This window comes from Streptomyces sp. NPDC003248 (assembly GCF_055563235.1).
In genome coordinates, this window is record NZ_JBVHDT010000001.1 from 1,151,709 (window position 1) to 1,208,974 (window position 57,266).

Sequence of the window (57,266 nt, forward strand, 5' to 3'; positions counted from 1 at the left end):
GGACTGGGACGCGTCCGCGGAGCGCTTCAGCAAGATCATCCCCAGCACGTACAAGGCAGTGCTCGCCGCCAAGGACGCCGCCGAGCGAGCCGGTCTCTCCGAGACCGAGATCACCGAGAAGATGATGGAGGCGGCGACCAATGGCTGATCCCAAGGGCTTTCTCAACCACGGCCGCGAGGTCGCCAGGTCCCGTCCCGTCGACGTGCGGCTGAAGGACTGGAACGAGGTCTACGTCCCCGGCTCGCTGCTGCCGATCATCAGCAAGCAGGCCAGCCGGTGCATGGACTGCGGCATCCCCTTCTGCCACAACGGCTGTCCGCTGGGGAACCTGATCCCCGAGTGGAACGACTACGCCTACCGCGAGGACTGGGGCGCCGCCTCCGAGCGCCTGCACGCCACCAACAACTTCCCGGAGTTCACCGGGCGGCTGTGCCCGGCGCCCTGCGAGTCGGCGTGCGTGCTCGGCATCAACCAGCCGCCGGTCACCATCAAGAACGTCGAGGTCTCGATCATCGACAAGGCGTGGGAGACCGGGGACGTCGCCCCGCAGATCCCCGAGCGCCTGTCCGGCAAGACCGTCGCGGTCATCGGCTCGGGCCCGGCGGGACTCGCCGCCGCCCAGCAGCTGACCCGGGCCGGCCACACCGTCGCCGTCTACGAGCGCGCGGACCGCATCGGAGGCCTCCTCCGCTACGGCATCCCCGAGTTCAAGATGGAGAAGCGGCACATCAACCGCCGCATCGAGCAGATGCGCGCGGAGGGCACCCGCTTCCGCACCGGCGTCGAGGTCGGCCGCGACCTCAAGGCGACCGACCTGAAGAAGCGCTACGACGCCGTCGTCATCGCCGCCGGCGCCACCACCGCCCGCGACCTGCCGGTCCCCGGCCGCGAGCTCAAGGGCGTCTACCAGGCGATGGAGTACCTGCCGCTCGCCAACAAGGTCCAGGAGGGCGACTTCGTCTCCCCGCCGATCTCGGCCGAGGGCAAGCACGTCGTGGTCATCGGCGGCGGCGACACCGGCGCGGACTGCGTGGGCACCGCCCACCGCCAGGGCGCGGCCTCCGTCACCCAGCTGGAGATCATGCCCCGCCCGAACGACGAGCGGCACCCGACCAACCAGCCGTGGCCGACCTTCCCCATGCTGTACAAGGTCACCTCGGCCCACGAGGAGGGCGGCGAGCGGGTCTACTCCGTCTCCACCACCCACTTCGAGGGCGACGAGGACGGCAACGTCCAGTGGCTGCACCTGACCGAGGTCGAGTTCGTCGACGGCAAGCTGACCCCGAAGCCGGGCACGGAGCGCAAGATCCCCGCCCAGCTGGTCACCCTCGCCATGGGCTTCACCGGCACCGACCGGGAGAACGGCCTGGTCGAGCAGTTCGGCCTGGACCTCGACGAGCGCGGCAACATCGCCCGCGACGCCGACTTCCAGACCAACGTGCCGGGCGTCTTCGTCGCCGGTGACGCCGGCCGCGGCCAGTCGCTCATCGTGTGGGCGATCGCGGAGGGCCGCTCGGCCGCCCGCGGCTGCGACCGCTTCCTGACCGGCGCCAGCGAACTGCCGGCCCCGATCCGCCCGACGGACCGCGCCCTGATGGTCTGACGGCCCCCGGCGGCCGCCCCCCAACACGTCCCGTACAACGGCGTACGGAACACAGACGGCGCCCGCCCACAGTCCCCGACCGGACGACTGGGCGGGCGCCGTCGCACGTCCGGGTGTGGGAGGGTGACGCCATGGTCGCGATCAGTCTCAGCAAGGTCCAGGAGACGGCCCCCGCGCTGGTCGGCCTGTACAAGAGCGCCGGGGTGTCCCTCACGAAGCACGGCCTGGGCGGGCTGCGTGCCGCCGTCTACCTGGTCGTCGACCACTCGGGGTCGATGAAGCCGTACTACCGGGACGGCAGCGTGCAGGCGCTCGCCGACCGGGTGCTGGGCCTGTCGGCGCACCTCGACGACGACGGGCGGGTGCCCGTGGTGTTCTTCTCCACCGACGTGGACGCCGTCACCGACATCGCGCTCGCCGACCACCGGGGGAGCATCGAGCGGATCGTCGCCGGGCTCGGACACATGGGCAAGACCAGCTACCACCTGGCGATGGACGCCGTCATCGACCACTACCTCGACAGCGGCTCCCGGGAACCCGCCCTGGTCGTCTTCCAGACCGACGGCGGTCCGATCAACAAGCTCGCCGCCGAACGCTACCTGTGCAAGGCGGCCGAACTTCCGCTGTTCTGGCAGTTCATCGGCTTCGGCGACCCGGGCAGCCGGCAGTTCGACTTCCTGCGCAAGCTCGACGAGCTGGCCGTACCGGCCCGGCGGGCCGTCGACAACGCCGGTTTCTTCCACGCCGGTTCCGACCCCGGCCAGGTCTCCGACGCGGACCTCTACGACCGGCTGGTGGGGGAGTTCCCGAAGTGGCTGGTGGCCGCACGGGCCCGGGGCATCGTCCGGCCGGGCCGCTGAGGCGGCCACGCCGGCTGCCACGCGGGCCGGCGGTCGCTCCGGCCCGCCTACGTGTCGCACTCCAGCACCGTCCGGCACAGCCCGCACCGCGCCCGCACCCGCCCCCGCACCGGCACCCTGATCCGCTGATGGCAGGTCGGGCACGCGAACGTCACCCGCAGCGGCCCCGGCCCGTCCGGCCCGAACGCGTACGGGGCGTCCCCTCCCGGCCGGGCGTCCCCGACGGGCCGGCCGTCCTGCGCATGACGCCGGTCCCGGGCGTAACGCCGCCGGCCGGCCCACCCCGCCGCCGTCAGCGGCGGCTGCCGCTCGTCGAGCCGGGCCCGCTCCCGCCCCCGCGTGTACGCCGTGTACGCCTGCGGACTGGTGAACCACACCGACGGGTCCTCACCGAACAGCACCGCCCGCTTGGCCAGCACGTACCCGAACTCCTCCGGGGTCAGATAGCCCAGCTTCTGCGAGGAGTCCGCGTCCTCCCGGTAGGCGTCGAGCAGCAGCCACCCGGCACCCAGGTACGTCGTGGCCGTGTCCGTCAAGATCTCGTTGTCGCGCGTCCCCGGGAACGACAGATCCAGCCGGTGCAGGAACACATGCGCGATCTCGTGCGCCAACGCGGCACCGATGTCCCGCCGGTGCCCGCGGAACCGGTCGTTGAGCTCCACGAAGTACTCCGGCCCCGCCGCCAGTTCGACGTTCGCCGCGAACTCCATCTCCCGGAAGCCGACGACCATCCGGGCGTCCGGCAACCGGAAGTGCCGCACCAGCTCGCGCGCCACCCGCTGCGCTCCCAGATGGAGGTCGTCGGTGGCGCAGAACGCCACATCGGCCGGCGCCACACTCGTATCGAACAGATGGACGGTGTCGTAGGACAGTCGCTTGTACAGCGCCGTGACGGCGCTCCGCACCGTCTCCAGATGCGGATACCCGTGCTCGACCGTGCCACCGTTGCCCACGTCCGCACCCCCAAGACGCCGTGAACCCGTTCTCCACTGTACGAGGGCCGGCCGGAAGCGGCCCCGGCCCCGGCAGCCGCCCCGCACCCGCCGGAGGCCCCCGCCAGATGCCCTCCGCCCGCCGCCACCTGCCCGAACGGCCCGGGCGGCGGCCAAGCGCGCCCGGCGACGCACTAGGGTGAACGCCCATGACCACCAGCCACACCGGAACCGGCGCCGTCGACCCCGCGGTCCTCGACGAGCTCGCCCGCCTGCGCGACAGCATCGACAACATCGACGCCGCCGTCGTCCACATGCTCGCCGAACGCTTCAAGGCCACCCAGCAGGTCGGCCACCTCAAGGCCCGCCACCAGCTCCCCCCGGCCGACCCGGCCCGCGAGGCCCGCCAGATCGCCCGTCTGCGCACCCTCGCCGAGAACGCCAAACTGGACCCGGCCTTCGCCGAGAAGTTCCTCAACTTCATCATCGCCGAGGTGATCCGCCACCACGAGCGCATCGCCGAGGACGCCGTCCACGGCACCACCTCCTGACCCCGCACCCCTCAGCCCCCTGGCGCCCCCGCCCCGGCGCCCCCGGCGCGGCGCGGAACAAAAGGAACGTACCGATCCGCCCCTGTGCCCCGCCTGCGCCATCAGGCAGCATGTCCTGCATGTCCGTACTGACGCGCGACGAAGCGCAGACCCGTGCCGAGCTCCTCGACGTCCACCGCTACACGATCACCCTCGACCTGACCGCCGGGGACGAGACCTTCGACTCCCACACCGAGATCAGGTTCACCGCCCGCACGGGCGCGGACACCTTCGTGGAGCTCAAGCCGGCCGAGCTGCGCTCCGTCACCCTCGACGGCGAACCCCTCGACCCGGGCCTCCTCGACGACAACCGGCTGCCGCTGAAGAACCTCACCGCCGGCGAGCACGAACTGCGCGTCGACGCGAGCATGCGCTACTCCCGCACCGGCGAGGGAATGCACCGCTTCACGGACCCCGCCGACGGCGAGACCTACCTCTACACGCAGCTGTTCATGGACGACGTCCAGCGCGTCTTCGCCGCGTTCGACCAGCCCGACCTCAAGGCCGTCTTCGCCCTGACCGTGACCGCGCCCGAAGGCTGGACCGTCCTCGCCAACGGCATCACCGAACACCTCGGCGCCGGCCGCTGGCAGGCCGCACCCACCCCCCTGATCTCCACCTACCTCGTCGCCGTCGCCGCCGGCCCCTGGCACTCCGTCCGCACCGAACACCGCGGCCTGCCCTTCGGCATCCACTGCCGCCGCTCACTCGCCGCCCACCTGGACGCCGACGCCGACGAGATCCTCGACGTCACCCGGCAGTGCTACGACCGCTACCACGAGAAGTTCGAGGAGCCCTACCCCTTCGACTCCTACGACCAGGCGTTCGTCCCCGAGTTCAACGCCGGCGCCATGGAGAACCCCGGCCTCGTCACCTTCCGCGACGACTTCGTCTACCGCTCCGCCGTCACCGACACCGAACGCCAGACCCGCGCCATGGTCATCGCCCACGAGATGGCCCACATGTGGTTCGGCGACCTCGTCACCCTCAAGTGGTGGGACGACATCTGGCTCAACGAGTCCTTCGCCGAGTACATGGGCTACCAGACCACCGCCGAAGCCACCCGCTTCACCGACACCTGGACCGAGTTCGGCGTCGTCCGCAAGGCCTGGGGCTACGACGCCGACCAGCGCCCCTCCACCCACCCCGTCGCCCCCGAACACGTCGAGGACACCGCCTCCGCCCTCCTCAACTTCGACGGCATCTCCTACGCCAAGGGCGCCTCCGCCCTCAGGCAACTGGTGACCTGGCTCGGCGAGAAGGACTTCCTGGCCGGCATCAACGCCCACTTCGCCCGCCACCGGTTCGGCAACGCCACCCTCGCCGACTTCATCGACTCCCTCGCCGGGGCCACCGAACGCGACGTCCACGCCTGGGCCGACGCCTGGCTGCGGACCACGGGAGTCGACACGCTCACCGCGTCCGTCGACGCCCGCCCCGGTGAATGGACGCTCGCCCTCCACCACGACGGCAGCCGCCCCCACCGCGCCACCGTCGGCGTGTACGACCGCGACCTCAACGACGGCCGCACCCTGGTCCTGCGCGAGCGCTACGAGACGGACGTCCCCCAGGACACCCCCGAAGCCCGCCCCGGCATCCGCCCCGCCCTCGTCGTCCCCAACGACCTGGACGTCACCTACGCCAAGATCCGCCTGGACGAGACCTCCCTGGAGAGCGCACTGCGCGGGATCTCCGAGATCCCCGACGCGATCACCCGCGCCGTCGTCTGGAACACCCTGCGCGACATGGTCCGCGACGGCGACCTCGCCCCCGAGGACTACCTGGCCACCGTCGGCGCCCACCTCCCCCAGGAGACCGACCTCGCCCTCGCCCAGGGCGTCCTCGCCTTCGCCGGCACCCACATCGCCGACCGCTACCTCGCCCCCGAGCGGCGGCCCGCCGCCCTGGCCACCCTCACCTCCGTGTGCCGCGACCTCATCCGCCGCACCGAGGACGGCGACCACCCCGGCCTGCGCCTGATCGCCGTACGCCACCGCATCGCCACCGCCGCCCACCCCGACACCATCGCCGCCTGGCTCGCCGACGGCACCGTTCCCGGCGGCCCCGAACTCGACCCCGAGCTGCGCTGGCGCGTCCTCACCCGCCTCGCCGTCCTCGGCGCCACCGACGAGGCCGCCATCGCCGCCGAACTCGACCGCGACCCCTCCGCCACCGGCCGGGAAGGCGCCGCCCGCTGCCGCGCCGCCCTCCCCGACCCGGAGGCCAAGCGCACCGCCTGGGCCGCCATGTTCGACACCGACGGCCTCTCCAACTACCTCTTCACCGCCACCGCCCAGGGCTTCTGGCAACCCGAACAGGCCGACCTGGTCGCGGAGTACGTACCCCGCTTCTACCAGGACGGGCCCGCCGTGGCCGCCCGCCGGGGCCCCGCCATCGCCGAGGCCGTCGGCCACTGGGCCTTCCCCGTCCACGCCGTCGACGCCGCACACCTCACCCTGGGCGAGACCTGCCTGAACGACGCCGACCTGACCCCGGCACTGCGCCGCAAGCTCACCGACCAACTCGACGACCTGCGACGAGCGTTGCGCATCCGACAGGCATAGCGCGCCCCGGACCGGCCGACGGACGCCGGACCGGTCGCCGGGCCGGTCGCCGGGCGGGCCACACCCGCCCGCCCGGCGTCCCCCAGCCACCACACCCGCACCCCGGCACCACCCCGCCCGAACCCCAGCGCGAGCACCCCCCACGCCAGCCCCGGCACCACCCGTCACCACCCGCACCACCACCCCCCACGCTCCCACTTTCGGGTCCAATTCCCGCAGCCCACACCGCGTTTCACCGTGCCCGGCGACACACTGGGACTCCCCGCCCCCGGAGGAGCCCCATGAGCCTTCCGCCCCTCGCCTCGGGCCCCCAAGGCCCCACCGGCGACCTGCGGCCCCTGCTCGACACGGTCCTCGACGCCCTGCGCACCGGCACCCGAGCCCGCGGCGGCCCCCTGCCCGCCGGCGGCCCCGCCGCGGTCGCCGCACGCGTCGACCACGCCCTCGGCGAGGTCCTGCCCGCCGAAGGCGACCCCCACGCCCTGCGTGATCTCGTCCACGCCCTCGCCGAGGGCGCCGCCGACCCCGCCCACCCCCTGTGCGCGGCGCACCTGCACTGCCCGCCCCTCGCCGTCGCCACCGCCGCCGACCTCGCCGCCTCCGCCCTCAACCCCTCCCTCGACTCCTGGGACCAGGCCCCCGCCGCCTCCGCACTCGAAGCCCGGGTCACCCGCGCCCTCGCCCGGGAAGCCGGCCTCACCGACGCCCTCGTCACCACCGGCGGCACCGAATCCAACCAGCTCGCCCTCCTCCTCGCCCGCGAACGCCACGGCCCCCGCCTCCGCCTCGTCCACGGCGCCAACGCCCACCACTCCCTGCCCCGCGCCGCCTGGCTCCTCGGCCTCCCCGACCCCCTCGCCCTCCCCACCCCCACCGGCACCCTCGACCCCACCGCCCTCCACCACGCCCTCACCGACCTGACCGGCCCCGTCCTCGTCGCCGCCACCGCCGGCACCACCGACGCCGGCCTCATCGACCCCCTCCCCGACATCGCCGGCCTCGCCGGCGCCCACCGCGCCCGCCTCCACATCGACGCCGCCTACGGCGGACCACTCCTCTTCAGCGACCGCCACCGCCACCGCCTCACCGGCCTGGACGCCGCCCACACCGTCACCCTCGACCTGCACAAGCTCGGCTGGCAACCGGCCGCCGCCGGCCTCCTCGCCGTCCGCGACCCCGCCGACCTCACGGCCCTCCACCACGCCACCGACTACCTCAACGCCGACGACGACACCGACGCGGGCCTCCCCGACCTCCTCGCCCGCTCCCCCCGCACCACCCGCCGGCCCGACATCCTCAAGATCGCCGTCACCCTCAAGACCCTCGGCCGCACCGGCCTCGCCGCCCTCGTCGACCAGGTCTGCGCCCACGCCCAGACCCTCGCCGACCTCATCCACGACCACCCCGCCCTCGACCTCTACGACCGCCCCACCCTCACCACCGTCCTCTTCCGGCCCACCGGCGCCACCGACGACACCGTCGCCGCCCTCCGCCGCCGGCTCCTCACCGAAGGACACGCCGTCCTCGGCCGCGCCCGCCTCGACGGCCGCCTCTGGCTCAAGACCACCCTCCTCAACCCCCACACCCACCCCCGCGACCTCACCACCCTCCTCACCCTCGCGAGCGAAGGACCCACCCCCGCGTGAACACCGTCCCCCACCACCCCACCGACACCCCCCGCGACCTCGTCGGCATCGGCATCGGCCCCTGCAACCTCTCCCTCGCCGCCCTCGCCCACCCCCTCACCACACTCGACACCGTCTTCTACGACCAGCGCCCCGCCTTCACCTGGCACCCCGGCCTCCTCATCGACGGCGCCCGCACCCAGGTCCCCTTCCTCGCCGACCTCGTCACCCTCGCCGACCCCACCAGCCCCTGGACCTTCCTCAACTACCTCAGAGCCCACCACCGCCTCTACCCCTTCTACTTCGCCGAGCGCTTCCACACCCCCCGCGCCGAATACGACGCCTACTGCCGCTGGGTCGCCGAGCACCTCCCCGCACTCCACTTCCGCCACCGGGTCGACGCCGTCCACTGGAACCCCGACCGCGACCTCTTCGAGATCGACCACACCCACCTCGGCCCCGACGGAGAAGCCCGAGCCCACGGCCGCACCCACGCCAAGAACGTCGTCCTCGGCATCGGCACCGAACCCCACGTCCCCGACCCCCTGCGCCCCCTCACCGACGACCCCCACGTCCCCGTCCTCCACGCCTCCGACTACCTCCGCCACCGCACCACCCTCCTCGCCGCCGGCCACGTCACCGTCGTCGGCTCAGGACAGTCCGGCGCCGAGATCTTCCTCGACCTCCTCCGCCACCGCCCCACCGGCCGCGAACGACTCCACTGGATCGGCCGCACCGCGGCGTTCGCCCCCATGGAGTACTCCAGACTCGGCCTCGAACACTTCACCCCCGACTACACCCGCTACTTCCACGCCCTCCCCGAAACCGTCCGCGACCGCCTCGTCGACAGCCAATGGCAACTCCACAAAGGCATCGACGCCACCACCCTCGCCGCCATCCACGACGAGCTCTACCGGCGCACCCTCCACGGCGGCTGGCCCGACACCGTCCTCACCCCCGGAGTCCGCGTCCGCACCGCCGGCCGCATCGCCACCACCAAAATCGAACTCCACCTCGAACACATCCACCAGAACACCCGCAGCCGCCTCACCACCGACGCCGTCGTCCTCGCCACCGGCCACCGAGAGCGCTCCCTCGACCGCCTCCTCGCCGGCCTCGACCCCTACCTCCGCCGCGACAACAGCGAACGCCCCCGCATCGACGAACACTTCCGCCTCGTCCTCGACCCCGCCATCACCGCCACCGGCAGCACCCTCCACGTCCAGAACGCCGAACGCCACACCCACGGCGTCGGCGCCCCCGACCTCGGCCTCGCCGCCTGGCGCAGCGCCACCATCCTCAACACCCTCACCGGCAAGGAGCTCTACCCCCTGCCCCCACGCACCGCCTTCACCACCTTCGGCCTCGCACCACGACAGCCCCAGATCCCGCCCGCACGCCGGCCGGAAACCCTGACCCCCCTACGGGACGGGACCTGAGACCACCACCTCAACCCGACAGGCCTAGAACACCGGCGTCCCGTTCCGCGTCAGCTTCCAGTCCGCCGACGCGAAATCCGCCGGATCCAGCACACCCTTCGCCGTCACCCACTCCGCGATCCGCGTCCGGATCTCCGTCGACTCCGACCACACCTCGGTCGCGGACGCCACGTGCGGGAACGCGCCACCGCCGTTCGCCCGGTAGTTGTTCACCGCGAGCACGAACTCCTGGGCGTCGTCCAGGGCCGCGCCCCCGTACGTCAGGTTCTTGATCCGCGACCCCGGCGCCTGCGCGATGTCGATCTCGTACGCCAGCCCCGACACATAGTCGTAGTTGTAGTCCGGACGGCTGTTCGCGTTCGTCAGCTTCTCCACGTCGACCACCGCGTCCGCCGCCGTCTGCACGAAGTACTCCGCCGAGTACTCCAGGTACGCCCGCACCTGCGCACCCGTCATCACCTTCGCCACCAACGTGTTGTCGTACACGTACAGACTCGACAGATCCCGGATCGTCACCTCACCCGCCGGGATCTCGGACGTCCGCGAGAACGGCGACGCCTGCGCGATCACCGGCAGCGACGCGTACGACGTCCCCACCAGCGCCGCCTTCACCACGTCCTCCTGCACCTTCGTGATCAGGTCGATGATCGGGGCGTCCTTGTACCGCGCCTCCACCGTCGTCAACGTCTCCGTCGCCGACCCGACGACCTGATTGACGTACGCCACGACCTGCGCGTGCTCGTCCGACAACAGCTTCGTGATCCTCGGGTCGTCCGCCACCGTGTTCGCGTTCCGCACCGACGCCGCGACCGACTCGACCGTCCAGCGCCCCTCGGCGAACACCAGCTCGATGTCGAACAACGACAACCGCTCCGCATACGCCAACGGCTCCGACAGCACCACCGTCTTCCCCGTCCGCTCGTTGGTGACCTTCAGCTCCGCGATCTCCACATGCGCGTGACCCACGAGAATCGCGTCGATCCCCGGCACCTGCTGCGCCACCAACGCCGCCGAATTCTCCACGTACGGCAACTGGTCACCGTACGACGACGTACCCGACGCACCCGAGTGCGCCGACACCACCACCACGTCCGCACCCATCGACCGCAGCTTCGGCACCCACTTCGCCGCCTGCTCCTCCAGGCCAGGGAACGTCAGCTTCCCCTGCACGTACGCCTTGTCCCAGATCGCGATCCCCGGATTCGTCAGACCCAGCACCGCCACCCTCACCGGCGGAGCACCCTTCACCGCGAACTTCTTGATGAAGTACGGAGGAAATGCCGGCTTCAGCGTCTTGGCGTCCAGCGCGTTCGCGCCCAGCAGCGGGAAATCGCACTGCTCCTCGAACTTCCGCAGTGTCTCGATCCCGTAATTGAACTCGTGATTGCCCAACGCCACCGCGTCATACCCGATCGCGTTCATCGCCTGCGCCATCGGATGCACCGGACCGCCCTGCGCGGTGATCGGGTCCACCTTCGCGTAGTAGTACGTCAGCGGCGTCCCCTGGATCGTGTCACCCGCGTCCAGCAGCAGCGTGTTCTCCCGGCCCCGCTCCTTGCGGATCTGGTTCACCAGCGTCGAAACCCGCGCCAGACCCTGGGCGTTGCCCTGAGTGTCCGTGTACTCCGCGTCCTTGAAGTAGTCCCAGTTGAAGACGTGCCCGTGCAGATCCGTCGTCCCCATCACCGTCAGCGAGTACCGCTTCGCCGACTTTCCCGACTTCCCCTGCCCACCGGACTCCGCCGCCTGAGCCGCCGGCGCCGCGGCCGCCCCCGCGACCGCCACCCCCGCCCCGGTCGCGGCGGACTTCTGCAGGAACGTACGACGGTTCAACGGCATGCTGTGCTCCTCGGGGAACGGTCAATGACGCGCGTAGACAACCCGCGTAGAAAAAGGCGCGTAGACAAACGCGCGTAGATTCTGACCCGCCCACGACGAACGGCAACAGACCCCGCAGGTTTCGATCTGGTGACCCCGCCTGTGAGCCACCCACTCCCCGAACCAGGCCAAACCAGGGGAACCATCATCAGAGCCGGACGTATGGCCGGCCCGCCCCGACCGGAGCCCGCCCCACCCGCGCATTCACCCCGACGGCCCCACCGAAAAGCCCCCCGACGTGCTCATCGGAGCACTCGGCCGCACAATGCACCACCTGTCAACAAGCCTTCACCCGAAGGACGTTGAGCAGACACGCACCACCGATTCCCTACCCGGCGGTAAGCCCTACGCTCGACCCATGCGCCGAGCGAAAATCGTCTGCACACTGGGCCCCGCCACCCACCGCTACGACCAGATGAAGGCCCTGGTCGAAGCCGGAATGGACGTCGCCCGCTTCAACCTCAGCCACGGCACCCACGCCGAACACGAGGAGCGCTACCGGCACGTGCGCAAGGCCTCCGACGAGACCGGCCGCAGCGTCGGCCTGCTCGCCGACCTCCAAGGCCCCAAGATCCGCCTCGGCCGCTTCACCGAAGGCCCCGTACTCCTCGAACGCGGGGACACCTTCACCATCACCGTCGAGGAAGGCGTCCAGGGCGACCGCCACATCTGCGGCACCACCCACGCCGGCCTCGCCGCCGACGTCACCCCGGGCGAACGCATCCTCGTCGACGACGGCAGGGTCGGCCTCGAAGTCACCGCCGTCGACGGCCCCCGGGTCCGCACCCGCGTCATCGAAGGCGGCGTCGTCTCCGACCACAAGGGACTCAACCTCCCCGGAGTGGCCGTGTCCGTCCCCGCCCTCTCCAAGAAGGACGAGGACGACCTCCGCTGGGCCCTGCGCACCGGCTTCGACGTCGTCGCCCTCTCCTTCGTCAGGAACGGCAAGGACATCGTCGACGTCCACCGCATCATGGACGAAGAGGGCCGCCGCCTCCCCGTCATCGCCAAGGTCGAAAAGCCGCAGGCGGTCGAGAACATCGACGACATCGTCGCCGCCTTCGACGGCATCATGGTCGCCCGCGGCGACCTCGGCGTCGAGATGCCCCTGGAACAGGTCCCCATCGTCCAGAAGCGAGCCATCGCACTCGCCCGGCGCAACGCCAAACCCGTCATCGTCGCCACCCAGATGCTCGACTCCATGATCGAGAACTCCCGCCCCACCCGCGCCGAGGCCAGCGACGTCGCCAACGCCGTCATCGACGGCACCGACGCCGTGATGCTCTCCGGCGAGACCAGCGTCGGCAAGTACGCCGTCCAGACGGTCCGCACCATGGCCAGGATCGTCGAAGCCGCCGAGGAGGACATCCTCGCCAAGGGCCTCCCGCCGCTCACCGAACACAACAAACCCCGCACCCAGGGCGGCGCCGTCGCCCGCGCCGCGGCCGAGATCGGCGACTTCCTCGGCGCCCGGTTCCTCGTCGCCTTCACCCAGTCGGGCGACACCGCCCGCCGCCTCTCCCGCTACCGCTCACCCATCCCCCTCCTCGCCTTCACCCCGGAACCCGCGACCCGCTCCCAGCTCAGCGCCACCTGGGGCGTGGAGACCTTCCTGGGCCCCCACGCCGACTCAACCGACGCCATGGTCGACCAGGTGGACGAACTGCTGCTGAGGTACGGCCGGTGCCGGAAGGGAGACGTGGTGGTCATCACCGCCGGCTCACCCCCCGGAGTCTCCGGCTCCACGAACCTGGTCCGCGTCCACCACATCGGGGAGGACGACGCGTAGGGGAGGGGGCCGGGGCGGGCGTACGCCGAGGCGCGATCACTGTCCGTGCGTGACCGCGGCGGAACGCAGCAAAAAGCGGATGTTCACGAGAACGGGAACATCCGCTTTTCGGTCAATTCCTTGGAATCCAAGGAAAAGTACCCCGGGTCGGATTCGAACCGACGCTGTATGGTGTTTGAGACCATTGCCTCTACCGCTGGGCTACCGGGGCTCCCTTTGAAAGAAAGGTCAACGGCCACCCGCCGTGACCCCACCTTACCGTAGCTGGGTAGGCTCTTGTCAGCAGTACCCCTGCCCTGACAAGGAGCCCCCGTGACCGCCCCCGAGTCGCCCCAGCCCGTAGACGCGCCCGACGACGACAAGTCGCACGTGCCTCCGCTGACGACCCGTGTCGTCATCGCCGAGGACGAGGCCCTGATCCGGCTCGACCTCAAAGAGATGCTGGAGGAGGAGGGCTACAGCGTCGTCGGTGAGGCCGGTGACGGCGAGCAGGCGATCGAGCTCGCCCGTGAGCACCAGCCGGATCTGGTGATCCTGGACGTGAAGATGCCGAAGATGGACGGCATCTCCGCGGCGGAGAAGATCGCGGAGGAGCGGATCGCGCCGGTGCTGATGCTGACCGCGTTCTCGCAGCGCGACCTGGTGGAGCGGGCGCGGGACGCGGGTGCGATGGCGTACCTGGTGAAGCCGTTCAGCAAGAGCGACGTGGTTCCCGCGATCGAGATGGCCGTCTCGCGGTTCACGGAGCTGAAGGAGCTGGAGAAGGAGGTCGCGGACCTCACCCAGCGGCTGGAGACGCGGAAGCTGGTCGATCGGGCGAAGTCGATCCTCCAGACGGAGTACGGGCTGTCGGAGCCGGCTGCGTTCCGGTGGATCCAGAAGACGTCGATGGACCGGCGGATGTCGATGCAGCAGGTGGCGGAGGCGGTCATTCAGGACGCGGAGGAGAAGAAGGCGTCCAAGGGCTGACCGGCCGGATCCGCTGAGCCGTGGCGAGGCCCGCGCCCCCTGGAAGGGGCGCGGGCCTCGTCGTGCCGGTGCGGGGGTGCGGGTCAGTCTTCGCCGAGGTAGGCCTTGCGGACGGATTCGTCGTGGAGGAGGTCCTGTCCGGTGCCGGAGAGGACGATCCTGCCGACTTCCATGACGTGGCCGTGGTCGGCGAGGGAGAGGGCGGCCTGGGCGTTCTGTTCGATGAGCAGGATGGTGGTGCCCTGGGACTTCAGTTCCCGGATGGTCGCCATGATCTTCTGCATCATGATCGGTGAGAGGCCCATGGAGGGTTCGTCGAGCATCAGCAGCTTCGGCCGGGACATCAGCGCCCGTCCCATGGCGAGCATCTGCTGCTCGCCGCCGGAGAGGGTGCCCGCGGCTTGCCTGCGGCGCTCTCCGAGGATGGGGAAGAGGTCGTAGGCGCGTCGGATGTCCTTCTCGACGCCCTCTTTGTCGGTGCGCAGGTAGGCGCCGAGGCGGAGGTTGTCCTCGATGGTCATCCGGGGGAAGATGTGCCGGCCCTCGGGGGAGTGGGCGAGGCCCATGGAGACGACCTTGTGCGCGGGGATCTTCCTCAGTGACGTGCCGTCGAACCTGATCTCGCCGGAGACCGGCTGGAGCAGTCCGGACAGTGTCCGAAGGGTCGTGGTCTTGCCGGCGCCGTTGGTGCCGATGAGGGTGACGACCTCGCCGGCGTTCACGGTGAACGAGATGCCCTTGACGGCTTCGATCTTGCCGTAGGCGACCCTGAGGTCCTCGACCTCCAGCAGTGCGGTCACTTGTCGTCCCCTTCTGTGGTGCTGTGCGCCTCGGCCGCCTCGACCTCGGCGGCCTCCTCCGTGCCGGGTGCGCCCTCGAAGGGGGTGCCGAGGTAGGCGGCGATGACGCGTTCGTCGGCCTGGACGACCTCGGCGGGGCCTTCGACGATCTTCTCGCCCTGGACGAGCACGGCGACGCGGTCGCAGAGGTTCATGATGAACCGGATGTCGTGCTCGATGACGAGGACGGCGATGCCCTTCTCGCGGATCGCGAAGATGAGTTCCTCGGCGGCGCGGGTCTCCTGCGGGTTCATGCCGGCGGTCGGCTCGTCGAGGAGGAGCAGTCCGGGTTCGCTGGCCAGCGCGCGGGCGATCTCCAGCTTGCGCTGCTCGCCGTAGGGGAGGTTGCGGGCGAGGTGGTCGGCCTTGGCGGCCAGGCCGGTGAACTCCAGGAGTTCCATGGCGCGTTCGCGGGACTCCTGTTCGGCCTTCCGGAAGCCGGGCAGTCTCAGCAGCGCGGACCACAGGCCTTCCCTGGTCCGGGTGTGCCGTCCGACCAGGACGTTCTCCAGAACGGTCATGTTGGCGAAGAGGCGGATGTTCTGGAAGGTGCGGGCGATGCCGGCCTGGGTGACCAGGTGGGGTTTGGGGGGCAGGACGGTGCCCTTGTAGGAGACCGTGCCCTCCGTCGGTACGTACAGGCCGGTGAGGCAGTTGAAGAAGGTCGTCTTGCCGGCGCCGTTGGGGCCGATGAGCCCGACGATCTCGCCGGTGTCGACGGTGAGGTCGACGCCGCGGACGGCGGTGAGGCCGCCGAAGCGCATGGTGACGCCGCCGGCGTCGAGGACCGTGGTGCTGGTGGGTGCGGTCGTGGTGGTGGTCATGGCGGTCACGCCCCTGCCTTGGTGACGCCGGTCGCGCTCTCGGGCAGCGACGTGTCCTGCGGTACGTCGAGTTGTCCGGTCTCGTGGAATTCGAGCTGCTTCCTGCGGTCGGCGACCAGGCCTTCGGGGCGGAAGCGCATCAGGAGCATCAGCGCGATGCCGAAGAGGAGCAGCTGGTATTCGGCCATGAACTGGAGCTTGGCCGGGATGAGGTAGAGCAGGGCGGCGCCGATCAGCGGTCCGCTGATGGTGCCCATGCCGCCGAGGATGACGGCGGCGAGCAGGAAGGCCGAGTTCGGCGGGACCGAGCCGGCGAACTGGTACTGCTCGGGCGTGACGCTGTAGGAGACGTGCGCCTGGACGGTGCCGGCGAGGCCGGCGAGGGAGGCGCCGAGGGCGAAGGCGAGGAGCTTGAGGCGGAAGCTGTTGATGCCCATGGCGGTGGCGGCGGTCTCGTCCTCGCGGATGGCGACCCAGGCGCGGCCGATGCGGGATTCGGCGGAGCGGCGGAAGACCAGCACGACGACGGCGGTGCACAGCAGCATCAGCAGGTAGTAGTTGCCGGAGCGGGTCAGTTCGTGGCCGAGGACGTCGTGGGGCAGGCCCAGGTCGAACCCGAGGACTTCCAGGTCGGGGATGTTGGGGATGCCGTTGGAGCCGTTGGTGACGTCGGGTCCGCTGTTGCCGTTCAGGTTGTTCATGGTGATGCGGAAGATCTCACCGAAGCCGAGCGTGACGATGGCGAGGTAGTCGCCGCGCAGCCGGAGGGTGGGGGCCCCGATCACCACGCCGAAGACGAGTGAGGCGAGGGCGCCGGTGAGGACGGCGGCCCAGAAGGGGAAGTGCACGCCGATGGCCGACTGGGGGGAGCCGGAGACGAGGGCGGCTGCGTAGGCGCCGACGCCGAGGAAGGCGACGTAGCCGAGGTCGAGGAGGCCGGCGAGACCGACGACGACGTTGAGGCCCAGGGCGACCGTGGCGAAGATGAGGATGTTGGCGCCGATGAGGGCGAACTGGTCGTTGGTCTGGGTGAAGGGGAAGCAGATCGCGGCGACGAAGGCGGCGGTCAGGGTGACGTTGCGGTGTTTGGCGGTGAGCGCGGAGAGCCGCTTGAGGAGGCCGGCGCGGTTGACGGCGGTGAAGGCGAAGGCGGTGGTGATGAGGAAACCGATGAACAGTTCGGAGTACTCGGTGCCGATGCCGTAGGCGAAGACGTAGAGGCCGGTGCCGAAGCCCCCGGCGATGACGAGGATCTCCGTCCAGGCGGGGAGCGGCTTCGCGCGGCCGGGCTCGGGGGCGGTGAGGGAGTGCCGGAGGCGGGCCCACGGGGTGGGCCGGGGGTCGGAGGCGTCGTAGGGCTGGTCGGCGGGGAGGCCGAGGGCGCCCGCGGTGGCGACGAGGGCGCCGATGCCGGAGACCCAGGCGCCGGGTTCGAGGTTGACGAGGCCGCCGAGTTCCTGGGCGATGGCGCCCATGGCGTAGCCGGTGGTGCCGAGGACGCCGAGGGAGAGGAGGCGGACGGGGCTGTTGGTGCCGCCGGGGATGAGCCAGCGCAGGCCCTTGATGCCGGTGGACCCCCATCCGGCGAGGGTGAAGAGGAGGGTGAGGAGGGCGCCGGTGAGGGTGAGGACCTGGAGGCCGCCGGGGTAGCCGGTGACGGTGAGGTTGCCGGGGAACTCCTCGGTCCAGGTCCAGGCGAGGAAGGTGCCGGCGAGGGCGACGGCGGAGCCGGCCAGGGTGATGGCGCGGGCCGCGGTCGGCGGGAGGGGGATGAGGGGGGCCGCCTCGGTGGTGGGCGGGGTGGTGGTGCCGGTGGTCTTCTGGGCGGGGATGTTGGTTGTCATGGGTATCACGCCCGATCCGCGACGCGTTCGCCGAGGAGGCCTTGGGGCCGGACGAGGAGGACGAGGATGAGCAGGGTGAAGGCCCATACGTCCTTCCAGGCGCCGCCGCCGAAGAGGTCCATGCCGGGGATGTCGCCGATGTAGCCGGTGGCGAGGGATTCGGCGACGCCGAGGACGATGCCGCCGAGCATGGCGCCGTAGATGTTGCCGATGCCGCCGAGGACGGCCGCGGTGAAGGCTTTGAGGCCCATCAGGAAGCCCATGCGGAAGCCGACCTGGCCGTTCTTGAGGCCGTAGGCGACGGCGGCGACGGCGGCGAAGGCGGCGCCGATGGCGAAGGCCATGACGATGATGCGGTCGGTGTTGATGCCCATGAGTTTGGCGGTGTCGGGGTCCTGGGCGGTGGCCTGCATGCCGCGGCCGGAGCGGGTCTTGGTGACGAAGAGGCCGAGGGCGGTCATGCAGAGGGGGGCGGCGACGAGGACGAAGAGGTCGCCGCGCTGGATGTGGGCGCCGAGGACGTCGACGGGGCCGCCCTCGAACTGGGGGAAGGGGCGGTCCTTCTTGGCGTCGGGGTACCACATCCAGACGATCTGCTGGAGCACGATGGACAGGCCGATGGCGGTGATGAGGGGGGCCAGGCGGGGTGCGGTGCGCAGGGGCCGGTAGGCGAAGCGTTCGGCGGCGGTGGCGACGGCGACGGAGACGAGGACGCCGCCGAGGATCATGAGGGGTACCGCGGCGCCGAGGGCGAAGCCGTCGGGGAGGACGAGCCAGACGGTGAGGGCGCCGAAGCCCCCGACCATGAAGATCTCGCCGTGGGCGAAGTTGATGAGCTGAACGATGCCGTAGACCATCGTGTAGCCGATCGCGATGAGACCGTACATCGCGCCGAGGATGAGTCCATTGGCCAGCTGTTGCGGCAGTTCGTGCACCGCAGGGCCTCCGTGGAGTGGTTCGGATACGGCGCCGCGGGGGGGGGGGGGGGGGCGCCCCCGCGCGGCCTGGATCACTGTGTGGGCCGGTGAGTGTCCGGTGTGCGGCCTCGCTCAGTCGACCTTGGGGGAATCGCTGTACTCGGGGACCCAGGCGTTGTTCTTGATCTTGTAGGCGGTCATCAGGGTGTTGGTGGTGTCGCCGAACTCGTCGAAGGAGACGGTGCCGGTGACGCCCTCGAACTTGATCTTGTCCATGGCGTCGAGAACCGCCTTGCGGCCGTCGGAGGGCAGTTTGCCGTCGTTGCCCTCGACGGCGAGCTTGACGGCTTCGATGATGGCCCAGGTGGCGTCGTAGGCGAGGCCGCCGTAGGTTTCGTAGCCGCCCTTGTAGCCGGCCTTCTTGTAGTCGGCGATGAATTGCTTGGCCGAGGGGAGTTGCTCGACCGGCTTGCCGATGGAGGTGGCGAGGTCGCCTTCGGCCTTCTTGTTGAGCTTGGGGAATTCGCTGGAGTAGATGCCGTCGCCGCTCATGAGGGGGATGTTCTGGCCGCTGTCCTTGAGCTGCTGGCTCAGGGGGGCCGCGGCGGGGTATTCGCCGCCGTAGTAGAGGGCCTGGGCGCCGGTCTTCTTGATCTTGGCGACGACGGCGTTGAAGTCGCGGTCGTCGGGGTTGACGTGGTCGGTGCCGACGATCTGCCCGCCGAGTGCGGTGTAGTTGGTCTTGAAGGAGGCTGCGAGTCCGGCGCCGTAGGTCTTCTGGTCGTCCATGAGGTAGACCTTCTTGATGCCGGCCTTGGAGTAGAGGTACTGGGCGGCGAAGGCGCCCTGGATCTCGTCGGTGGTGGCGGTACGGAAGTAGGTGTCGAACTGGCGGACGGAGTTGCCGGTCTTCCAGCCGTCGCCCTGGGTCAGTTCGGTGCCGGTGTTGGCGGGGGAGATCTGGGTGAGGCCCGCGTCGTTGAACGGCTTCTGCATCTGCTGGGAGACGCTGGAGTTCAACGGGCCCACGACGCCGAGGACTTCCTTGTTGCTGATGAACTTCTGGGCGTTCTGCTGGCCGACGGAGGGCTGGGCCTGGTCGTCGAGGGCTTCGAGTTTGAACTCGATGCCGTCGACGTACTCTTCTTTGTTGGCCGTCTTGACCGCGAGGTCGGCGGAGTACTGGATGCCGAGGCCGATGGCCGACAGGTCGCCGGTGACGGGGGCGTCGACTCCGATCACCACAGTGGTCTTGTCGCCGTTGCCGCTGTTGCTGTCGTCACGCGACCCACAGGCAGTGAGTGTCAGCGATCCCGCCGCGAGTGCGGCGGTGATGGCGATGATCGAACGTTGACGCACAGTCAGGTCCTTTCCCTGGCACGGCGGTCCCCCCTGGAACGCGCCGAGTCGAGCGCTGGGCCGAATGACTTCGAATCCGATGGCGCGGTGACTGGCGGTGACTCTAGGCGTGCGCGGGGAAGGTGGAGGAGGGTCTGGCTCAGGCTGTGACTCTCTTGTTATGACACGACGTAATGCAGAGCGGTACTCGGTGGGTGGATGCGTGGAATTCCGACTGGTTCGCCCTGTCCGCATGGTGAGAACCCGCAGATGGCCCGCTTGAGATTTCAGTAGTGTCCGGCGATTTGGTGATGACGTGATGGTGTTGCCGGAAGCGACTGGAGTGGTGCGGGAAGTGGCGCGGGAAGTGGCGTGGGCACACCCTTCGCGCGGTTTCCGGCCGTCGTCTTGTATTGCGTCGGTATTACGTAGAGTTACGCCAAGGAAAGCGAGTCGGGCCTTTATCGGCACATTCCGCTTTCTCGGACATGCCGGTACGGTTCGCCGTCCGGAACGTGCGCGGCGGCGGGTGTGCGGCGGCGTGCGGACGCGGTTTCCCCGGGGACGCGGCCGGCTGGGGCGGCGGGGAGGGGAGGGGCCTTCCGTGGCCCAAGTGCCCTTCCGTTTCCGGGAGATCGTCCGCTCGGCATGCCTCGACGCTAGTGCGCCCGCTCCCGGTGGGCAACGCCCGCCGAGCGTGCGGGGGCACGGAACGCGGGTCGGGTGCGGGAGCGGGCGGCTGCGGTGGTGGGGCCGGCTGCGGAGGGGCGGGCGCGGGCCGGCGGGGCGTCAGCCCGCCGCGCCCGCGGGGGCTCCGTCGCCGGGGTTCACGTCGCGCAGCAGGCACGTCAGCCGTGCCGTGCACACCCGGCGCCCCGCCTCGTCGCTGATCACGATCTCGTACGTCGCCGTGGAGCGGCCCCGGTGGACGGGGGTGGCGACGCCGGTGACCAGACCGGAGCGGACCCCGCGGTGGTGGGTGCAGTTGAGGTCGACACCGACGGCGATCTTGGAGCTGCCGCCGTGCAGCATCGACCCGACCGAGCCGAGCGTCTCGGCGAGGACGGCGGAGGCGCCGCCGTGCAGCAGTCCGTAGGGCTGGGTGTTGCCCTCCACCGGCATCGTGCCCACGACCCGGTCCGCGGAGGCCTCGACGATCTGCACGCCCATGCGGGCGCCCAGGTGGCCGGCGGAGAAGAGGGCGGGGAGGTCGACGCCGAGCGCCGCGTACTCGTCGATGACCGCTTGCGGGAACTTCGCGTGCTGCTGCTCGCCCATGGGGTCCTGCTCCGTTCGTCGTGACCGGTACGGCGGGGCGGCCGCCACCGCCGTACTGGCTGAGCAAACGCTCAGTCGGTCGCCGATTGTTCCAGACGTACGACGACGGACTTGCTGGCCGGGGTGTTGCTGGTGTCCGCCGTGGCGTCCAGCGGCACCAGGACGTTGGTCTCCGGGTAGTAGGCGGCCGCGCAGCCCCGGGCCGTCGGGTAGTGCACCACCCGGAAGCCGGGGGCCCGCCGCTCCACGCCGTCCTTCCACTCGCCGACCAGGTCGACGTACGAGCCGTCCGCGAGCTTCAGCTCCCGCGCGTCCTCGGGGTTGACGAGGACCACCCGGCGGCCGTTCCGGATGCCCCGGTAGCGGTCGTCGAGGCCGTAGATCGTGGTGTTGTACTGGTCGTGCGAGCGCAGCGTCTGGAGCAGCAGGCGGCCCTCGGGGAGCGTCGGGTACTCCACCGGCGCCGCGGTGAAGTTGGCCTTGCCGGTGGCCGTCGGGAAGCGGCGCTCGTCGCGCGGGGCGTGCGGCAGCGCGAAGCCGCCGGGGCGGGCCACGCGCGCGTTGAAGTCCTCGAAGCCGGGGATCACGCGCGCGATGCGGTCCCGGACGGTGGCGTAGTCCTTCTCGAACTCCTCCCACGGGACCTTGCTGTCCGCGCCGAGCACCCGCCGGGCCAGACGGCACACGATCGCCGGTTCGGACAGCAGGTGCGGGCTCGCCGGCTCCAGCCGGCCGCGCGAGGCGTGCACCATGCCCATGGAGTCCTCCACGGTGACGAACTGCTCGCCGCTGCCCTGGAGGTCGCGCTCGGTGCGGCCCAGCGTCGGCAGGATCAGCGCACGCGCGCCCGTCACGACGTGCGAGCGGTTGAGCTTCGTCGACACGTGCACCGTCAGCCGGGCGCGCCGCATGGCCGCCTCGGTGACGTCGGTGTCGGGAGAGGCGGAGACGAAGTTGCCGCCCATCGCGAAGAACACCTTCGCCTCGCCGTCGCGCAGGGCGCGGATCGCCCGGACGACGTCGAAGCCGTGCTCACGCGGCGGTGCGAAGCCGAACTCCCGCTCCAGGGCGTCCAGGAAGGCGGGTGCGGGGCGCTCGAAGATGCCCATCGTGCGGTCGCCCTGCACGTTCGAGTGGCCGCGCACCGGGCAGACGCCCGCGCCCGGCCGGCCGATGTTGCCGCGCAGCAGCAGGAAGTTGACCACCTCGCGGATGGTCGGCACGGAGTGCTTGTGCTGGGTCAGGCCCATCGCCCAGCAGACGATGGTGCGCTGCGAGGCGAGCACCATGCGCAGGGCTTCCTCGATCTGCGCGCGCGTGAGGCCCGTCGCCGTCAGCGTGTCGTCCCAGTCGGCGGCGCGGGCGGCCTCGGCGAACTCCTCGAAGCCGTGCGTGTGTTCCTCGACGAACGCCCGGTCGACCGCGCCGTCCGCCTCCAGGATCAGTTTGTTGAGGAGGCGGAAGAGGGCCTGGTCGCCGCCGATGCGGATCTGCAGGAACAGGTCGGTGAGCGCGGCGCCCGCGGTGAGGCCCTTGGGGGTCTGCGGGTTCTTGAAGCGCTCCAGGCCCGCCTCGGGCAGCGGGTTCACGCTGATGACCTTCGCGCCGTTCGCCTTCGCCTTCTCCAGGGCGGACAGCATGCGCGGATGGTTCGTGCCGGGGTTCTGGCCGGCGACGATGATCAGGTCCGCCTTGTAGAGGTCCTCCAGCAGGACGCTGCCCTTGCCGATGCCGATCGTCTCCACCAGGGCCGAGCCGGACGACTCGTGGCACATGTTGGAGCAGTCCGGCAGGTTGTTGGTGCCCAGTTCGCGCGCGAAGAGCTGGTACAGGAACGCCGCCTCGTTGCCCGTGCGGCCCGAGGTGTAGAAGACGGCCTCGTCGGGGGAGGCCAGGGCGGCCGTCTCCTCGGCGATGATGTCGAAGGCGCGGTCCCAGGAGACCGGCTCGTAGTGCTCCGCCCCCTCGGGGAGGTACATGGGGTGCGTCAGCCGGCCCTGCTGGCCCAGCCAGTAGCCGCTCCGGGTGGCGAGGTCGGCGACCGGGTGCGCGGCGAAGAACTCCGGGGTGACGCGGCGCAGCGTCGCCTCCTCCGCCACCGCCTTCGCGCCGTTCTCGCAGAACTCCGCCGCGTGCCGGTGGTCCGGTTCCGGCCAGGCGCAGCCGGGGCAGTCGAAGCCGTCCTTCTGGTTGACGCGCAGCAGGGTGAGCGCGGTGCGCTTCACGCCCATCTGCTGCTGGGCGATCCGCAGGGAGTGCCCGATGGCCGGGAGGCCCGCCGCCGCGTGCTTCGGCTCGGCGACCTGGGGCGCGTCCTGGACCGGGTCGGCCTTGGGCGGCTTCGTTGCCATCGCGGGGCTCTCCTTCGCTTGGCGCGGGAATGCTGGGTGTCCGTGGCGTGCGGTCCGTGCGGCGGGGGTCTGTGGAGGTGGGGCGGCGGACGTGGGTGTCCGTGCCTTGTGTCCGTGCCTTGTGTCCGTGACCTCTGTGCCTGCGGGACCTGTGGGTCCGATCCTCGCACGTGGTGCCGACAGTGGGGGCGGGCGGGAGCGCGGGGGGCGGGAGCATTGGTTGCGCGAGGGGCGGAGGGGTTCCGGGGGGCGGCATCCGGGCCGGTTCAGGGGGCGGTTCAGGGGGGCGGTTCGCGAAGCTGGTGGCGCTGGGGCTGGTGGGGCTGGTGAGGCTGGTGCGCGGTGCTGGGGCCTCGTCGCGCGGCGCCGGGGGCGGCCGGCGTACCGGGGGAGGTGTGCGGGTGGGCGGGAGTGTCAGTGGGGCGTGGCAGGATCGGGGGCGTGGCAGAAACAGCATCGAAGAAGACCGAGAAGACCTCCGGCGAGCGGCCCCGCCTCATGCTCATGGACGGGCACTCGCTGGCCTACCGCGCGTTCTTCGCGCTGCCCGCGGAGAACTTCACCACCGCGACGGGCCAGCCGACGAACGCGATCTACGGCTTCGCGTCGATGCTGGCCAACACGCTGCGTGACGAGGCGCCCACGCATTTCGCGGTCGCCTTCGACGTCTCCCGCAAGACCTGGCGGTCCGAGGAGTTCACGGAGTACAAGGCGAACCGTTCGAAGACCCCGGACGAGTTCAAGGGGCAGGTCGAGCTGATCGGCGAGCTGCTCGACGCGATGCACGTCTCACGGTTCGCGGTCGACGGCTTCGAGGCGGACGACGTGATCGCCACGCTCGCCACCCAGGCCGAGGCCGAGGGCTTCGAGGTGCTGATCGTCACCGGTGACCGGGACTCCTTCCAGCTGGTCAGCGAGCACACCACCGTGCTGTACCCGACGAAGGGCGTCTCCGAGCTGACCCGCTTCACCCCGGAGAAGGTGTTCGAGAAGTACGGCCTGACGCCCGCCCAGTACCCCGACTTCGCGGCCCTGCGGGGCGACCCGTCCGACAACCTCCCGGGCATCCCCGGCGTCGGTGAGAAGACGGCCGCGAAGTGGATCAACCAGTTCGGCTCGTTCGCGGAGCTGGTCGAGCGCGTCGAGGAGGTCAAGGGCAAGGCCGGCCAGAACCTCCGCGACCACCTGGAAGCCGTCAAGCTCAACCGCCGCCTGACGGAGATGGTCCGCACCGTCGAGCTGCCGAAGACCGTCCCCGACCTCGAGCGCCTGCCCTACGACCGCACGGCCGTCGCGATGGTCCTGGACACCCTGGAGATCAGGAACCCGTCGCTGCGCGAGCGGCTCCTCGCCGTCGACCCGGGGGGTGCGGAGGCCGAGTCGACCCCGGTGGTGACCGGTGGGGTGGCGGTGGACGGCTCGGTGCTGGGCACGGGCGAGCTGGCCGGCTGGCTCGCCGAGCACGGCACACAGACCCTCGGCGTGGCCACCGTCGACACGTGGGCGCTGGGCGCCGGCTCGGTCGCCGAGGTCGCGCTCGCCGCGGGCGGGGGAGCGGCCGCCTGGTTCGACCCGGCCGAGCTGGACGAGGCCGACGAGAACGCGTGGACGGCCTGGCTGGCCGCCGGGGACCGCCCCAAGGTGCTCCACAACGCCAAGGGCGCCATGCGCGTCTTCGCCGAGCACGGCTGGAGCGTCGGCGGCGTCTTCATGGACACCGCCCTCGCCGCCTACCTGGTCAAGCCGGGCCGCCGCTCCTTCGACCTCGACGCGCTGTCCCTGGAGTACCTGGGCCGCGAGCTGGCCCCGCCCGCGGCGGCCGACGGCCAGCTCGCCTTCGGCGCGGACGACGGCGCCGAGGCCGAGGCCCTCATGGTGCAGGCCCGCGCGATCCTCGACCTCGGCGAGGCGTTCCGGGGCCGCCTGGAGGAGGTCGGCGCCGCCGAACTGCTGGGGGACATGGAGCTGCCCACCTCCGCCCTGCTGGCCCGGATGGAGCGGCACGGCATCGCGGCCGACCGGCCCCACCTGGAGGCCATGGAGCAGATGTTCGCGGGCGCCGTCCAGCAGGCGGTGAAGGAGGCGCACGCCGCGGCCGGGCACGAGTTCAACCTGGGCTCGCCCAAGCAGCTCCAGGAGGTCCTCTTCGGCGAACTGGGCCTGCCGAAGACGAAGAAGACCAAGACGGGGTACACGACCGACGCCGATGCCCTGGCCTGGCTGGCGACCCAGACGGACAACGAACTGCCGGTCATCATGCTCCGCCACCGCGAACAGGCGAAGCTGCGCGTCACCGTCGAGGGGCTGATCAAGTCGATCGCCGCGGACGGACGCATCCACACCACCTTCAACCAGACGGTCGCCGCGACCGGCCGTCTGTCGTCGACCGACCCGAACCTCCAGAACATCCCCGTCCGCACGGACGAGGGCCGGGCCATCCGCCGCGGCTTCGTCGTCGGCGAGGGCTTCGAGTCGCTGATGACGGCCGACTACAGCCAGATCGAGCTGCGGGTGATGGCGCACCTCTCCGAGGACGAGGGCCTGATCCAGGCGTTCACCTCCGGTGAGGACCTGCACACCACGGCCGCCTCCCAGGTGTTCGGCGTCGAGCCCGCCGCCGTGGACGCCGAGATGCGCCGCAAGATCAAGGCCATGTCGTACGGCCTGGCCTACGGCCTGTCGGCGTTCGGCCTGTCCCAGCAGCTGAACATCGAGGCGGGGGAGGCCCGCGCCCTGATGGACGCCTACTTCGAGCGCTTCGGCGGGGTCCGGGACTACCTGCGCAGGGCGGTCGACGAAGCCCGCGCGACGGGCTACACGGCCACGCTCTTCGGGCGTCGCCGTTACCTCCCCGACCTCAACAGCGACAACCGCCAGCGCCGTGAGGCGGCCGAGCGGATGGCCCTCAACGCGCCCATCCAGGGCACCGCGGCCGACATCGTCAAGATCGCCATGCTCAAGGTGGACCAGGCGCTGCGGGAGAGCGGGCTCACGTCCCGCATGCTCCTCCAGGTCCACGACGAAGTCGTCCTGGAGATCGCCCCCGGCGAGCGCGCGGCCGCGGAGGAACTCGTCCGCCGCGAGATGTCCGACGCCGTCCACCTCAGGGCCCCGCTGGACGTGTCCGTGGGCTCGGGCCGGGACTGGGAGTCGGCGGCGCACTAGGGCCTGTTGTGAAAGTCCCGCCTGCCTGGTGACGCCATGCACGCACTCTCGCCGCACCGGCCCCTGACCCAAGTACATCCAGTACGAGGGCCAGGGGCCGGCACTCCCCCAGCCTTCGGCCGGGGGGACCCCCAGAGCACGCACCTGACGCCGCCAGGCCCGCCCTCCGGGCGGACGACGGGACTTTCACAACAGGCCCTAGCCCGCAGCGGCGCCGCACCGGCCGGCGGCGGTTGCGCCGGCCGGTGCACCGGAGTCCGCACCGGCCTGCGGCGGTACGCGCATGCCGGTGCCCTCCCGCCGTCCCCCGAGAGGCCCTCACCCAGGTGGCCCCCGTGAAAACGCCCCTCGTCGCCCGCGCCCGCGAGGATGCCGCCATGGGTATACGCATGCTCCACCGCCGGACGGCCCCCGCACGCGTGCACGCCACGCCGACCGCCGATCGGTCGGTGCGCCCCGACGCGGCGCCCGCCGGGCGGCCGCTCCCCGCCCACGCGCGCGGCGCCGCCACCCCCCGCGTCCCCGGGACCCCGCTCACCGTCCTGCGCACGGCCGCCGCCCGTCTCGGTCGACTCGCGCCGCTCGCCCGGATCGAGGTCGCGCACGGCTACCTGGCCCTGGCCCTCGGCGTCCTCGGCCGCCTCCCCAGACCCCGGGCGGCACGTGGTATCGCCGTGTCCGTGGTGCCCGTGCGGCCGGCCGGCGAGCCGTTCAGCCCACGCTGACCCGGTCCGGACGCCCCGCGGACTCCGGGGCGACTGGACGGGCCACACGGACGCCCACGGCGTACAGCAGCAGGCCCAGCAGCAGGCCGGCGCCCGCCCCGAAGCACAGCGTCGGGATCAGCTCGTACGGCTTCGCCCGGGAACCCCAGTACTCCCACCACCGCGTCGCCCGCCGCACCGCCGCGACCAGCGCACAGCCGCCGATCAGCGCCGCCGCCCACCACCGGTCCCGCGCCGACAGCACGGGCACCCCGGCCGGCTCGGCGACAGGTGTCCGGCGCAGCGCGTACGCCACGAAGCACACGATCACGACCGCGGCCACGGCGGAGCCGCCGTACTGGAGGTACCAGTACAGCGGTGAGCCCGCGACTTTCTCGCCGAGCACCGGGAACAGGCGCATGCCCCACCGGTCGAGGTGCGTGAAGGCGTCCCACACCACATGGGTCAGCGCGCCGAGCACCGCGGACACGTACCACCACAGGAGGGTGCGCGGGCGGACACGCGCGCGGGGCGCCCCGCAGCGCGCCAGGGTGGCCGGACGGGCCTGACGGGCCCGTGGCAGGAGGGCCACGAGCGGTTCGCGCACCAGCAGCCACAGCCCCACCAGCGCCCAGGCGACGAGCACGTCGACGGTGAACACGCCGGTGAAGGAATGCGTGACGTCACCGAACTCCATGGCCCCCGCTGCGACGCTCGCCGCGTAGTAGGTCATGTCGGGCGCGAAGGACCCCGCCACCAGCACGGCCGGCACCAGCGGGCCGCGGCCGGTGCCGTCGGTGCGCAAGGCGGGCAGCACGGCCGCCGCATGACTGAGGGTGAACGGCAAACAGGGCTCCCGGTGGCGGACTTCGGCGGACGTCGGCGGACCGGTCGGGCCGGAAGTCCGACGACGCGCACCAGTATGCGTGACGCCACTGACACCGGAACGGAGATGGCCGGGTGGTGAACACCGCGTTCGAACGGGTGCCGGTGCCACCGAAGTTGTCGTAGGGTCGCCTGGGGCGCCGAGTCGGAAGGCCCGGTCGAACAACCGAACAGAACGGCGCAAACCGCTCGGGAGTGCAACCCTCGGGGCGGGGCGACGGCCCCACGGGGCCGGTGAGGCGGTACGTCCGCACAGGGGCGGGCGCATCGGACGGAGACGGGCGCACGGGTGTCCACGGGAGGGGTTCACTTCATGTCGGCGCATTTCGGCAGGAGGCTGCGCAAGGGAGCCGTCAACACGACCGTGGCCGCGGTGGTCGTCGCGGCGCTGGCCGCGTCCCAGGCACCCGATGTCACGGCCGGCGGCCGGACCGGCGGACGGACCGCCGCCGATGCCGCCTCCGGCACGGGCTCCGACGACAGCGCCACCGGCAACTCGCCGTACTACACGGACCTCCCGCCGCTGAACAGCCCCACCCCCTCGCCGAGTCAGAGCGCCGGAACCACCCCGGCCGCCACCGGCGACACCGAGGCCGGCATCCCCGCGACCGTGCTGGACGCCTACAAGAAGGCCGCGGCGGCGCTCGCCGAGGCCAAGCCCGGCTGCAACATGCCGTGGGAACTCCTCGCCGCCATCGGCAAGGTCGAGTCGGGTCAGGCCGGCGGCGGCAACGTCAACGCCGACGGCACCACCCTCACGCCGATCCTCGGCCCGGTCCTCGACGGCAACGGCTTCGCCAACATCAGCGACACCGACAACGGCGCCTACGACGGCGACAGCACCTACGACCGTGCCGTGGGCCCGATGCAGTTCATCCCCTCCACCTGGGAGTGGGCGGGCCGCGACGGCAACGGCGACGGCAAGAAGGACCCCAACAACATCTACGACGCGGCCCTCGCGGCCGGTCACTACCTGTGCCGCTTCAGCTGGGACATGTCCACCACGTCCGGGCTGCGCAGCGCGATCCTCAGCTACAACAACTCGACGGAGTACTACAACACCGTCGTGTCGTGGCTGGAGTACTACCGCAAGGGCACCCACGAGATCCCCGACGGCACCGGCAGCCTGCCGTCCAGCCGCAGCGACGACGACAGCGCGGCGACCACCTCGCCGTCCACGACGCCGTCGTCATCGACTCCGAGCACGACCCCGACGACCTCCGAGCCGGACACGTCGGAAACGCCGTCGACGACCCCCACCACTCCGGCCCAGACGCCGACCGAAACGGTCGACCACCTCGAGAACGCGGGCACGGCGAAGCTCACCGCCATGGCGGGCGACGCGTTCACCCAGACGATCAGCGCCCGCGCCGAGACCGAGGCCGGCAAGGCCGTCGGCAAGGTCAGGGTCCGCTTCACCATCGTCGGCGACACCGACGCCGCCTTCGCCGGCGGCGAGAGCGTCGCCACGATCGCCACCGACAGCAAGGGCGTCGCCACGGCCCCCGCCCTCCAGGCGGGCGAGGAGACCGGCACCTTCACCGTCCGCGCCACGGTCCTGGGCCGCGTGCTGCCCGCCCTCGACTACACGGCCACGGTCACCGCCCGTGCCGCCGACACCCTCGCCCGCACCACCAGCACCGCGCTGACCTGCACGGCGGGCGGTACGTTCAGCGACCAGGTCGAGGTCAAGGCCACGTACCAGGGTGCCGCCGCGGACAAGGTCGCGGCCACCGCCACCCTGATCGCGTCGGCCGGCGACACGACCGCGAACGACAAGGGCCCCTACTTCAAGGACGCCGCCGGCAACGCCGTCCGCACCCTGACGGACCTGCGGACCGACGCCGACGGCCTGCTCCAGCTGCCGCAGCTGTACGCGGACGACACGGCCGGCACGTTCTTGCTGCGCATCACCACCACGGGCGGCGCCACGCTCACGGTCGAACTGACCGTCACGGCCGCCCCGACCACCACGCCGAGCCCGTCGGAGAGCGCCTCGGAAGGGTCGTCGGAGACCCCCTCCGACGACACCTCCGCGACCGAGACCGCGACCGCGACCGCGACCGCGTCCGCGTCCGCCTCGGAGTCGGCGACGACCGGCTCGTAAGCCCTCCCCGCACCACCCACGCGCACCCCGCACCACCCACGCGCACCCCGCACCACCCACGCGCACCCCGCACCACCCACGCGCACCACACACCACTTCGGCGGCGCCCCTCCCACCCGAGAGAGGCGCCGTCCTGATGTGCCATCAGATCGCTCGGCCCCCTCGGCTCACCTCCCGAGCCGTGCTTTGGTGTGCCGGGTCGGCTCGGCACCGGCCGGGTCCTCCGGCCACGGATGCTTCGGATACCGGCCGCGCAGCTCCGCCCGTACGCCCTTGTAGCCGTCCCGCCAGAAGGAGGCGAGGTCGGCGGTGACGGCCGCGGGCCGCCCGGCGGGGGACAGCAGGTGCACCAGCAGCGGCACCCCGGCCACCCGCGGCGACTCCTGGAGCCCGAACATCTCCTGGAGCTTCACCGCGAGCACCGGCTGCTCGGGGTTCGCGTAGTCGATCCGGATCCTGGACCCACTGGGTACGGTGATCCGCTCCGGCGCCAGCTCCTCCAGCCGGGCCGCCTCACCCGAGGCCCACGGCAGCAGCCGGGCGAGGGCCTCCCCGGCGTCGATCCGCGCCAGATCGGCGCGCCGCCGGGCCCGGCCGAGCTCCGGCTCCAGCCAGTCCTCCACGCGCGCGTGCAGCGACGCCTCGGACACGTCGGGCCACGGCTCCCCCAGGTGCAGCCGGAGGAACGCCAGCCGCTGCCGCAGCACCTCGGCCTCCGGCGGCCACCGCAGCAGCGTCAGCCCTTCCTGCCGTAGTCCCTCACGCACCGCCTGCCGTACGAGCGCGGCATCGGCGTCCCTCAGCGGCCGCACGCCCAGCTCCACGGCACCGAGCCGCTCGACGCGCCGGGCGACGACGTCACCGTCGGCCCAGTGGACCTCGTCGCGTTCGTCGAGCAGGGGTCCGGCGGCGAGCCGCGCCACCTCCTCGTCGACCACCCCCGCCAGCTGCACGCGCGCGTGCCCCTTGCCCACCGGACGGTCGGCCACGGCGACCGCGAGCCACGGCGCGCCGCGCAGGGCGGAGCCCTCCCGGACCTCGGCGCGGGTCCCGGAGACCATCAGGTGCGAGCCGCCGTCGGCCCGGGCGAGGCGCTCGGGGAAGGCGAGGGCGGCGACGAGCCCCGCGGTGGCGTCCTCAGCGCCGCCCGCCCGGGCCGGCCGGGCGTCCCGCGCGGGAGGGCCTGCGGACTCCGCGGCGACCGACCGCAGCCGCCGCACCTCCGTCCGCCACCGCGCGCCGTACGCGTCGCCCCCGCGCCGGGCACCGCGGACGGCGGCGGCCAGGTCGTCGCCGTACTCGCGAGGGGCCTCCTCGCTCAGCAGCGCGACCACCTCGGCGGCGCGCTCCACCCCCACCAGCGACGCCCCGTCCAGCAGCGCCCGCCCCAGCCGCGGGTGCAGCCCCAGCCGCGCCAGCCGCACCCCCCGTTCCGTGGCCCGGCCGCCCGGGTCCACCGCGCCGATCGCCGTCAGCAGACCCCGCGCCGCGGCCATCGCGCCCGCCGGCGGCGGATCGAGCAAGGCCAGCCCGGAGGCGTCGGGATCGCCCCAGCAGGCCGCCTGGAGGGCGAACGCGGTGAGGTCGGCCACTTTGATCTCCGGGGACGGGAAGCGCGGCAGACGGGCGTTCTCCGCCTCCGGCCAGCACCGGTACACCACGCCCGGCGCCTCGCGCCCGGCCCGTCCGGCCCGCTGCCGCGCCGCCGCGTGGGAGGCGCGCACGGTCGCGAGCGCGCTCAGTCCCCGTGCGTGGTCCACGCGGGGCTCCCGCGCGAGCCCCGCGTCGACGACCACCCGCACCCCCGGCACGGTCAGCGACGACTCGGCCACCGCCGTGGCCAGGACCACCCGGCGTCCCTCGCCCGGCGTCAGCACCGCGTCCTGCACGGCAGCCGGCGCCCGTCCGTGCACCTGGAGCACCTCCACCCCGCCCAGCCCCTGGAGCTGCCCCGCGACCCGCGCGATCTCCCCGACGCCCGGCAGGAAGCACAGCACGTCCCCCGGCCGCTCGGCCAGCGCCCGCCGCACCACCGACGCCACATGCCCCAGCAGCGCCGGATCGACCCACGTGCCGTGCGGCGGCCGGACCGGACGGGCCGGAGGCGCCCAGACGACCTCGACGTCGAACGCGGCGCCGTGCGCCTCGACGACCGGCGCCCCGCCCAGCAGCCGGGACCAGCCCTCCGTGTCCGTCGTCGCCGACGCGGCCACCAGCCTCAGCTCCGGCCGCAGCGCCTCCCGGACGTCCCACAGGAAGGCGGCCGCCGTGTCCGCGTCCAGATGGCGTTCGTGGCACTCGTCCAGCACCACCACGTCGACACCGGTCAGCTCCTGGTCGCGCTGGAGACGCTGCAACAGCACACCGGTCGTGACGACCTCCACGCGCGTGTGCCGCCCGACGACCCGTTCCCCGCGCACGGTGTACCCGACGCTCCCGCCGGTCTTCTCACCCAGCAGCCACGCCATCCGCCGGGCCGCCGCACGCGCCGCGATCCGCCGCGGCTCGGCCACCACCACGCGCCGCCCGGGCCCCTCGCCCAGCAGCCCCGCCAGCGCGAGCGGCACCAGCGTCGTCTTGCCGGTGCCGGGCGGCGCGGCCAGGACGGCCGTGCCGGTCCCGTCCAGGGCGTCGTTCAGGGAAGGCAGGGCGGCCCGCACGGGCAGCGCGTCCAGGGCGTCGTCACGGATCACGCCCCTAGTGTCGTACGCCTCGACGACGCGTCCGCCGCGTGCCGTCGCAGGCGCCCCACGCGCGCGTGGGGCGGGCGGGCCCCTGCGCGCGTGCCCTTCCGGCCCCCGGCCCCGCCTCCGGCCCGCCGGCTACTCGCCTCCCCCGCGGCCGCCGTCACGTGCGCGCCGCAGGGCGCGGACCGCCGACGCCGTCAGTCCCGCTCGCACACGAAGATCGCCGTACCCGGGATCAGGGCGCCGCGCAGCGGCGACCAGCCGCCCCACTCCGAGGTGTTCCAGGCCGGCCACTCGGGCTCGACGAGGTCCACCAGCCGGAAGCCCGCGGACACGATGTCGCGGACCCGGTCGCCGAGGGTGCGGTGGTGCTCGACGTAGACCGCGCGGCCGTCCTCGTCCTGCTCGACGTAAGGCGTGCGGTCGAAGTAGGACGAGGCGACCGACAGGCCCTCGGGCCCCGGCTCGTCGGGGAACGCCCAGCGGACCGGGTGGGTCACGGAGAAGACGAAACGGCCGCCCGGGCGCAGCACCCGGCGCACCTCCCGCAGGACCAGCACCGGGTCGGCGACGAAGGGCAGCGCCCCGTACGCCGAGCAGGCCAGGTCGAAGGAGGCGTCCGCGAAGGGCAGCGCGGCCGCGTCGGCGCACACCAGCGGGAAGGTGACGCCGATGCGCAGCGCGTGCTGGAGCTGGCGGTGGGAGAGGTCCAGCGCCACCGGGCGGGCGCCCTGCGCGGCGAGCCAGCGCGCGCACTGGGCCGCGCCGGCGCCGATCTCCAGGACGTCCCGGTCCTTCAGCTCCTCCGCCGGGCCGAGCAGCTCGGCCTCGACCTCGTCCAGGCCCTCGGGGCACCACACGAAGCGGTCGTCGCCGAGGAAGGTGCCGTGCTCGATCTGGTACTCGTCCGCGTTGCGGTCCCACCAGCCCCGGTTGGCGCGGGCGCTCTCCGTGACGCCGGCGTCGCGGCGGGTGGCCTCCGGCTCGGCCTCCGGCTCGGGCGCCGGCCGGGGTACCGACTGGGGCGATACGGGCTCTTGGATGATGGGCTCCCTCGTCGTACTCTTCCGTCCAACCCGCCCCGGCGGTGCCACCGAGGTGTCACCGGAGGGTTCTTCCGCGGTCCATGTGGCCTCAGAAGACAGGTTCAGTGCCGGGTATGCGGCGATCCGCCCCGGGTGTGCGCGTTCGCGCATTGACCCTGCCCGGCTGCCCCCGTATGCTACAAGTTGCGCTGCGGGCCTGCGCACCTCAGACGTAGCAGGCTGCGCTCGCATCTGTTGTATGTCCCCTCGGTTGTCGAGGCGCCGTCACCGGTCACCCGGTGGGGCGCTTCCTTGGCTGTCCGGCTTCTGCAGAGCGAAACGGGCTCCCGGCGTAAGCAGTACCTACGACTTCAATGTCCGTACCGGAGCCCTTTCCCACATGACGAGCAGCACCGAGACCACCGCCACCACCCCGCAGGTAGCGGTCAACGACATCGGTAACGAGGAAGCCTTCCTCGCCGCGATCGACGAGACGATCAAGTACTTCAACGACGGCGACATCGTCGACGGCGTCATCGTGAAGGTCGACCGGGACGAGGTCCTGCTCGACATCGGTTACAAGACCGAAGGTGTTATCCCGAGCCGCGAGCTCTCCATCAAGCACGACGTCGACCCCAACGAGGTCGTCGCCGTCGGTGACGAGATCGAGGCCCTTGTTCTCCAGAAGGAGGACAAGGAAGGTCGCCTGATCCTCTCGAAGAAGCGCGCCCAGTACGAGCGTGCCTGGGGCACGATCGAGAAGATCAAGGAAGAGGACGGGATCGTCACCGGTACCGTCATCGAGGTCGTCAAGGGTGGTCTCATCCTCGACATCGGCCTCCGTGGCTTCCTCCCGGCCTCCCTGGTCGAGATGCGTCGCGTCCGCGACCTCCAGCCCTACGTGGGCAAGGAGCTCGAGGCCAAGATCATCGAGCTGGACAAGAACCGCAACAACGTGGTCCTGTCCCGCCGTGCCTGGCTGGAGCAGACCCAGTCCGAGGTCCGCCAGACCTTCCTCACCACCCTCCAGAAGGGTCAGGTGCGGTCCGGTGTGGTCTCCTCGATCGTCAACTTCGGTGCCTTCGTGGACCTGGGTGGCGTCGACGGTCTGGTCCACGTCTCCGAGCTGTCCTGGAAGCACATCGACCACCCCTCCGAGGTCGTCGAGGTCGGCCAGGAGGTCACGGTCGAGGTCCTCGACGTCGACATGGACCGCGAGCGCGTCTCCCTGTCGCTGAAGGCGACCCAGGAAGACCCGTGGCAGCAGTTCGCCCGCACCCACCAGATCGGCCAGGTCGTGCCCGGCAAGGTCACGAAGCTGGTTCCGTTCGGTGCGTTCGTCCGCGTGGACGAGGGCATCGAGGGTCTGGTCCACATCTCCGAGCTGGCCGAGCGCCACGTGGAGATCCCGGAGCAGGTCGTCCAGGTCAACGACGAGATCTTCGTCAAGGTCATCGACATCGACCTCGAGCGCCGTCGCATCAGCCTCTCGCTGAAGCAGGCCAACGAGTCCTTCGGTGCCGACCCGGCCTCGGTCGAGTTCGACCCGACCCTGTACGGCATGGCCGCGTCCTACGACGACCAGGGCAACTACATCTACCCCGAGGGCTTCGACCCCGAGACCAACGACTGGCTCGAGGGCTACGAGAAGCAGCGCGAGGAGTGGGAGCGCCAGTACGCCGAGGCGCAGCAGCGCTTCGAGCAGCACCAGCAGCAGGTCATCAAGTCCCGCGAGGCGGACGCCCAGGCCGCTGCCGAGGGTGGCGAGGCCGCCGCTCCGGCCGCGACCGGCGGTTCGTACTCCTCCGAGGGTGCCGACACCTCCGGCGCGCTGGCCTCGGACGAGGCGCTGGCCGCCCTGCGCGAGAAGCTGGCCGGCGGCCAGAGCTGATCGCCGGCAGCTGATCCCAGCCGCTCACTGAGGGGCCGTACCTTTCGAGGTACGGCCCCTCGTCGTTGCCCGGGGAAGCGGCCGTCACCCGGTGGCCCGCCCCGGGCAAGCGGGCCGGCACCCGGCGGCCCGTCCCGGGAGCCGAACGATCAAGGTGATGCAGCGGGAATGCGTACACCGGCGTGCGCGTTGGGATGTACGAACACGAGGAGGAGCGGTCCAAGTGCTTGATCCGCAGGGTTTGTACGCATGGGAGCCGAAGGGGCTGGCCGTCGTCGACATGGCGCTCGCCCAGGAGTCGGCCGGACTTGTCATGCTCTACCACTTCGACGGATACATCGACGCGGGGGAGACCGGCGACCAGATCGTCGACCGCCTCCTCGACGCGCTGCCCCACCAGGTCGTCGCCCGCTTCGACCACGACCGCCTGGTGGACTACCGCGCCCGACGTCCGCTGCTGACGTTCAAGCGCGACCGGTGGACCGACTACGAGGAGCCGGCCATCGAGGTACGCCTCGTCCAGGACACCACCGGAGCGCCCTTCCTGCTGCTGTCCGGCCCCGAGCCGGACGTGGAGTGGGAGCGCTTCGCCGTCGCCGTCCGGCAGATCGTGGAGCGGCTCGGCGTGCGCCTGTCCGTGAACTTCCACGGCATCCCCATGGGCGTCCCCCACACCCGTCCCGTCGGCATCACCCCGCACGGCAACCGCACCGACCTCGTCCCGGGCCATCGGAGCCCCTTCGACGAGGCCCAGGTCCCCGGCAGCGCCGAAGCACTGGTCGAGTACCGCCTCATGGAAGCGGGCCACGACGTCCTGGGCGTCGCCGCGCACGTCCCGCACTACATCGCCCGCTCCGCGTACCCCGACGCCGCCCTGACCGTCCTGGAGGCCATCACGGCCGCCACGGGACTCGTCCTGCCCGGCGTCGCGCACACGCTGCGCACGGAGGCGCACCGCACGCAGACCGAGATCGACCGCCAGATCCAGGAGGGCGACGAGGAACTCACCTCCCTCGTCCAGGGCCTGGAGCACCAGTACGACGCCGCCGCCGGCGCCGAGACCCGCGGCAACATGCTCGCCGAACCCGTGGACATCCCCTCGGCGGACGAGATCGGGCGGGAGTTCGAGAAGTTCCTGGCGGAGCGCGAGGGCGAGGGCTGAGCCGTCGTCCGGGGGCCTGCCGGACGCGTCGGCGGCGGCAGGCCCTAAGCTTCCCGTCATGCTGAAGGTGGGCCTGACCGGCGGGATCGGCGCCGGCAAGAGCGAGGTGTCGCGGCTGCTCGTCGCCTGCGGTGCCGTGCTGATCGACGCGGACCGCATCGCGCGCGAGGTCGTCGAACCGGGCACCCCCGGTCTCGCGGCGATCGTCGACACCTTCGGTGAGGAGGTCCTCACCGACGACGGCACCCTCGACCGCCCGGCCCTGGGCTCCGTCGTCTTCGCCGACCCCGCGAAGCTCGCCTCCCTCAACGCGATCGTCCACCCCCTCGTCGGCGCCCGCTCCCGCGAGCTGGAGGAGGCCGCCCCCGAGGACGCCGTCGTCGTCCACGACGTCCCCCTCCTCACCGAGAACGGCCTCGCCCCCCTGTACGACGTCGTGATCGTCGTCGACGCCCCGCCCGCGACCCAGCTGGACCGGCTCGTCCGGCTGCGCGGCATGACCGAGGACGACGCCCGCGCGCGCATGGCCGCCCAGGCGACACGCGAGCAACGCCGCGAGATCGCGGACATCGTGATCGACAACGACGTACCGCTGCCGGACCTCGAACGACGCGTCCGCGAGGTGTGGGCCGACCTGGCGCACCGGGCGCGTGCGCCCCGCGAGCCCCTCGGGTCACCGGAGGAATAGCGGCCCCCGCCCCGCGCGTTGAACGCGTGCAGCGAGGGAAGGATTTTTCCGTGCCCGATACCAGCGGTTCGACCGGACGTACTCCGGAGACGCATGTCATCGACTTCCGTGCCGCCGAGCAGCTGCTCGCCGCACGGGACCCGCGGGGCGCGGTGAAGCTGCTCGACGGTGTCATCGCCGCCCATCCCGAGAACACGGCCGCCCGCCTGCTGCGCGCGCGTGCCTTCTTCGCCGCCGCGCAGCTGCGTCCCGCCGAGCTCGAGTTCACGATCGTCCTGGAGCGGGAACCGGACAACGCGTTCGCGCACTTCGCGCTCGCCCGGACCTATGAGCGGCAGGGCCGCGGCGACCAGGCCAAGCGCCACTTCCGCCTGGCGGCCGCACTGGACCCGAACCCGCAGTACCTGAAGGCGGCACGCTTCGACACCTGAGCCTCCGCCGCCGCACCGACAGAGGGAACCACCCGGTGGGGCGGGCGGGCAGCCGCGCCGACGAGGGACCACCCGGCGGACGGGCGGGCTGCGGGGCACGACGGGCGGCTCATGGGGCTGGGCGCTCGGGTACGGACCGCGCCCGGAGACGGACCTGCCCCCGGGCAGGGGCCTGCCCCCCGGCAGGGGTCTGCCCGGATACGGACCTGCTCAGGTACGCGGGTGGTCCGGCGGCCAGTACGGCGGCACGTTCCGGCCCGGCTGGTAGTGCGGCCCCTGTCGCAGATGTCTGAGGATCATGGCCAGATCGACGCCGGCCACCAGCCACAGCACACCGCAGGCGACGGCCCATCCCACTCGTCCCACCAGTGCGAACGCGACCGTGCCGAAGCCGGCCCAGAGCAGCCCCCACATGCTCAGCCACAGACGCATCCGCAGCGCGCTGCGCGCCGTCGTCGGCTCACTGCCTGTACGCATCGGAACATCACTCCTGCTGGAAACGTACTCCTCGGCCCGCACGTCCTCCACAGAAGGCGAACGGACGTCCCATCGCTCGAACGGGTGAACCGGCGGGTGGGGGGAACGGCCCGGCGGGGACGGCCCGTTGGACTGGCATGAGGCGTGACATGCGAGAGGGATACGAGGGAACGGGTCCCGGGGCCATCACCCCCGACGGATGCGCGGTCGAGCTCTACAGCCGGCTGCGGGTGGGCGACGAGCCGGACATCATCGCCGCCGCGGTCCCCGCGGGCGCGCACATCCTGGAACTGGGCAGCGGCGTCGGCCGCGTCACCCACGCGCTGGTGGAGCGCGGGTTCACCGTCACGGCGGTCGACGAGTCCGCCGAGATGCTGGAGCGCGTCCGCGGGGCACGCACGATATGCAGCCCCATCGAACACCTCGACCTGGGCGAGACCTTCGACGTCGTGATGCTCGCGTCGTTCCTGGTGCACAGCGGGGACGACGAGGTCCGGCGAGGGATGCTGCGCGCCTGCGCGCGCCACGTCGCGCCGGACGGACACGTGCTGATCCAGCGGGAGGGCGAGGACTACCACGCGAACCTGCCCCGCGAACGGGTCGACCCGGCCGGCTGCACGGTCCGGATCCTGTCGGCCGACCCGGTCGGCGACGGTGTCCACACGGTGCGCGCCGAGTACGTGTTCCCCGACGCAACATGGACCCAGACGTTCCGCTCCCGGCCCCTCACCCCGGAACAGTTCGAGGAGGCGCTGGCCGAGGCGGGCCTGAGAGTGGACCGGTACCTGACGGAGGACGGGGTCTGGGTGAGAGCGGTGCCCAGGGGGGAGTAGGCGGGATCCGGGACGGCGCGAGCACGGCGAAGGGGGCTCTACCGTGGAGGGATGGACGCCGCTCATGCCCTCGCCGCCCTCGACCGGCGCGTGGCGGGGTGCGGAGCCTGCCCCCGGCTGGTGGCCTGGCGCGAGGAGGTGGCCCGGACGAAGCGGGCCGCCTTCGCCGACTGGACCTACTGGGGGCGGCCGGTGCCCGGCTTCGGGCCGTCCGACGCGCGTCTGCTCATCGTGGGGCTCGCCCCGGCCGCGCACGGCGGCAACCGCACCGGCCGTATGTTCACCGGCGACCGCTCCGGGGACGTCCTGTACCAGGCGCTGTACGACGTGGGGCTCGCCTCACAGCCCACCTCGGTGTCCGCCGACGACGGTCTCGCCCTGCACGGCGTACGGGTCACCGCGCCCGTGCACTGCGCACCGCCCGCCAACAAACCCACCCCCGAGGAGCGGGACACCTGCCGTCCCTGGCTGGTGCAGGAGCTGCGGCTGCTGCGGCCGACACTGCGCGCGGTCGTCGTCCTGGGCGCCTTCGGCTGGCAGGCGGCGCTGCCCGCGCTCACCGAGGCCGGCTGGACCGTTCCCCGGCCCCGGCCCGCCTTCGGGCACGGGGTGCGCGTGCCGCTCGACGGCCTCGACCTCTTCGGCTGCTTCCACGTCAGTCAGCGCAACACGTTCACCGGGCGGCTCACCCCCGAGATGCTGCGGGACGTCCTGCGGACGGCGGCGGCAGCGGCGGGACTGCCGTGAGCCGCGCCGCTGCCGCCGGCCCGCGGCTCACAGGACGCGTGCCGCCGCGATCGGCCGGTCCGCCACCGGGTGGGCGCTCGCCCTGGCGGTGTTGACGCTCCACCGGTACCGGGAGAACTCGCCGGTGGTGTCGGAGGCGTAGAACATCATGTGGCCGATGCCGACGCCCTCGAAGTTCTCCTCCGCGACGGGGCCGACCATGCGGGTGTCGGGATACTTCGGGTAGTTGGTCAGCGCGTACACGCCGTGCGGCTCGGACGTGCAGTCGACCACCTCGACGGCGTACTGCGTCTCGCCGGTGAAGTCGGCGACGCCGCTGAAGACGCCCTTGACCTCGCGGACCATGACGATGTGGCCGGTGCTGTCCTCGACCTGCCCGTCGTAGTCGACCGCGATCAGGTCGCCCGGCCGGAGGTCGGCGACCTTGAGGACGCGCTGGAAGCGCGGGCCGGCCGTGCCGTCGGTGAAGGCCCGGCGGTAGTCGGCGGCCTCGGGGATGCGGTCCTGGAAGTACTGGATGAAGTAGGCGTCGGTCGCCCACCCGTAGGTATGCCTGAGCACCCAGGTCAGGAAGGAGGAACAGCGGGCCAGCGCGGTCCAGCTCGACAGGTCGTCGGGCGTGCCCCAGGTGACGGACGAGGAGGAGCCCACGAGGTAGACGTTGTTGAGGCGGGCCGTGCGGCCGCTGATCAGGGAGACCTCGTCGGCGCTCAGGGCGCGGCGGTAGGCGCGGACGTCGTCGATGGCGCCCTTGAAGCGGTTCACGTACGCGCCGTCCCAGCGGGCCCGGCCGATGTTGAAGCCCTGGGTCGCCGCCCAGGACAGAGCCGCGTCGGCGCTGCCCTCCGGCACGCCGTCGACGTAGAGGTGGACACGGGTGCCGTCCCACACACCGGTCAGATGGGTCCAGCGGCCCAGGACGGGCGCGCTGGTGGCCAGGGCGGAGATCTTGACGCTCTGGTCCTCGCCGCGGACCTTGAACGCCCAGGTGCCGGCCGTGTCGTCGTACTGGAGCAGGAAGCGGCTGCACGCGGTGCCGTCCTGGCTGACCGCGGTGTACATGTTCGCCAGGTCGGCGGGGCCGGCGCTGTCGTCCGAGAGGCGTACCCAGGCCGAGACGGTGAAGGGCGCCGTGGTGTCCAGGACGGAGGACGTGGCGGCGTACGCGGCGGACGTGCCGTCGAAGCCGAGTTCGCCACCCGCGCGCAGGGCCGTCCAGGTCGCGCCGGAGCCGAGCGTGAGGGCCGGTCCGCGCCCGGAGCGGTCGTCGCCCGATCCGTCCAGCGGCCAGTGCCCGGCCAGGCCGTCGGTCAGATGACCGGCCGCGAGCAGCCGCTGGTACTGCACCATCCGCTCGGCCTCCGCGAGGTGCGGGGCGCCGACGGGGGTGAACGGGGTGTCCAGCGGCGCGTCGGCCGCGGCGGGTCCCGCACCGCCCAGGGTCGCCAGAGTGTAGGCGGACGGCCGCCCGCCGAAGCGACCCGCTCGCCCCGCGCCGTACGCCGCCGGCTTCGCTTCCGGCCGGGGGATCGGCAGCGTGCCCGAGGCGGGGCTCCCGGGCCGCGGCCGTTCGCCGGACGGCTCTCCCGGGCAGGCGCATGCGCAGGCCATCTCCGGGTACCCGCGGACGTTGCGTTCACAAAGAGACCGGATCACGGCCAAGTGTCACCTCCCCGAAACGCCACCGTTTCGCCCCCTCCAAGAGCCGGCCGTACCGTGGAGGGCACACCCCGGCACCCCAGCACGATCCGCACAGCCCCGGCCACCGTCGCCCGAAGGCACACCCCCGCCCTCGTCCGACAGGAGCTCCGTGTTCTCGCGTTCCGCCGTTGCCGTTCGCACACCCACCGCCCTGCCGCCCTGGCTCGCCCACGCCCTGAGGGCGCAGCGCGGGCCCGTCCCGTGGAGTGCGGTCGCGCGCGGGGCACTGGCCGCCGGACCCCTGCTCCTCGTCTCCGTCCTCGTCGACCGCGCCTCCCTGGGCGTCGTCGCCGCGATCGCCGCCATGCTCGCCGGCATCAACGACCGGCCCGGCAGCCGGCGGGCCTCCGTCAAGCGGCTCGGCGCGCCCGCGCTCGCGGGAGCGGTCGGACTGCTCGCCGGCACCTGCGCCGGGGACCACCTGGACGCCGTGGCGCTGACGCTCGCGCTGACCGGCCTCGGGCTCCTCGCCGGCGGCATGAGCGCCATCGGGCCCGTCGCCTCGGGCTCCGGCACCCAGCTGCTCGTCGCCGCGGCCGTCGGAGCCGGGATGCCGCTCCCCGAGAGCGGCTGGGCACGCGCCCTCGCCTTCCTCGCCGGGGCAGGCTGGCTGCTCGCGCTGCGGCTGGCCCTCCCCACGCCCGGCGCCCTCACCGGCGACTTCCGCTTCGACGGGGAACGGACCGCCGTAGCCGACGTCTACGAAGCCGTCGCCCGCCTCCTCGACGCCGTCGGCACCGAGCGGGCCACCGCCCGGCGGGCGGCCCTCACCGCCGCCCTCGACCACGCCCAGGACGCCCTCGCCGGCCCCCGCCTGCGCCGCTACGCCGGCTCCGCGGCCGAACGCCGGCTGCACGCCCAGTACGCCGCCGCACTGCCCCTCGCCGAGGCCGCGACCGCCCTCGCCTGGGCCGGGAAGCCCGTCTCCGGGCGGGCCTCCGAAGGCCCCCGGCGCCTCGCCGCCGCCGTACGGGAGAGCGCGCCCACCGGGCCGCTGCCGGCGCCCTCGCGGTCGGCGCCCGCGCTGCGCGCCCTCGACGACGCCCTGCTGCACGCCGCCGACGCCTTCGACCACGGCCGCGGGGGTGATCTGCACACCCGGCGGCGGAACGCCGGCGACCTGGTCCGCACGGCCCTCGGGGCCGGCGGACGCGAGTACGGGATGCGCGTCGCCCTCTGCTTCGGGGCGAGCGCGGCCATCGCGCAGACCCTGTACCACTCCCACTGGTACGGGCAGCACACCCACTGGTACTGGCTGCCCGCCACCGCCGTCTTCCTGGTCAAGCCCGACCTCGGGCCGCTGGTGTCCCGGGTGCTGTGCCGGGCCGCGGGGACCGTGCTGGGCGCGCTCGTCTTCGCCGGCCTCGCCGCCCTGCTGCCCCGGCCGGAGGGCCTGGTGGTCCTGGTCGCCGTGTGCGGGGCGCTCATCCCCGTCGCCACCCGGCACTTCGCCGCCCAGACCGCCGTCGTCACCGTCCTGGTGCTGGCCCTGGTGATGGTCGGCGGGGAGCCGCAGGCCTCCGTCAGCCGGATCGGGGAGACCCTGCTGGCCTGCGCGATCGTGCTGGTCGTCGGGCACCTGCCGATGCCGGGGGAGCGCGGCGGGCGGGTGCGCGCCCGGCTCGCCGCCGCAGCGTCCGCCGCGCACGCCTACCTCGTCCACGTCCTCGACGGATCCCACGACCGCGCCGCCCGCTGGACGCTGCGCCGCGAGGCCTACCGGACCCTCGCCGAGGCCCGCGCCTCGATCACCCTCGCCGCCGCCGAACTGCCCTCCCTCGCCCGGCACACCCAGGGCACGGACGAGGTCGCCGCGCTCCTCGAACGCCTCGTCGACACGACCACCGCCGGCGCCGTCCACCTCGACGACACGGGCCGGCTCGGCCGCCGGCACAGCGAACGCCTCACCGAACTCCTCGCGGAACTCGCCGCCCACCGGGACCTGGTGGACCTCCCGGCGCGGATCCCCGACCGGCCCGTCGCCGCACGCCAGGACCGGGCCGTCCGGCACACGTCCGGCGCCCACGCCCCGGCGCACGCCCCGGCCCACGCCGCCGGCCACGGCTCCGTACGGTGAGGTGAGCGGGAGGCCCGGACACGGCCAGGACCGGTGCATCCGGCAGGACGGCACCCGAGAAGTACGCGGAGAGCGGGAAAGGCCGCGCGACGGCGATGAGTTCCGTGCGCGGCGGCGGTCAACACCGCGAACCGACCGTCGTACTGGAGGGGCCATGTCGCTTCCGGAGATCGTCTCGCGCGCGCAGTGGCGTGCCGCGCGCGCGGAACTACTCGTCAAGGAGGAGGTGGTGACACGCGCGCGGGACGCGCTCAACGCCGAGCGGCGGGCGCTGCCCATGGTCGAGGTCGCCGAGGAGTACGTCTTCGAGGGCGGGGACGGCAAGGCGACCCTCCCGGACCTCTTCGACGGACGCCGTCAACTCGTCGTCCACCACTTCATGTTCGCCCCCGGGTGGGACACGGGCTGCCGCGGCTGCTCCGGGTTCCTCGACCAGGTCGGCCACCTCGCGCACCTCAAGGCGCGCGACACGTCGTTCGCCGTGGTCTCCAGGGCGCCGTTCACCGGCATCCTGCCGTTCAAGGCCCGCATGGGCTGGACGGTCCCCTGGTACTCGTCGTACGGCAACGACTTCAACCGCGACTTCGAGGTGACCCTGGAGCGGGACGGCGAGCTCGTCGAGCGGTCCGGCGTCAGCTGCTTCCTGCGGGACGGCGACCGCGTCTTCCACACCTACTCGGCGTACGGCCGCGGACTGGACGGCCTCGGCTCCACCACCAGCCTGCTGGACCTGACGGCCCTCGGACGGCAGGAGGCGTGGGAGGAACCGGAGGGACGCGCGTCGAGTTTCGGGGCGCCTGCGGGACAGGAGCCCGTCCGTTATCACGACGAGTACGAGTTCTGATGCGAAGCGTCGCCAGTATGTCCACCAGGTGACCGGATCCTCACACTCCGCACTGAATCCGTGTCGGCTACGTCTCAGTACCGTCACCGGGCGAGGCGTTCCGGGGCCGGAGAGCGTTAACTCCCTACAGGTACGACGCTTTCTGGAGGTGCGAGATGGTGAGCGGGCGAACGGTGCTCGAACGCTTTCCCGCAGGCGGGCCGCGCGGGTCGTGGCCGGCGGAGGAGTTCGCGCACGCGCGACGCATGGAGGGGCTGGCCGCCGAGGTGGTCATGGACCTCGCGACGGACACCTTCCTGGTGATCGTCCGGGGCGGCGAGGCCGCCGACTGACGGGACGGGTCAGCTCGCCTTCGAGGAGGCGGGGACCTGCTGGGGCGCCTGCGGAGGTGTCTTCGGCGGTGCCTGCGGAGGTGTATTCGGTGGTGCCTGCTGAGGTGTATTCGGCGGTGTCTGTCGAGGAGGCTGCGGGGCGAACTGCTCCGCCTGGAGCGCGTACAGCTCCGCGTAGACGCCGCCCCCGGCCAGCAGCTCGTCCGGGGTGCCCGACTCCACCAGCCGCCCCTGGTCCAGCACGTGCACCAGGTCGGCGTGGCGGACCGACGCCAGCCGGTGCGTGATCAGTACGACCGTCTGGCCGCCGTCGGCCAGCGCACGGATCTTCTCGAAGACCTCCAGCTCGGCACGGGCGTCCAGGGCCGCCGTCGGCTCGTCGACGATGAGGATGCGCCCGCGCCGGTACGCGGCCCGGGCGATGCCCAGCCGCTGCCACTGCCCGCCCGACAGCTCGTGCCCGCCGCTGAAGTGTCGGGCCAGCAGGGTGTCCAGACCGCGCGGCAGGTCCGCGACCACCTCCCCGGCACCCGCCTCGCCGATCGCGTCGGTCAGCCGCTCCTCGGTCAGCGGCACGGACGAGCGGCCGACGGCGACGTTGACCTTGGCCGTGAACGGCCACCGCTTGAAGTCCTGCGCCACCATCGCGATCCGCTCGGCCAACTGCCGCCGGTCGGCGTCCGCCGCGTCGACGTCGTCCCACAGGATTCGCCCCCGGTCCGGCCTGTAGAGCCCCGCCAGCAGCTTGACCAGGGTGGTCTTGCCGGAGCCGTTCTCGCCGACGAGTGCGATGATCCGCCCGAGGGGAAGGGTGAGCGAGACGTCGTCGAGAGCGGGCCGGGAGGACTCACCCGGGTAGCCGAAGCTGACGTTCTCGAAGCGGATCTGCCGAGGGTCCGCCGGCAGCGCGTCGCCGCCCTCCGGGATCGCCCGTTGGGCCGCCTCGACGTAGAGGCGTTGCAGGTCGCCCACGAACAGGGCCTCCTCGTGGAGCTGGTTGACCTCCAGGACGAGCGTGTTCAGGCTCGTCGAGCCGCTGCGGATCGCGATCACGGCCGTGCCCGCCACCGCCAGCGCCATCGTCCCGCTGATCAGCAGCCCGCCGAGCGTGGCGTACGTCGCCACCGTCGCCAGCCCCGTCCAGGCCGCCGCGAACAGGCCGGTGCGGGCGGCGAGCCGTGCCAGCCGCGCCTGCTCCGCCTCCGCGGTCTCCGACATCGAACGGAAGTGGCGCAGCAGGAACGGGCCGACACCGTGCACCCGGATCTCCGGCGCCGCCTCCGGTTCGGTCAGCAGGCTCGCGATGAGATGACCCGCGCGCGCGTGCTGCACCCACGTGTGGAACGACTCGTACCGGCGCCGGGCGTTCGTCAGGGCGCTCCACGCGCTGGGCAGCGTCATCGTCACCAGCAGCGGCAGCAGGAGCGGGTGCAGCACCGTCAGCACGCCGGCCGCCGCGGCCAGCGAGATCACCGCGTTCACCACGCGCGTGCCGTACATGATCATCCGGCGGGCGGACTGGGCGCCGTACTGCGCGGTGTCCAGCAGTTTGTGGAAGGCGTGGTCCTCGATCGCGGCCAGTTCCACCGACGCGGCCCGCTCCAGGTACAGCTCGGTCGCCACCCGCTCCACCTTGGGCTCCAGACGCCCGGTGGCGTACGTGGACGCGGCCCGCAGCACGGCCCCCACGAAGAGGACCACGGCCATGGCGGCCAGCGCGGGCACGGCGCCGCGCAGCCGGTCCTCGATCGGGCCGCTCTGGATCAACCGGGCCAGCACGGTGTTGACGGCGAGCAGGCTCACCGCCTGCGCCGCGCCACGGCCCATCTCGGCGGCCAGCACGATCCGCGCCGCCCGCGGGTCGGCCTGGCGGGCCAGGCGCAGACTGACGGCGAGCAGGGACGGCAGCCGGGTCAGCATGGCGCGGAAGCTCAGCTCCAGGAAGGCGTCCCGGTGCTGGTTCCAGCCCATGTCGTAGCGGAGCGGGCCCCCGAAGAGCAGCCGCTCCGACTCCGACACCTCGCGCTCGTCAGGACGCTGCTGCTTCGGCACCTTCCGCACCGTGAGGACCTCCCCCGATCGCCGACAAGTGGCCACTATCGCGGCAGGCGCCGCGGGAGGGCAGGGCGCAGGACGGAGCAGGGGCTACGCGCGGGCGTGCGCCGGGGTGGGGCGAGGGACGGGGGCGCCGGGCGGATGCCTCGCGGGCGGGCGGACGTGCGGGGGCACGGTGGTGTGGAATGTGCCGGTATGTATCCGGTGTGTACGGCGGGAGGTGCCGGAGGTGCTGGGGGGGTGGAGGTGCCGGAGGGGTGGAGGGGTGGAGGTGTGCTGGTGTGTCCGGTGGCGGGGCGCCTGCTCGGCGGGCGGGGGTGCTAGGCGCTGACCGGCCTCGACCACGTCGGCGCCGTGCCCGTGAGGCGGCACAGGGTCAGGTAGAGGGGGAGTGGCGGCGTGTACGGGAGGGTGCCGTCCGGCCGGTGGATGAGGCCGGGGGCGCGCGGGGAGTCCGGGACGAGCGCGCCCGTGGCGTAGTGCGCGGGGGCGGGCCACTCCAGGGCGTAGTCGGAGTCGGACGGAACGAGCCACCACCAGTGCGTCTCGTCGGCGTAGACGCAGCCCACGCGGGGCAGGCGCGGCATGATCTGGGGACCGAGGCCGGCCGGGACGGCGACGGCGTCGCAGCCCAGCGGGGCCGTCATGCCGTCGGGCACGGCGAGCCGGCGGGGGGCCGCGGCGGGGCCGGTGCCGGGGCCGCGCCGCAGGCGTGCGAGGGTGTCGAGGCCGAGGGCCGGAGTCCGGCCGGGTACGGCGCTCACGCGGGGTCCCGGTCCAGGTCCCGTCCTCCGGGCCCCGTTCCCGAGCGGGGGAGCGGGCTCGGGTACGGGGGAAGGCTCGGCCGCCGCTGGGGGCCCACGCGCCGGAGGGGGCCGTCCGACACGGGGGAGTGGTGCGCGCGCCACGCGGGGGCGGGTGTCCGTTCCTCCGCGCCGGCGCCCCGCTGGTCCGGTTCGGTGCGCTGGGCGTGTTGGGCGTGTTGGGCGTGCTGGGCGCGGTCGGCGGCGTGCTCGGGGTGGTCGTCCTCGTCCCCCGTGCCGTCGGAGGGCACGGGTTTCGGCCGGGAGCCCCAGCCCAGGTCGTTCCGGGGGGCGGTGAGGCCGCCGCGGAGTGTGGCCCCGGCCTCGTGGCGTACGGATGCGGTCCCGTGCGGCAGGGGCATGAGCCCGGAGGGCGTGGGTCCGGTGTCGTACGGCGGGGGTATGAGCCTGTGGGGCGTGGGGGACCCGGCGTTGTGCGGCGGGGGTATGAGCCCGTGCGGCGTAGGGGACCCGGCGTCGTGCGGCGCGGGTGCGGCGATGTCGTCGTGGGGTTCGGCGGGCACGGGGGAGACCCCCGCGCCGCGGGCCAGGTCGGCCCAGACCAGCAGCCCGGGGCCGTGCTCCTGGGCACCCCACGCCTGACACAGCGCGTCGACGAGGAACAGACCCCGCCCGTGCTCCTCCTCGGGGCGCTGCGGCGAGGGATGCGGTTCGCCCGGTGCGCAGCCCTCGTCCCGCACGGCTATGCGTACGAGGTCACCGGTGTCGTGCAGCTCGCAGACCACGGTGCCGCTCGCGGTGTGCACGATGGCGTTCGTGACCAGCTCGGATATGACCAGATCAGCCGTGTCGCAGGTGTCCTCGCACACCGACCAGCCGGTCAGCCGGGTCCGCGTCAGGCGTCTTGCCTGTGCGGGAGAGCCCGGGTGAGCGGCCAGTTCGAATCGGAACCGGCGCTCGGGAACGGCCTGTTCAGGGCCTGCTCCCGCGGCGGCACCGAGACCCGGCGGGCGGCCTGCGGCGGCGTCTGTTCCTAAAGGCGCGGACGGAATCACGCTTGCCACTATCGCCCCGCCGTGGACACTTGGCAAGTGTCACTCTGAAAAATGCAGAGTGCTGTGTGACGCGGTGGAACGCCGTGGCACACTGCTGCGAACAGCATGTTGAGCGGCGCCAGTTGGGATCACCGGAGATCCGTACCTAGCTCGTACAGATCTTCGATTCGGTCTTCGAATGGCGCCGCAGGGCTGTCAGGATTCTTTTCGTGACCGGCCGGCCGTCCCCGACGGACCGCCCGGTGGGGCTCATCGTGGAGGTGGGGCGTGAGCGAACCGCGGTCCGCGCCGACAGTGGGACAGGTCGTCCTCGGCCGGCGCCTGCTGGACCTGCGGGAACGCGCCGGGCTCAAGCGGGAGGAGGCCGCCCGCATCCTGCGCGTCGCGCCCGCCACGGTCCGCCGTATGGAGATGGCCGAGGTCTCCCTCAAGATCCCCTACCTCCAACTGCTGCTCAAGGCGTACGGGGTGAGCGACGAGGAGGCCGAGGGCTTCGTCCTGCTCGCCGAGGAAGCCAACAGACCCGGCTGGTGGCAGCGCTTCCACGACGTCCTGCCCGGCTGGTTCTCGATGCACGTCAGCCTCGAGGGCGCGGCCGCCCTGATCCGCCAGTACGAGCCCCACTTCGTCCCCGGTCTGCTGCAGACCGAGGACTACGCACGCGGCGTCCTGGAGTCCGGCGCCATCGGCCAGACCCGGCCGGAGGACATCGACCGCCTCGTCGACCTGCGCATGCAACGCCAGGAACTGCTCACCCGTCAGGACGCGCCCCGCATCTGGGTCGTGATGGACGAAACGGTGCTGCGCCGCCCGGTCGGCGGCCCGGAGGTGATGCGCGCGCAGATCGACAAACTGCTCGAGGCCACGAAGATGCCCCACGTGACGCTGCAGATCGCCCCGTTCTCCGCGGGGCCGCATCCCGGCACGTACGGGCCCTTCGTGCTGTTCCGATTCGCCATGCCGGAACTCCCGGACATGGTTTACAGCGAGTACCTGACCGGCGCCGTCTACCTCGACGCGCGCACCGAGGTGGCGACCCACCTCGAGGTCATGGACCGCATGGCGGCGCAGGCCGCTACGGCACATCGCACGAAGGAGATCCTGCGGGATCTCCGCAAGGAGCTGTAAATGGACCGCATCAAGCCGCGCAAACGGGTCTACAACGGGATGCCCGCGCGGGACTTGGGCAGCGAGGGCTGGCACAAGCCGTGGAGCGGCGGCAACGGCGGGAACTGCCTGGAGGCGATGAAGCTCGCCGACGGCCGGATCGCCGTCCGCCAGTCCACCGACCCGGACGGCCCGGCGTTGATCTACACCACCGACGAGATGACGGCCTTCATCGAGGGCGCGAAAGCGGGGGAGGCCGACTTCCTGCTGTCCTGACGTGTCGTCTTTCCCTGAGCCGTCCCCTGAGCCGTCCCCAGAGTCATCCCCTCAGCCGTCCCCCCGCTCATCCCCCTCAGTCACCCCGGTGCAATCCCCTGACTCGTCTCCGGTGCCGCCCCCGGTGCCGTCCCTGATGCCGATCCGGACCCTGTTCCCGGACAAGAACCACCCTGCACCTGAACTCCCTTGTACTGGTACTGAATTGACTATTCTCTTGACTACCTCTTGCGTCTTACGGAGTGCCTCATGACCGGGCAGGAACCCGCCACCCCCGTCGAGATCGACACCAGCAAGCCCCATCCCGCCCGCATGTACGACTGGTACCTGGGCGGCAAGGACAACTACCCGGTGGACGAGGCGATGGGACGGCAGATGCTGGCCCTCGACCCCCGCGTCCCGGTCATGGCGAGGGTCAACCGCGCCTTCATGCACCGGGCCACCCGCTGGCTCACCAAGAACGGCATCCGGCAGTTCCTGGACGTAGGAACGGGCATCCCGACCGAGCCCAACCTCCACCAGGTCGCCCAGCAGGCGGCGTCCGACGCCCGCGTGGTCTACTGCGACAACGACCCGATCGTGCTGGCCCACGCGGCCGCCCTGCTGCGCAGCACGCCCGAGGGCGTCACGGAGTATTTGCAGGCGGACGTCCGCGACCCGGCCGCCATCATCGAAGGAGCCAGGAAGATCCTGGACTTCGACCAGCCGGTCGCCCTGTCCATGGTCGCCCTCCTGCACTTCATCTCCGACGAGGACGGCGCGCACGAGCTGGTGAACCGGCTGCTCGCCGAACTCCCCCCGGGCAGCTACCTGATGATGACCCACGCCACCGCCGACTTCACCCCGGAGGAGTCGGCGGCGGCCACGGCGAAACTGAAGGCGGCCGGAGTCACCCTCGCCCTGCGCTCACGCGAGGAGTTCAGCCACTTCTTCGACGGCCTCCACCTGGTCGACCCCGGCGTTACGGTCGTCCCCGACTGGCACCCCGAACTGGGCGACCCCGTGCCGGGCCAGGAGGACGGGGTGATTCCGGGGTACGGGGCGGTCGGGCGGAAGGGTTGAGAATCGGCTGATCCGGCTGACCTGGCTGATTCGGCTGATCTGGCTGATTCGGCGGGGGTGGGCTGCCCGGCAGGGACGGCCGGTCCGGGCGATCGGCGGCGGTCCGGGTGATCGGCGGCGGTCCGGGTGATCGGCGGCGGTCCGCGCGCATGGGCGCGTCGGACCGCCGCCGCTGCCGTTGTCGTCGCCGAGGAGGAGTGGGCGGCGAGGGCTCACTCGGCGGGTTCTCCGGTGGTGGGGTTGGTGGTGGGGGCTGGCGGGGTTGGTGGCGATTGCGGTGTCAGGGCTCCGCGGTCCGCCCGGTGCCAGCACCCCGCACAAGGCTTCCAGCGAAGCTGCGTACGTGTGTTCCGGCGGCGTCGCATAGCCGACCACGAGTCCGTCACCGGCCTTCCATGGCCGTCCGCGGGTGGCGGAAGGCGGCGAGACCGTCCAGGGCGACGCCCCGACGGGCGGCCGCCTCGACCGTGGAGCGCTCGGTGCCCGGCGGCAGCCGCAGCACCGCGTGCAACCCGGCCGCCACGCGGGTCACCCCGACGATGTCTACGCCGAGGCCGCGGCCCACTTCGACGACGGCGAACTCGCCCAGGTCATCGCCCTGATCTGCACGATCAACACCTGGAACCGGGTGGCCCTGGCGACGGGCAAGGTGGCGGGGACGGACGAGCGCCGCTGAGAAGCGAGCCTCAGCCGTGATCCCGAGCCCGAGTCCGAATCCGAGCCCGAGCCGAGTCCGAGCCCGAGCCCGAGTCCGAGCCCCGGACGCAAGCCCCGTAAGCGGTAGCCTTCCCCCTCCCGTCGGCGCGCCTACGCCGTCATGGGCCGGTCGTACGGCCCGATCGGCGCCGGCAACCGGGAACTTCCCGTCAGATGGCGGTCGACGGCCTCCGCGACCGCCCGCCCCTCCGCGATCGCCCACACGATCAGCGACTGCCCGCGCGCCGCGTCCCCCGCGGCGAACACGCCGGGCACGTTCGTCGCGAAGTCCATGTCCCGCGCGATCGTGCCGCGCGGCTCCAACTCCAGCCCCAGTTGCTCGACGAGCCCGTCCTCACGGTCCGGCCCGGAGAAGCCGAGGGCGAGCAGCACGAGATCGGCGGGGAGCGCCCGCCCGGTGCCCTCCACCGGACGCCGCGCGGCGTCCACCTCGACCAGGTGCAGCGAGCGGACGTGCCCGCTCCCGTCGCCCGTGAAACGGAGCGTGGACGCCGCGAACAACCGCGCGTCCGCGTCGGCCGCCGGCGCCGTCTCCAGGTCGCGTGCCTCCTCGTGCGCGGCGGACAGCCGGTAGATCTTCGGGTACGTCGGCCAGGGATCCGTGTCCTCGTCGCGCTCCGCGCCCGGCTGGGCGTAGATGTCCAGCTGGGTCACGGACGCGGCACCCTCCCGCACAGCCGTCCCCAGACAGTCCGCCCCGGTGTCGCCTCCACCCACGATCACGACGTGCTTGCCGGACGCCGACATCGGCGACGCCTCCAGATCCCCCTCGCACACCCGATTGGCCAGCGGCAGGTACTCCATCGCCTGATGGATCCCGGTCAATTCCCTCCCCGGCACATGCAGTTCCCGCCACGCGGTCGCCCCGGTGGCGATCACCACGGCGTCGTAGCGCGCCCGCAGATCGGTGGCCACGACATCATGCCCCACCTGCGTCGACGTACGGAACTTGGTCCCCTCGGCACGCATCTGCTCGATACGCCGGTCCAGATGGTGCTTCTCCATCTTGAACTCGGGGATGCCGTAGCGCATCAGCCCGCCGATCCGGTCGTCCTTCTCGTACACGGCTACGGTGTGACCGGCCCGGGTCAGCTGCTGCGCCGCCGCCAGACCGGTGGGCCCCGAGCCGATCACCGCGACCGTCCGCCCGGACAGCCGCTCCGGCGGACGCGGCGGGCTGAAACCCTCCTCCCAGGCCCGGTCCGCTATGGCGGCCTCGACGTTCTTGATGGTGACGGCCGGCTGGTTGATGGCGAGCACGCACCCGGCCTCGCAGGGCGCCGGACACAGCCGGCCGGTGAACTCGGGGAAATTGTTCGTCGCGTGCAGCCGGTCACTCGCCGTCCGCCAGTCCTCCCGTGACACCAGGTCGTTCCACTCGGGGATGAGATTGCCGAGCGGACAGGCGTAGTGGCAGAACGGGACACCGCAGTCCATGCAGCGATCCGCCTGCTTGCTGATGATGGGGAGCAGCGCTCCGGGGACGTACACCTCGTCCCAGTCCCGCACCCGCTCCTCGACCGGCCGCCGAGGCCAGTCCTGGCGAGGCGTCCTCATGAATCCCTTGGGATCGGCCATGGCCGTGTTCCTTGCGTACGCGAGTGGCGAGCCGTGCGTCATCGGGCGGCACTCTTTCGGCCACGATACGTCCCACCGGCCAGGCACGCAGGGTTCCGGCAGCGCTCTCCCGCAGAGCTGCCGCCGGCCCGACCGGCCCGACCGCCCGTACGGCGTGACAGGCCACCGGCGTCCTGTGATCCCGCCGGACCCCCCCCCGAGGACGCTCGGTACTGTCCGTCTGACCCCCCCGAGGACGCTCGGTACTGTCCGTCACCATGGGGTATCGCACGGCAACAGCGCGTCAGGAACGGTCACGTCGTGGCGGGGTGCGTCGGCGCAGCGCACGTCATGGGCGGGGGAGCGGGACCTGCACCTCACGCTCGGGGAGGGGGACCCCCTCCCCCTCCCCGCCCCACCCCCGCAACACAGCCTCCACCCCCGCCGTGATCCGCTGCCGCGCCTCACGCCGTGGTACCCCGCTCATCAGCAGTCGGTCGTACGGCGTGTCCAGGTGCCGTACGGACGCCACGACCGCGGAGACGACCGCGCCCTCGGACAACGCCCGCCCGGCGGCGCTGCGCCCCACCCGGCCGCTGCCCCGCGCCGACGCGTGTGCGGCGATCGCCTCGGCCCGGTCCACCGGGCAGCCGGGAAACAGCCGCCGGATCTCCGCCGCGAACGCGTCCGCGAACCGCGCGTCCTGCGCCGCCCGCCGCCGCGCATCCCGTGCCCGGCGCCGCCGCCTCGCCTCGGCGTCGGCCAGACACCGTGCCTCGGCCCGGGCCAGGCCCGCCTCCTCGACGAGGACCCCCTGCCGCTCGTAGCGCCCCTGGCGCCGGTTGAACCGGACCACGACGGCCGACAGCGTGCTCTCCTCGCGTGATCGTCGGGTCAGTGCCGTGTCGCCGCGCGGGAGGAACACCAGGTGCCCGAGATCGGCACAGCCGAGGCAGCGTGGCGCGCCGTCCTCCAGGACGAGCATCGGAAGCGGCCCGCGGCGGCATCCGGCGCAGTGCCTGCGCCGCAGCGGCTGGACGACGAGAAACCCGGAACGAGGCGGGGGAGTTGCGGGGGCCGGCATGAGGATGTCATTCCCCCTGCTGGGTCCCGCGCCACGTGGGGGTCCGTGTGTGGCCTGCGGCACCCCGAGCGCGACGCGGCCTGGCCGGTGTCTGGCGCATCATGGGCCGTGTGCGATTCGAAGCGATCACCTGGGAACGGCTCGGCGACATCCTTGCCGACCGGCTGCGCGACCTGCCCCCGGCCGACGGCGGTCCCTGGCTGCGGGTGGCCTTCGACGGCGCCCCGGCAGCCCGCCCCGGTGACCTCGCCGAACGTGTCTCCGAGGCGCTGCGCGTGCGTGGCCGCTCCTCTCGTGTCGTCGACACCCACGGCTTCCTGCGCCCCGCCTCCCTCCGCCTGGAGCACGGACGCCACGACGTGGAGGCCTACTACGACGGCTGGTTCGACACCGGTGCCCTGTGGCGTGAGGTGTTCGGCCCTCTCGATCCGGGAGGCGACGGCCGGATCCTGCCCGACCTCCGTGACCCCGTCACCGATCGCGCCACCCGCAGTTCTTACATCCAACTCCCTCCCGGGGGTGTCATGTTGCTGCACGGCCCCCTTCTGCTGCGTCACTGGTTCCCGTTCGACCTGACCGTCCATGTCCTCCTCTCCCCGGCCGCCCTGCGCCGCCGCACCCCGGAGGGCGACCAGTGGACGCTGCCCGCTTTCGAGCGCTACGTCCAGGAGACCGACCCCGCGGCCACGGCCGATGTCCTCGTCCGCGCCGACGATCCCCGGCATCCGGCGTGGAGCGGGTGAGCGGAGGAGACGCGCGGGGGCTTCAGAGCCAGCCGTTGCGCCGGAAGCCCCGGTACAGAGCCAGGCAGGCGAGGGATATCACGGCGATGACCATGCCGTAGCCGTATCGCCAGTGGAGCTCCGGCATGTGGTCGAAGTTCATGCCGTACACCCCGCAGACCATCGTCGGCACGGCGACGATCGCCGCCCATGCGGTGATCTTCCGCATGTCCTCGTTCTGGGCGACCGTGACCTGAGCGAGGTGCGCCTGGAGGATCGAGTTGAGGAGTTCGTCGAACGCGGCGATCTGCTCCGTGGCGCGCATCAGGTGGTCGGAGACGTCCCGGAAGTAGGCCTGTATCTCGGGGTCGACCACGCGCACCGGCCGGTCGGCGAGGTCCAGCAGCGGCCGGCCGAGCGGCACCACCGCCCGTTTCAGCTCCAGGAGCTCGCGCTTGAGCTGGTAGATGCGCCCCGGGTCGACCCGCGCGCCGTGCTGGGCGAAGACGTCCATCTCCACCTGGTCGATGTCCTCCTGCACGGCGTCGATGACGCTGAGGTAGTCGTCGACGACATGGTCGGCGATCGCGTGCAGCACCGAGGAAGGCCCCTTGGCGAGCTGGGCGGGGTCTGCCTCCAGCTCTTCGCGCAGCGGTCCGAGCGAGCCGTGCCGTCCGTGTCGCACCGAGATGACGAAGTCCCGGCCGACGAACACCATGATCTCGCCGGTGTCGACCACCTCGCTGGTCGCCGTGAGCTGCTCGTGATCGACGTAGCAGACCGTCTTGAACACCGCGAACAGGGTTTCGCCGTACCGCTCCACCTTCGGGCGCTGGTGGGCCTCGACGGCGTCCTCGGCCGCGAGCGGATGGAGGTCGAACAGGTCGGCGATGCCCGCGAACTCCTCGTTCGTCGGCTCGTGCAGACCGAGCCAGACGAAGCCGTGGCCGCTCTTGCGGACGCGCTCCACGGTGTCGACGAGGTCGCCGCCGACCGGGGCCCGGGCCCCGTCCTGGTACGACACGCAGTTCACCACCGAGGAACCCAGCGGGGAGCGGGCGGGATGGCTCAGGTCGACCTTCATGCGCCGCCGGGCCAGCCGTGCCATCTTCCGCAGGCCACCGACCGTGCCCAGGCCGGTCACCTTCCGAAGATTCCCCGCCATGGTCATCTGGATCTCCTCGCGTACGTCTCCCCGTGGCGCGTTTCTGCGCCCTGGCGCGCCAGTCTGCCAGGCCCGCGCAGACCGCGGGGAAGCCTGTGGGAAGGGGCCGTTCCGCTTTGTTCCCGCCTGTGGACAACCTGACGTGGGTCTGCCCGCGACAGGGGGTCCCATCCCCGCCCCGCTCCTTTTCCGCACCCTCCGCCGGCCCTTCGCGCCTTCGGCCGAGGGCCCCCGGCCAAGGCGTACCGGCCGCGTCACCCGCCTTGGACAACCCGGGCAACTGGGATGATCGGCGTATGACGCGA

General features: G+C 72.1%; 44 protein-coding genes, 1 tRNA gene and 4 pseudogenes (2 of these 49 cut by a window edge). 27 read left to right on the plus strand and 22 right to left on the minus strand.

Going from position 1 to position 57,266, the window contains the following annotated elements; all coding sequences use genetic code 11:
- The 3 genes from gltB to ACZ3KJ_RS04915 all read left to right on the plus strand — a co-directional run.
- Positions 1–148: the 3' end of a glutamate synthase large subunit gene (gene gltB / locus ACZ3KJ_RS04905; protein WP_467524616.1), read on the plus strand. It extends 4,454 nt beyond the left edge of the window; the window shows 148 of its 4,602 coding nt (coding positions 4,455–4,602); its start codon lies off the left edge, out of view; it ends in the stop codon at positions 146–148.
- Complete coding sequence (locus ACZ3KJ_RS04910) at positions 141–1,604, plus strand: glutamate synthase subunit beta (RefSeq protein ID WP_467524618.1); 1,464 nt, start codon at positions 141–143, stop codon at positions 1,602–1,604. Before gltB ends, ACZ3KJ_RS04910 begins: the two co-directional genes overlap by 8 nt.
- Before the next feature lie 131 nt (positions 1,605–1,735).
- Positions 1,736–2,464: a vWA domain-containing protein gene (locus ACZ3KJ_RS04915; protein ID WP_467524620.1), complete on the plus strand. Its 729-nt coding sequence runs from the start codon at positions 1,736–1,738 to the stop codon at positions 2,462–2,464.
- Between the two features lie 47 nt (positions 2,465–2,511).
- Here the strand turns inward: ACZ3KJ_RS04915 and ACZ3KJ_RS04920 are convergent, their stop codons facing one another.
- Positions 2,512–3,417, minus strand: coding sequence for a hypothetical protein (locus ACZ3KJ_RS04920; protein ID WP_467524622.1), 906 nt, complete (start codon positions 3,415–3,417; stop codon positions 2,512–2,514).
- 188 nt (positions 3,418–3,605) lie between these two features.
- Here ACZ3KJ_RS04920 and ACZ3KJ_RS04925 point away from each other — a divergent pair, with 188 nt between their 5' ends.
- The 4 genes from ACZ3KJ_RS04925 (at position 3,606) to ACZ3KJ_RS04940 (ending at position 9,614) form a co-directional block, all read left to right on the plus strand.
- Positions 3,606–3,947, plus strand: coding sequence for a chorismate mutase (locus ACZ3KJ_RS04925; protein WP_467524624.1), 342 nt, complete (start codon positions 3,606–3,608; stop codon positions 3,945–3,947).
- 110 nt (positions 3,948–4,057) lie between these two features.
- Positions 4,058–6,550, plus strand: a complete 2,493-nt coding sequence (gene pepN, locus ACZ3KJ_RS04930) for an aminopeptidase N (RefSeq protein WP_467524626.1) — start codon at positions 4,058–4,060, stop codon at positions 6,548–6,550.
- 281 nt (positions 6,551–6,831) lie between these two features.
- The gene (locus ACZ3KJ_RS04935; protein WP_467524628.1) at positions 6,832–8,196 is read left to right on the plus strand and encodes a pyridoxal phosphate-dependent decarboxylase family protein; all 1,365 of its coding nucleotides are present in this window, start codon (positions 6,832–6,834) and stop codon (positions 8,194–8,196) included.
- Positions 8,193–9,614, plus strand: a complete 1,422-nt coding sequence (locus tag ACZ3KJ_RS04940; RefSeq protein WP_467524630.1) for a lysine N(6)-hydroxylase/L-ornithine N(5)-oxygenase family protein — start codon at positions 8,193–8,195, stop codon at positions 9,612–9,614. The genes ACZ3KJ_RS04935 and ACZ3KJ_RS04940 overlap by 4 nt, the downstream gene beginning before the upstream one ends.
- A 24-nt stretch (positions 9,615–9,638) precedes the next feature.
- Here the strand turns inward: ACZ3KJ_RS04940 and ACZ3KJ_RS04945 are convergent, their stop codons facing one another.
- Positions 9,639–11,453: a bifunctional metallophosphatase/5'-nucleotidase gene (locus tag ACZ3KJ_RS04945; protein ID WP_467524632.1), complete on the minus strand. Its 1,815-nt coding sequence runs from the start codon at positions 11,451–11,453 to the stop codon at positions 9,639–9,641.
- Between the two features lie 397 nt (positions 11,454–11,850).
- On the opposite strand from ACZ3KJ_RS04945, the gene pyk reads away from it, so the two are divergent.
- Complete coding sequence (gene pyk / locus ACZ3KJ_RS04950; protein ID WP_467524634.1) at positions 11,851–13,281, plus strand: pyruvate kinase; 1,431 nt, start codon at positions 11,851–11,853, stop codon at positions 13,279–13,281.
- Positions 13,282–13,419: 138 nt separating this feature from the next.
- On the opposite strand, the gene ACZ3KJ_RS04955 is transcribed toward pyk, so the two are convergent.
- Positions 13,420–13,492 (minus strand) — tRNA-Leu (locus ACZ3KJ_RS04955).
- A 101-nt stretch (positions 13,493–13,593) separates the two neighbouring features.
- On the opposite strand from ACZ3KJ_RS04955, the gene ACZ3KJ_RS04960 reads away from it, so the two are divergent.
- Entirely contained in the window at positions 13,594–14,250 is a 657-nt protein-coding gene (locus ACZ3KJ_RS04960; RefSeq protein ID WP_467524636.1) for an ANTAR domain-containing response regulator, read from the plus strand.
- An 83-nt stretch (positions 14,251–14,333) separates the two neighbouring features.
- Here the strand turns inward: ACZ3KJ_RS04960 and ACZ3KJ_RS04965 are convergent, their stop codons facing one another.
- The 7 genes from ACZ3KJ_RS04965 to ACZ3KJ_RS04995 all read right to left on the minus strand — a co-directional run bounded on the left by ACZ3KJ_RS04965 (position 14,334) and on the right by ACZ3KJ_RS04995 (position 23,641).
- Entirely contained in the window at positions 14,334–15,050 is a 717-nt protein-coding gene (locus ACZ3KJ_RS04965) for an ABC transporter ATP-binding protein (RefSeq protein ID WP_467524638.1), read from the minus strand.
- Positions 15,047–15,913, minus strand: a complete 867-nt coding sequence (locus tag ACZ3KJ_RS04970) for an ABC transporter ATP-binding protein (RefSeq protein WP_467524640.1) — start codon at positions 15,911–15,913, stop codon at positions 15,047–15,049. The genes ACZ3KJ_RS04965 and ACZ3KJ_RS04970 overlap by 4 nt, the downstream gene beginning before the upstream one ends.
- A 5-nt stretch (positions 15,914–15,918) precedes the next feature.
- On the minus strand, positions 15,919–17,757 hold the full coding sequence (locus ACZ3KJ_RS04975) for a branched-chain amino acid ABC transporter permease (protein ID WP_467524642.1): 1,839 nt from the start codon (positions 17,755–17,757) through the stop codon (positions 15,919–15,921).
- Between the two features lie 5 nt (positions 17,758–17,762).
- On the minus strand, positions 17,763–18,692 hold the full coding sequence (locus ACZ3KJ_RS04980; RefSeq protein WP_467524644.1) for a branched-chain amino acid ABC transporter permease: 930 nt from the start codon (positions 18,690–18,692) through the stop codon (positions 17,763–17,765).
- 114 nt (positions 18,693–18,806) lie between these two features.
- A complete protein-coding gene (locus ACZ3KJ_RS04985; protein ID WP_467524646.1) occupies positions 18,807–20,033 on the minus strand; it encodes a branched-chain amino acid ABC transporter substrate-binding protein in 1,227 nt (408 codons plus the stop codon).
- A 768-nt stretch (positions 20,034–20,801) separates the two neighbouring features.
- Positions 20,802–21,290, minus strand: coding sequence for a hotdog fold thioesterase (locus tag ACZ3KJ_RS04990; protein WP_467524648.1), 489 nt, complete (start codon positions 21,288–21,290; stop codon positions 20,802–20,804).
- Between the two features lie 71 nt (positions 21,291–21,361).
- Positions 21,362–23,641 carry an FdhF/YdeP family oxidoreductase gene (locus ACZ3KJ_RS04995; RefSeq protein WP_467524650.1) on the minus strand — a complete coding sequence of 760 codons (2,280 nt, stop codon included), beginning with the start codon at positions 23,639–23,641 and terminating at the stop codon, positions 21,362–21,364.
- 441 nt (positions 23,642–24,082) lie between these two features.
- On the opposite strand from ACZ3KJ_RS04995, the gene polA reads away from it, so the two are divergent.
- On the plus strand, positions 24,083–26,806 hold the full coding sequence (gene polA / locus ACZ3KJ_RS05000; RefSeq protein WP_467524652.1) for a DNA polymerase I: 2,724 nt from the start codon (positions 24,083–24,085) through the stop codon (positions 26,804–26,806).
- Positions 26,807–27,183: 377 nt separating this feature from the next.
- Positions 27,184–27,531, plus strand: a complete 348-nt coding sequence (locus tag ACZ3KJ_RS05005) for a hypothetical protein (protein ID WP_467524654.1) — start codon at positions 27,184–27,186, stop codon at positions 27,529–27,531.
- Here the strand turns inward: ACZ3KJ_RS05005 and ACZ3KJ_RS05010 are convergent.
- Entirely contained in the window at positions 27,518–28,357 is an 840-nt protein-coding gene (locus ACZ3KJ_RS05010; RefSeq protein WP_467524656.1) for a DUF4184 family protein, read from the minus strand. The two genes, ACZ3KJ_RS05005 and ACZ3KJ_RS05010, sit on opposite strands and share 14 nt — an antisense overlap.
- A gap of 351 nt (positions 28,358–28,708) precedes the next feature.
- Here ACZ3KJ_RS05010 and ACZ3KJ_RS05015 point away from each other — a divergent pair, with 351 nt between their 5' ends.
- On the plus strand, positions 28,709–30,502 hold the full coding sequence (locus tag ACZ3KJ_RS05015) for a lytic transglycosylase domain-containing protein (RefSeq protein WP_467524659.1): 1,794 nt from the start codon (positions 28,709–28,711) through the stop codon (positions 30,500–30,502).
- 167 nt (positions 30,503–30,669) lie between these two features.
- Here the strand turns inward: ACZ3KJ_RS05015 and hrpB are convergent, their stop codons facing one another.
- Complete coding sequence (gene hrpB / locus ACZ3KJ_RS05020; RefSeq protein WP_467524661.1) at positions 30,670–33,195, minus strand: ATP-dependent helicase HrpB; 2,526 nt, start codon at positions 33,193–33,195, stop codon at positions 30,670–30,672.
- Between the two features lie 191 nt (positions 33,196–33,386).
- Entirely contained in the window at positions 33,387–34,385 is a 999-nt protein-coding gene (locus tag ACZ3KJ_RS05025) for a class I SAM-dependent methyltransferase (RefSeq protein ID WP_467524663.1), read from the minus strand.
- A 229-nt stretch (positions 34,386–34,614) separates the two neighbouring features.
- Here ACZ3KJ_RS05025 and rpsA point away from each other — a divergent pair, with 229 nt between their 5' ends.
- The 4 genes from rpsA to ACZ3KJ_RS05045 all read left to right on the plus strand — a co-directional run bounded on the left by rpsA (position 34,615) and on the right by ACZ3KJ_RS05045 (position 38,386).
- Positions 34,615–36,105 (plus strand): 30S ribosomal protein S1, encoded by a 1,491-nt coding sequence (gene rpsA / locus ACZ3KJ_RS05030; RefSeq protein ID WP_385064349.1) that lies wholly within the window; start codon positions 34,615–34,617, stop codon positions 36,103–36,105.
- Positions 36,106–36,328: 223 nt separating this feature from the next.
- Positions 36,329–37,267 carry a PAC2 family protein gene (locus tag ACZ3KJ_RS05035; protein ID WP_467524665.1) on the plus strand — a complete coding sequence of 313 codons (939 nt, stop codon included), beginning with the start codon at positions 36,329–36,331 and terminating at the stop codon, positions 37,265–37,267.
- A gap of 58 nt (positions 37,268–37,325) precedes the next feature.
- Positions 37,326–37,955, plus strand: coding sequence for a dephospho-CoA kinase (gene coaE, locus ACZ3KJ_RS05040; protein ID WP_467524667.1), 630 nt, complete (start codon positions 37,326–37,328; stop codon positions 37,953–37,955).
- Positions 37,956–38,005: 50 nt separating this feature from the next.
- On the plus strand, positions 38,006–38,386 hold the full coding sequence (locus ACZ3KJ_RS05045; protein ID WP_389511501.1) for a tetratricopeptide repeat protein: 381 nt from the start codon (positions 38,006–38,008) through the stop codon (positions 38,384–38,386).
- Between the two features lie 210 nt (positions 38,387–38,596).
- On the opposite strand, the gene ACZ3KJ_RS05050 is transcribed toward ACZ3KJ_RS05045, so the two are convergent.
- Complete coding sequence (locus ACZ3KJ_RS05050) at positions 38,597–38,863, minus strand: DUF6343 family protein (protein WP_467524670.1); 267 nt, start codon at positions 38,861–38,863, stop codon at positions 38,597–38,599.
- Between the two features lie 149 nt (positions 38,864–39,012).
- On the opposite strand from ACZ3KJ_RS05050, the gene ACZ3KJ_RS05055 reads away from it, so the two are divergent.
- Both ACZ3KJ_RS05055 and ACZ3KJ_RS05060 read left to right on the plus strand, forming a co-directional pair.
- Entirely contained in the window at positions 39,013–39,696 is a 684-nt protein-coding gene (locus ACZ3KJ_RS05055; protein ID WP_467524672.1) for a class I SAM-dependent methyltransferase, read from the plus strand.
- A 51-nt stretch (positions 39,697–39,747) separates the two neighbouring features.
- Entirely contained in the window at positions 39,748–40,443 is a 696-nt protein-coding gene (locus tag ACZ3KJ_RS05060) for a uracil-DNA glycosylase (protein WP_467524674.1), read from the plus strand.
- Between the two features lie 27 nt (positions 40,444–40,470).
- On the opposite strand, the gene ACZ3KJ_RS05065 is transcribed toward ACZ3KJ_RS05060, so the two are convergent.
- The gene (locus ACZ3KJ_RS05065) at positions 40,471–42,054 is read right to left on the minus strand and encodes a LamG domain-containing protein (RefSeq protein WP_467524676.1); all 1,584 of its coding nucleotides are present in this window, start codon (positions 42,052–42,054) and stop codon (positions 40,471–40,473) included.
- A 199-nt stretch (positions 42,055–42,253) separates the two neighbouring features.
- Here ACZ3KJ_RS05065 and ACZ3KJ_RS05070 point away from each other — a divergent pair, with 199 nt between their 5' ends.
- The 3 genes from ACZ3KJ_RS05070 to ACZ3KJ_RS05080 all read left to right on the plus strand — a co-directional run bounded on the left by ACZ3KJ_RS05070 (position 42,254) and on the right by ACZ3KJ_RS05080 (position 45,397).
- Positions 42,254–44,221, plus strand: a complete 1,968-nt coding sequence (locus tag ACZ3KJ_RS05070; RefSeq protein ID WP_467524678.1) for an FUSC family protein — start codon at positions 42,254–42,256, stop codon at positions 44,219–44,221.
- A gap of 154 nt (positions 44,222–44,375) precedes the next feature.
- Entirely contained in the window at positions 44,376–45,065 is a 690-nt protein-coding gene (locus tag ACZ3KJ_RS05075) for a DUF899 domain-containing protein (RefSeq protein ID WP_467524680.1), read from the plus strand.
- 155 nt (positions 45,066–45,220) lie between these two features.
- A complete protein-coding gene (locus tag ACZ3KJ_RS05080) occupies positions 45,221–45,397 on the plus strand; it encodes a hypothetical protein (protein WP_385064378.1) in 177 nt (58 codons plus the stop codon).
- 9 nt (positions 45,398–45,406) lie between these two features.
- Here the strand turns inward: ACZ3KJ_RS05080 and ACZ3KJ_RS05085 are convergent, their stop codons facing one another.
- The 3 genes and pseudogenes from ACZ3KJ_RS05085 to ACZ3KJ_RS05095 form a co-directional block, all read right to left on the minus strand.
- Positions 45,407–47,368, minus strand: coding sequence for an ABC transporter ATP-binding protein (locus ACZ3KJ_RS05085; RefSeq protein ID WP_467524815.1), 1,962 nt, complete (start codon positions 47,366–47,368; stop codon positions 45,407–45,409).
- A gap of 404 nt (positions 47,369–47,772) precedes the next feature.
- Complete coding sequence (locus ACZ3KJ_RS05090) at positions 47,773–48,216, minus strand: hypothetical protein (protein ID WP_467524682.1); 444 nt, start codon at positions 48,214–48,216, stop codon at positions 47,773–47,775.
- A gap of 509 nt (positions 48,217–48,725) precedes the next feature.
- Positions 48,726–49,280 (minus strand): annotated as a pseudogene (locus tag ACZ3KJ_RS05095) (ATP-binding protein); the annotation flags it as partial.
- Positions 49,281–49,538: 258 nt separating this feature from the next.
- Between ACZ3KJ_RS05095 and ACZ3KJ_RS05100 the strand changes: the two are divergent.
- From ACZ3KJ_RS05100 to ACZ3KJ_RS05110, 3 genes are all read left to right on the plus strand, one after another.
- Positions 49,539–50,399, plus strand: a complete 861-nt coding sequence (locus ACZ3KJ_RS05100) for a helix-turn-helix domain-containing protein (protein WP_467524684.1) — start codon at positions 49,539–49,541, stop codon at positions 50,397–50,399.
- Positions 50,400–50,654, plus strand: a complete 255-nt coding sequence (locus tag ACZ3KJ_RS05105; RefSeq protein ID WP_057580268.1) for a DUF397 domain-containing protein — start codon at positions 50,400–50,402, stop codon at positions 50,652–50,654.
- 249 nt (positions 50,655–50,903) lie between these two features.
- On the plus strand, positions 50,904–51,716 hold the full coding sequence (locus ACZ3KJ_RS05110; protein WP_467524686.1) for an SAM-dependent methyltransferase: 813 nt from the start codon (positions 50,904–50,906) through the stop codon (positions 51,714–51,716).
- Between the two features lie 297 nt (positions 51,717–52,013).
- On the opposite strand, the pseudogene ACZ3KJ_RS05115 reads toward ACZ3KJ_RS05110, so the two are convergent.
- Positions 52,014–52,254 (minus strand): annotated as a pseudogene (locus ACZ3KJ_RS05115) (PLP-dependent aminotransferase family protein); the annotation flags it as partial.
- Here ACZ3KJ_RS05115 and ACZ3KJ_RS05120 point away from each other — a divergent pair.
- Positions 52,243–52,392 (plus strand): annotated as a pseudogene (locus ACZ3KJ_RS05120) (carboxymuconolactone decarboxylase family protein); the annotation flags it as partial. The pseudogenes ACZ3KJ_RS05115 and ACZ3KJ_RS05120 overlap by 12 nt on opposite strands.
- Positions 52,393–52,523: 131 nt before the next feature.
- Here the strand turns inward: ACZ3KJ_RS05120 and ACZ3KJ_RS05125 are convergent.
- Positions 52,524–54,011: a glutamate synthase subunit beta gene (locus ACZ3KJ_RS05125; protein ID WP_467524688.1), complete on the minus strand. Its 1,488-nt coding sequence runs from the start codon at positions 54,009–54,011 to the stop codon at positions 52,524–52,526.
- A 328-nt stretch (positions 54,012–54,339) separates the two neighbouring features.
- Positions 54,340–55,074: a DUF2293 domain-containing protein gene (locus tag ACZ3KJ_RS05130; RefSeq protein ID WP_467524690.1), complete on the minus strand. Its 735-nt coding sequence runs from the start codon at positions 55,072–55,074 to the stop codon at positions 54,340–54,342.
- A gap of 101 nt (positions 55,075–55,175) precedes the next feature.
- Here ACZ3KJ_RS05130 and ACZ3KJ_RS05135 point away from each other — a divergent pair, with 101 nt between their 5' ends.
- Entirely contained in the window at positions 55,176–55,817 is a 642-nt protein-coding gene (locus tag ACZ3KJ_RS05135) for a nucleoside/nucleotide kinase family protein (protein ID WP_467524692.1), read from the plus strand.
- A gap of 22 nt (positions 55,818–55,839) precedes the next feature.
- On the opposite strand, the gene ACZ3KJ_RS05140 is transcribed toward ACZ3KJ_RS05135, so the two are convergent.
- Positions 55,840–56,967 (minus strand): magnesium and cobalt transport protein CorA, encoded by a 1,128-nt coding sequence (locus ACZ3KJ_RS05140; protein ID WP_467524694.1) that lies wholly within the window; start codon positions 56,965–56,967, stop codon positions 55,840–55,842.
- 290 nt (positions 56,968–57,257) lie between these two features.
- On the opposite strand from ACZ3KJ_RS05140, the pseudogene ACZ3KJ_RS05145 reads away from it, so the two are divergent.
- Positions 57,258–57,266, plus strand: a pseudogene (locus tag ACZ3KJ_RS05145) (methyltransferase) (it continues 788 nt past the right edge of the window).

What these genes read in the sequence shown, in the direction of transcription:
- ACZ3KJ_RS04910 (WP_467524618.1), top strand. Translation starts at nt 141, where the DNA reads ATGGCTGATCCCAAGGGCTTTCTCAACCACGGCCGCGAGGTCGCCAGG.
- ACZ3KJ_RS04915 (WP_467524620.1), top strand. Translation starts at nt 1,736, where the DNA reads ATGGTCGCGATCAGTCTCAGCAAGGTCCAGGAGACGGCCCCCGCGCTG.
- ACZ3KJ_RS04925 (WP_467524624.1), top strand. Translation starts at nt 3,606, where the DNA reads ATGACCACCAGCCACACCGGAACCGGCGCCGTCGACCCCGCGGTCCTC.
- pepN (WP_467524626.1), top strand. Translation starts at nt 4,058, where the DNA reads ATGTCCTGCATGTCCGTACTGACGCGCGACGAAGCGCAGACCCGTGCC.
- ACZ3KJ_RS04935 (WP_467524628.1), top strand. Translation starts at nt 6,832, where the DNA reads ATGAGCCTTCCGCCCCTCGCCTCGGGCCCCCAAGGCCCCACCGGCGAC.
- ACZ3KJ_RS04945 (WP_467524632.1), bottom strand. Translation starts at nt 11,453, where the DNA reads ATGCCGTTGAACCGTCGTACGTTCCTGCAGAAGTCCGCCGCGACCGGG.
- pyk (WP_467524634.1), top strand. Translation starts at nt 11,851, where the DNA reads ATGCGCCGAGCGAAAATCGTCTGCACACTGGGCCCCGCCACCCACCGC.
- ACZ3KJ_RS04970 (WP_467524640.1), bottom strand. Translation starts at nt 15,913, where the DNA reads ATGACCACCACCACGACCGCACCCACCAGCACCACGGTCCTCGACGCC.
- ACZ3KJ_RS04975 (WP_467524642.1), bottom strand. Translation starts at nt 17,757, where the DNA reads ATGACAACCAACATCCCCGCCCAGAAGACCACCGGCACCACCACCCCG.
- ACZ3KJ_RS04990 (WP_467524648.1), bottom strand. Translation starts at nt 21,290, where the DNA reads ATGGGCGAGCAGCAGCACGCGAAGTTCCCGCAAGCGGTCATCGACGAG.
- ACZ3KJ_RS04995 (WP_467524650.1), bottom strand. Translation starts at nt 23,641, where the DNA reads ATGGCAACGAAGCCGCCCAAGGCCGACCCGGTCCAGGACGCGCCCCAG.
- ACZ3KJ_RS05005 (WP_467524654.1), top strand. Translation starts at nt 27,184, where the DNA reads ATGGGTATACGCATGCTCCACCGCCGGACGGCCCCCGCACGCGTGCAC.
- ACZ3KJ_RS05015 (WP_467524659.1), top strand. Translation starts at nt 28,709, where the DNA reads ATGTCGGCGCATTTCGGCAGGAGGCTGCGCAAGGGAGCCGTCAACACG.
- ACZ3KJ_RS05025 (WP_467524663.1), bottom strand. Translation starts at nt 34,385, where the DNA reads ATGCGCGAACGCGCACACCCGGGGCGGATCGCCGCATACCCGGCACTG.
- rpsA (WP_385064349.1), top strand. Translation starts at nt 34,615, where the DNA reads ATGACGAGCAGCACCGAGACCACCGCCACCACCCCGCAGGTAGCGGTC.
- coaE (WP_467524667.1), top strand. Translation starts at nt 37,326, where the DNA reads ATGCTGAAGGTGGGCCTGACCGGCGGGATCGGCGCCGGCAAGAGCGAG.
- ACZ3KJ_RS05050 (WP_467524670.1), bottom strand. Translation starts at nt 38,863, where the DNA reads ATGCGTACAGGCAGTGAGCCGACGACGGCGCGCAGCGCGCTGCGGATG.
- ACZ3KJ_RS05055 (WP_467524672.1), top strand. Translation starts at nt 39,013, where the DNA reads ATGCGAGAGGGATACGAGGGAACGGGTCCCGGGGCCATCACCCCCGAC.
- ACZ3KJ_RS05060 (WP_467524674.1), top strand. Translation starts at nt 39,748, where the DNA reads ATGGACGCCGCTCATGCCCTCGCCGCCCTCGACCGGCGCGTGGCGGGG.
- ACZ3KJ_RS05065 (WP_467524676.1), bottom strand. Translation starts at nt 42,054, where the DNA reads ATGGCCTGCGCATGCGCCTGCCCGGGAGAGCCGTCCGGCGAACGGCCG.
- ACZ3KJ_RS05075 (WP_467524680.1), top strand. Translation starts at nt 44,376, where the DNA reads ATGTCGCTTCCGGAGATCGTCTCGCGCGCGCAGTGGCGTGCCGCGCGC.
- ACZ3KJ_RS05080 (WP_385064378.1), top strand. Translation starts at nt 45,221, where the DNA reads ATGGTGAGCGGGCGAACGGTGCTCGAACGCTTTCCCGCAGGCGGGCCG.
- ACZ3KJ_RS05085 (WP_467524815.1), bottom strand. Translation starts at nt 47,368, where the DNA reads ATGGGCTGGAACCAGCACCGGGACGCCTTCCTGGAGCTGAGCTTCCGC.
- ACZ3KJ_RS05105 (WP_057580268.1), top strand. Translation starts at nt 50,400, where the DNA reads ATGGACCGCATCAAGCCGCGCAAACGGGTCTACAACGGGATGCCCGCG.
- ACZ3KJ_RS05110 (WP_467524686.1), top strand. Translation starts at nt 50,904, where the DNA reads ATGACCGGGCAGGAACCCGCCACCCCCGTCGAGATCGACACCAGCAAG.
- ACZ3KJ_RS05125 (WP_467524688.1), bottom strand. Translation starts at nt 54,011, where the DNA reads ATGGCCGATCCCAAGGGATTCATGAGGACGCCTCGCCAGGACTGGCCT.
- ACZ3KJ_RS05130 (WP_467524690.1), bottom strand. Translation starts at nt 55,074, where the DNA reads ATGCCGGCCCCCGCAACTCCCCCGCCTCGTTCCGGGTTTCTCGTCGTC.
- ACZ3KJ_RS05135 (WP_467524692.1), top strand. Translation starts at nt 55,176, where the DNA reads ATGGGCCGTGTGCGATTCGAAGCGATCACCTGGGAACGGCTCGGCGAC.
- ACZ3KJ_RS05140 (WP_467524694.1), bottom strand. Translation starts at nt 56,967, where the DNA reads ATGACCATGGCGGGGAATCTTCGGAAGGTGACCGGCCTGGGCACGGTC.